This is a genomic window from Streptomyces sp. NBC_01216 (assembly GCF_035994945.1).
Taxonomy (GTDB): Bacteria; Actinomycetota; Actinomycetes; order Streptomycetales; family Streptomycetaceae; genus Streptomyces.
In genome coordinates, this window is record NZ_CP108677.1 from 6,045,569 (window position 1) to 6,102,208 (window position 56,640).

53 protein-coding genes and 1 pseudogene (1 of these 54 running past the window's edge) are annotated in these 56,640 nt (G+C 72.4%); 40 read left to right on the top strand and 14 right to left on the bottom strand.

What is annotated here, in order from left to right:
* Window positions 1-64 precede the first annotated feature (64 nt).
* The 3 genes from OG393_RS27170 (at window position 65) to OG393_RS27180 (ending at window position 3,563) form a co-directional block, all read left to right on the top strand.
* Window positions 65-1,381, top strand: coding sequence for a hypothetical protein (locus OG393_RS27170; RefSeq protein WP_327377321.1), 1,317 nt, complete (start codon window positions 65-67; stop codon window positions 1,379-1,381).
* The gene (gene mycP, locus OG393_RS27175; protein ID WP_327377322.1) at window positions 1,378-2,580 is read left to right on the top strand and encodes a type VII secretion-associated serine protease mycosin; all 1,203 of its coding nucleotides are present in this window, start codon (window positions 1,378-1,380) and stop codon (window positions 2,578-2,580) included. The genes OG393_RS27170 and mycP overlap by 4 nt, the downstream gene beginning before the upstream one ends.
* A gap of 248 nt (window positions 2,581-2,828) precedes the next feature.
* Window positions 2,829-3,563, top strand: a complete 735-nt coding sequence (locus OG393_RS27180) for an SseB family protein (RefSeq protein WP_327377323.1) — start codon at window positions 2,829-2,831, stop codon at window positions 3,561-3,563.
* Window positions 3,564-3,687: 124 nt separating this feature from the next.
* Here the strand turns inward: OG393_RS27180 and OG393_RS27185 are convergent, their stop codons facing one another.
* Window positions 3,688-4,047: a DUF1844 domain-containing protein gene (locus OG393_RS27185; RefSeq protein WP_327377324.1), complete on the bottom strand. Its 360-nt coding sequence runs from the start codon at window positions 4,045-4,047 to the stop codon at window positions 3,688-3,690.
* 353 nt (window positions 4,048-4,400) lie between these two features.
* Between OG393_RS27185 and infC the strand changes: the two genes are divergently transcribed.
* The 9 genes from infC to OG393_RS27230 all read left to right on the top strand — a co-directional run bounded on the left by infC (window position 4,401) and on the right by OG393_RS27230 (window position 14,552).
* Window positions 4,401-5,069 (top strand): translation initiation factor IF-3, encoded by a 669-nt coding sequence (gene infC, locus OG393_RS27190; protein ID WP_327377325.1) that lies wholly within the window; start codon window positions 4,401-4,403, stop codon window positions 5,067-5,069.
* A 123-nt stretch (window positions 5,070-5,192) separates the two neighbouring features.
* Window positions 5,193-5,387, top strand: coding sequence for a 50S ribosomal protein L35 (rpmI, locus tag OG393_RS27195; RefSeq protein WP_019884943.1), 195 nt, complete (start codon window positions 5,193-5,195; stop codon window positions 5,385-5,387).
* Window positions 5,388-5,492: 105 nt separating this feature from the next.
* On the top strand, window positions 5,493-5,879 hold the full coding sequence (gene rplT, locus OG393_RS27200; RefSeq protein ID WP_125652405.1) for a 50S ribosomal protein L20: 387 nt from the start codon (window positions 5,493-5,495) through the stop codon (window positions 5,877-5,879).
* A 261-nt stretch (window positions 5,880-6,140) separates the two neighbouring features.
* Window positions 6,141-6,980, top strand: coding sequence for a TrmH family RNA methyltransferase (locus OG393_RS27205; RefSeq protein WP_327377326.1), 840 nt, complete (start codon window positions 6,141-6,143; stop codon window positions 6,978-6,980).
* Window positions 6,981-7,063: 83 nt separating this feature from the next.
* Window positions 7,064-8,224: a sensor histidine kinase gene (locus OG393_RS27210; protein ID WP_327377327.1), complete on the top strand. Its 1,161-nt coding sequence runs from the start codon at window positions 7,064-7,066 to the stop codon at window positions 8,222-8,224.
* Between the two features lie 137 nt (window positions 8,225-8,361).
* Window positions 8,362-9,501 (top strand): phenylalanine--tRNA ligase subunit alpha, encoded by a 1,140-nt coding sequence (pheS, locus tag OG393_RS27215; protein ID WP_327377328.1) that lies wholly within the window; start codon window positions 8,362-8,364, stop codon window positions 9,499-9,501.
* Window positions 9,501-12,014 carry a phenylalanine--tRNA ligase subunit beta gene (gene pheT, locus OG393_RS27220; RefSeq protein ID WP_327377329.1) on the top strand — a complete coding sequence of 838 codons (2,514 nt, stop codon included), beginning with the start codon at window positions 9,501-9,503 and terminating at the stop codon, window positions 12,012-12,014. The genes pheS and pheT overlap by 1 nt, the downstream gene beginning before the upstream one ends.
* A 618-nt stretch (window positions 12,015-12,632) precedes the next feature.
* Window positions 12,633-13,970, top strand: a complete 1,338-nt coding sequence (locus tag OG393_RS27225; RefSeq protein ID WP_327377330.1) for a transcriptional regulator — start codon at window positions 12,633-12,635, stop codon at window positions 13,968-13,970.
* A 51-nt stretch (window positions 13,971-14,021) separates the two neighbouring features.
* The gene (locus OG393_RS27230) at window positions 14,022-14,552 is read left to right on the top strand and encodes an NUDIX hydrolase (protein ID WP_327377331.1); all 531 of its coding nucleotides are present in this window, start codon (window positions 14,022-14,024) and stop codon (window positions 14,550-14,552) included.
* 122 nt (window positions 14,553-14,674) lie between these two features.
* Here OG393_RS27230 and OG393_RS27235 read toward each other — a convergent pair whose 3' ends face one another.
* Complete coding sequence (locus tag OG393_RS27235; protein ID WP_327377332.1) at window positions 14,675-15,535, bottom strand: 3-hydroxybutyryl-CoA dehydrogenase; 861 nt, start codon at window positions 15,533-15,535, stop codon at window positions 14,675-14,677.
* A gap of 172 nt (window positions 15,536-15,707) precedes the next feature.
* On the opposite strand from OG393_RS27235, the gene OG393_RS27240 reads away from it, so the two are divergent.
* Complete coding sequence (locus OG393_RS27240) at window positions 15,708-16,955, top strand: glycoside hydrolase family 10 protein (protein WP_442817368.1); 1,248 nt, start codon at window positions 15,708-15,710, stop codon at window positions 16,953-16,955.
* Window positions 16,956-17,036: 81 nt separating this feature from the next.
* Here the strand turns inward: OG393_RS27240 and OG393_RS27245 are convergent, their stop codons facing one another.
* Window positions 17,037-17,231, bottom strand: coding sequence for a DUF1918 domain-containing protein (locus OG393_RS27245; protein WP_147977177.1), 195 nt, complete (start codon window positions 17,229-17,231; stop codon window positions 17,037-17,039).
* 93 nt (window positions 17,232-17,324) lie between these two features.
* Entirely contained in the window at window positions 17,325-18,248 is a 924-nt protein-coding gene (locus tag OG393_RS27250; protein WP_327377333.1) for a DMT family transporter, read from the bottom strand.
* Between OG393_RS27250 and OG393_RS27255 the strand changes: the two genes are divergently transcribed.
* The 7 genes from OG393_RS27255 (at window position 18,247) to OG393_RS27285 (ending at window position 28,468) form a co-directional block, all read left to right on the top strand.
* The gene (locus tag OG393_RS27255; RefSeq protein WP_327377334.1) at window positions 18,247-19,683 is read left to right on the top strand and encodes an aminotransferase-like domain-containing protein; all 1,437 of its coding nucleotides are present in this window, start codon (window positions 18,247-18,249) and stop codon (window positions 19,681-19,683) included. The two genes, OG393_RS27250 and OG393_RS27255, sit on opposite strands and share 2 nt — an antisense overlap.
* Window positions 19,684-19,826: 143 nt before the next feature.
* Window positions 19,827-20,276 carry a GNAT family N-acetyltransferase gene (locus OG393_RS27260; protein ID WP_327377335.1) on the top strand — a complete coding sequence of 150 codons (450 nt, stop codon included), beginning with the start codon at window positions 19,827-19,829 and terminating at the stop codon, window positions 20,274-20,276.
* 89 nt (window positions 20,277-20,365) lie between these two features.
* Window positions 20,366-20,941 (top strand): histidine phosphatase family protein, encoded by a 576-nt coding sequence (locus OG393_RS27265; protein WP_327377336.1) that lies wholly within the window; start codon window positions 20,366-20,368, stop codon window positions 20,939-20,941.
* A 74-nt stretch (window positions 20,942-21,015) separates the two neighbouring features.
* A complete protein-coding gene (locus OG393_RS27270) occupies window positions 21,016-22,173 on the top strand; it encodes a methyltransferase (protein WP_327377337.1) in 1,158 nt (385 codons plus the stop codon).
* A gap of 222 nt (window positions 22,174-22,395) precedes the next feature.
* A complete protein-coding gene (locus OG393_RS27275) occupies window positions 22,396-23,373 on the top strand; it encodes a hypothetical protein (RefSeq protein ID WP_327377338.1) in 978 nt (325 codons plus the stop codon).
* A 214-nt stretch (window positions 23,374-23,587) separates the two neighbouring features.
* Entirely contained in the window at window positions 23,588-25,450 is a 1,863-nt protein-coding gene (locus OG393_RS27280; protein ID WP_327377339.1) for an HSP90 family protein, read from the top strand.
* Window positions 25,451-28,468, top strand: a complete 3,018-nt coding sequence (locus OG393_RS27285) for a tetratricopeptide repeat protein (RefSeq protein ID WP_327377340.1) — start codon at window positions 25,451-25,453, stop codon at window positions 28,466-28,468.
* A gap of 83 nt (window positions 28,469-28,551) precedes the next feature.
* Here OG393_RS27285 and OG393_RS27290 read toward each other — a convergent pair whose 3' ends face one another.
* On the bottom strand, window positions 28,552-29,106 hold the full coding sequence (locus tag OG393_RS27290) for a DUF3291 domain-containing protein (RefSeq protein WP_327377341.1): 555 nt from the start codon (window positions 29,104-29,106) through the stop codon (window positions 28,552-28,554).
* A 32-nt stretch (window positions 29,107-29,138) separates the two neighbouring features.
* Complete coding sequence (locus OG393_RS27295) at window positions 29,139-29,828, bottom strand: helix-turn-helix transcriptional regulator (RefSeq protein WP_327377342.1); 690 nt, start codon at window positions 29,826-29,828, stop codon at window positions 29,139-29,141.
* Window positions 29,829-30,475: 647 nt separating this feature from the next.
* On the opposite strand from OG393_RS27295, the gene OG393_RS27305 reads away from it, so the two are divergent.
* From OG393_RS27305 to OG393_RS27320, 4 genes are all read left to right on the top strand, one after another.
* Entirely contained in the window at window positions 30,476-31,048 is a 573-nt protein-coding gene (locus OG393_RS27305; protein WP_327377343.1) for a DUF5994 family protein, read from the top strand.
* A 5-nt stretch (window positions 31,049-31,053) separates the two neighbouring features.
* Window positions 31,054-31,224 carry a hypothetical protein gene (locus OG393_RS27310; protein ID WP_327377344.1) on the top strand — a complete coding sequence of 57 codons (171 nt, stop codon included), beginning with the start codon at window positions 31,054-31,056 and terminating at the stop codon, window positions 31,222-31,224.
* The gene (locus OG393_RS27315; RefSeq protein ID WP_327377346.1) at window positions 31,221-31,487 is read left to right on the top strand and encodes a hypothetical protein; all 267 of its coding nucleotides are present in this window, start codon (window positions 31,221-31,223) and stop codon (window positions 31,485-31,487) included. The genes OG393_RS27310 and OG393_RS27315 overlap by 4 nt, the downstream gene beginning before the upstream one ends.
* 675 nt (window positions 31,488-32,162) lie before the next feature.
* Window positions 32,163-33,362 (top strand): PP2C family protein-serine/threonine phosphatase, encoded by a 1,200-nt coding sequence (locus OG393_RS27320; protein WP_327377347.1) that lies wholly within the window; start codon window positions 32,163-32,165, stop codon window positions 33,360-33,362.
* A 254-nt stretch (window positions 33,363-33,616) separates the two neighbouring features.
* Here the strand turns inward: OG393_RS27320 and OG393_RS27325 are convergent, their stop codons facing one another.
* Entirely contained in the window at window positions 33,617-34,177 is a 561-nt protein-coding gene (locus OG393_RS27325) for an ATP-binding protein (RefSeq protein ID WP_327377348.1), read from the bottom strand.
* Window positions 34,178-34,645: 468 nt separating this feature from the next.
* Between OG393_RS27325 and OG393_RS27330 the strand changes: the two genes are divergently transcribed.
* Window positions 34,646-35,635: a LysR family transcriptional regulator gene (locus OG393_RS27330; RefSeq protein ID WP_327377349.1), complete on the top strand. Its 990-nt coding sequence runs from the start codon at window positions 34,646-34,648 to the stop codon at window positions 35,633-35,635.
* Window positions 35,636-35,681: 46 nt separating this feature from the next.
* Here the strand turns inward: OG393_RS27330 and OG393_RS27335 are convergent.
* Window positions 35,682-35,810, bottom strand: a pseudogene (locus OG393_RS27335) (IS5/IS1182 family transposase); the annotation flags it as partial.
* A 162-nt stretch (window positions 35,811-35,972) separates the two neighbouring features.
* Between OG393_RS27335 and OG393_RS27340 the strand changes: the two are divergent.
* The 7 genes from OG393_RS27340 to OG393_RS27370 all read left to right on the top strand — a co-directional run bounded on the left by OG393_RS27340 (window position 35,973) and on the right by OG393_RS27370 (window position 43,424).
* Window positions 35,973-36,809 carry an alpha/beta fold hydrolase gene (locus OG393_RS27340; RefSeq protein WP_327377350.1) on the top strand — a complete coding sequence of 279 codons (837 nt, stop codon included), beginning with the start codon at window positions 35,973-35,975 and terminating at the stop codon, window positions 36,807-36,809.
* A gap of 318 nt (window positions 36,810-37,127) precedes the next feature.
* A complete protein-coding gene (locus tag OG393_RS27345) occupies window positions 37,128-38,363 on the top strand; it encodes an IS701 family transposase (RefSeq protein WP_327378567.1) in 1,236 nt (411 codons plus the stop codon).
* Between the two features lie 179 nt (window positions 38,364-38,542).
* The gene (argC, locus tag OG393_RS27350) at window positions 38,543-39,571 is read left to right on the top strand and encodes an N-acetyl-gamma-glutamyl-phosphate reductase (protein WP_327377351.1); all 1,029 of its coding nucleotides are present in this window, start codon (window positions 38,543-38,545) and stop codon (window positions 39,569-39,571) included.
* Window positions 39,568-40,734, top strand: a complete 1,167-nt coding sequence (gene argJ / locus OG393_RS27355) for a bifunctional glutamate N-acetyltransferase/amino-acid acetyltransferase ArgJ (RefSeq protein ID WP_327377352.1) — start codon at window positions 39,568-39,570, stop codon at window positions 40,732-40,734. The genes argC and argJ overlap by 4 nt, the downstream gene beginning before the upstream one ends.
* Window positions 40,731-41,654, top strand: a complete 924-nt coding sequence (gene argB, locus OG393_RS27360) for an acetylglutamate kinase (RefSeq protein ID WP_327377353.1) — start codon at window positions 40,731-40,733, stop codon at window positions 41,652-41,654. The genes argJ and argB overlap by 4 nt, the downstream gene beginning before the upstream one ends.
* Window positions 41,651-42,853 (top strand): acetylornithine transaminase, encoded by a 1,203-nt coding sequence (locus tag OG393_RS27365; protein ID WP_327377354.1) that lies wholly within the window; start codon window positions 41,651-41,653, stop codon window positions 42,851-42,853. The genes argB and OG393_RS27365 overlap by 4 nt, the downstream gene beginning before the upstream one ends.
* Window positions 42,854-42,860: 7 nt before the next feature.
* Complete coding sequence (locus OG393_RS27370; protein WP_327377355.1) at window positions 42,861-43,424, top strand: arginine repressor; 564 nt, start codon at window positions 42,861-42,863, stop codon at window positions 43,422-43,424.
* 135 nt (window positions 43,425-43,559) lie between these two features.
* Here OG393_RS27370 and OG393_RS27375 read toward each other — a convergent pair whose 3' ends face one another.
* Entirely contained in the window at window positions 43,560-44,294 is a 735-nt protein-coding gene (locus OG393_RS27375) for a L,D-transpeptidase family protein (protein ID WP_327377356.1), read from the bottom strand.
* Between the two features lie 102 nt (window positions 44,295-44,396).
* Window positions 44,397-44,993: a pyridoxamine 5'-phosphate oxidase family protein gene (locus OG393_RS27380; protein ID WP_327377357.1), complete on the bottom strand. Its 597-nt coding sequence runs from the start codon at window positions 44,991-44,993 to the stop codon at window positions 44,397-44,399.
* A gap of 142 nt (window positions 44,994-45,135) precedes the next feature.
* Between OG393_RS27380 and OG393_RS27385 the strand changes: the two genes are divergently transcribed.
* Entirely contained in the window at window positions 45,136-46,329 is a 1,194-nt protein-coding gene (locus OG393_RS27385; protein WP_327377358.1) for an argininosuccinate synthase, read from the top strand.
* Window positions 46,330-46,449: 120 nt separating this feature from the next.
* Window positions 46,450-47,877 (top strand): argininosuccinate lyase, encoded by a 1,428-nt coding sequence (gene argH, locus OG393_RS27390; RefSeq protein ID WP_327377359.1) that lies wholly within the window; start codon window positions 46,450-46,452, stop codon window positions 47,875-47,877.
* A gap of 85 nt (window positions 47,878-47,962) precedes the next feature.
* Here argH and OG393_RS27395 read toward each other — a convergent pair whose 3' ends face one another.
* Window positions 47,963-48,472 carry an HAD domain-containing protein gene (locus tag OG393_RS27395; protein ID WP_327377360.1) on the bottom strand — a complete coding sequence of 170 codons (510 nt, stop codon included), beginning with the start codon at window positions 48,470-48,472 and terminating at the stop codon, window positions 47,963-47,965.
* Between the two features lie 84 nt (window positions 48,473-48,556).
* On the opposite strand from OG393_RS27395, the gene OG393_RS27400 reads away from it, so the two are divergent.
* Together OG393_RS27400 and OG393_RS27405 are read left to right on the top strand one after the other, a co-directional pair.
* Window positions 48,557-49,108, top strand: coding sequence for a TetR/AcrR family transcriptional regulator (locus OG393_RS27400; protein ID WP_327377361.1), 552 nt, complete (start codon window positions 48,557-48,559; stop codon window positions 49,106-49,108).
* On the top strand, window positions 49,105-50,649 hold the full coding sequence (locus OG393_RS27405) for an MFS transporter (RefSeq protein ID WP_327377362.1): 1,545 nt from the start codon (window positions 49,105-49,107) through the stop codon (window positions 50,647-50,649). Before OG393_RS27400 ends, OG393_RS27405 begins: the two co-directional genes overlap by 4 nt.
* 95 nt (window positions 50,650-50,744) lie before the next feature.
* Here the strand turns inward: OG393_RS27405 and OG393_RS27410 are convergent, their stop codons facing one another.
* Entirely contained in the window at window positions 50,745-51,416 is a 672-nt protein-coding gene (locus tag OG393_RS27410; protein WP_327378568.1) for a lysophospholipid acyltransferase family protein, read from the bottom strand.
* Between the two features lie 235 nt (window positions 51,417-51,651).
* On the opposite strand from OG393_RS27410, the gene OG393_RS27415 reads away from it, so the two are divergent.
* The 3 genes from OG393_RS27415 (at window position 51,652) to OG393_RS27425 (ending at window position 54,082) form a co-directional block, all read left to right on the top strand.
* Window positions 51,652-52,824, top strand: a complete 1,173-nt coding sequence (locus tag OG393_RS27415; RefSeq protein WP_327377363.1) for a glycerophosphodiester phosphodiesterase — start codon at window positions 51,652-51,654, stop codon at window positions 52,822-52,824.
* A 213-nt stretch (window positions 52,825-53,037) separates the two neighbouring features.
* Window positions 53,038-53,562, top strand: coding sequence for a sigma-70 family RNA polymerase sigma factor (locus OG393_RS27420; protein WP_327377364.1), 525 nt, complete (start codon window positions 53,038-53,040; stop codon window positions 53,560-53,562).
* 37 nt (window positions 53,563-53,599) lie between these two features.
* Window positions 53,600-54,082 carry a GNAT family N-acetyltransferase gene (locus OG393_RS27425; RefSeq protein WP_327378569.1) on the top strand — a complete coding sequence of 161 codons (483 nt, stop codon included), beginning with the start codon at window positions 53,600-53,602 and terminating at the stop codon, window positions 54,080-54,082.
* Window positions 54,083-54,236: 154 nt separating this feature from the next.
* Here OG393_RS27425 and OG393_RS27430 read toward each other — a convergent pair whose 3' ends face one another.
* The gene (locus tag OG393_RS27430) at window positions 54,237-54,665 is read right to left on the bottom strand and encodes a hypothetical protein (RefSeq protein ID WP_442817369.1); all 429 of its coding nucleotides are present in this window, start codon (window positions 54,663-54,665) and stop codon (window positions 54,237-54,239) included.
* 1 nt (window position 54,666) lies between these two features.
* Entirely contained in the window at window positions 54,667-55,029 is a 363-nt protein-coding gene (locus OG393_RS27435) for a hypothetical protein (RefSeq protein WP_327377365.1), read from the bottom strand.
* A gap of 662 nt (window positions 55,030-55,691) precedes the next feature.
* On the opposite strand from OG393_RS27435, the gene OG393_RS27440 reads away from it, so the two are divergent.
* Window positions 55,692-56,640 carry the 5' portion of a methionine ABC transporter ATP-binding protein gene (locus OG393_RS27440; protein ID WP_327377366.1) on the top strand. 110 nt of this gene lie beyond the right edge of the window, so only the first 949 of its 1,059 coding nucleotides appear in the window; it begins with the start codon at window positions 55,692-55,694; the stop codon falls past the right edge of the window.

A 56,640-nucleotide genomic window follows, 5' to 3' on the forward strand; every position in this document is an offset into this window, starting at 1 on the left:
TCCCATCCCGGAGGGAACAGCCCGTAGAGTGACCGGCATTGCCGGTACGACCAGGGGGGTGGGGATGACGACCGACTCACACCATCCCGCGTCCCGCATCACCGACGCGCTGCTTCCCGCCCCGCTCCCGCCCGCCGGTGCCCCCCGCGTCCCCGCGAGCGCCACGCCCGCCCTCCAGACCCCGGCCGCCCCGGGCCTCGTGCGCCCCCGCGCGGCGGATGTCCGGGAGTCCGCTCCGGCAGGGGCCGGTACGACGGAACCGCGCCCGGACGCCGGCCCCGGCGCCGACGGCTCGCGCCCCCGGACGCGCCCGCTGACCGGCGGTGAGCAGAGCCCGCCACCGCGCCCCGGACAGCCGGCCCCCGTCCCGCCCCGGCCCGCCGCACCGCCCGCGGCGGCTCCGCCCCCCGTAGCTCCGGCTCCCGCCGACGAGACGACCACCCGGCTGCGCCGTGTGCGTGCCGCCGACGCCACGAGCCCACACGGGCGGGCGTACCCACGGCCCACGCCCGCCGCGCCGCCCGGCGGCGCCTTCGGCGCCCGTCCCGAGCAGGCATACGGCACCTACGGCGCGTACCGCCCGTATGCCGCGCCCCCCGAGTCGCCCGGCGAGACCACCACGCGTCTGCGCCCGGTACGGGAACGCCGTACCGGCCGTACCGTCGCCGCCGGGGCGTGCCTCGTGCTCGGGCTCGGACTCGTCGGCGGAGCCGTCGCCGGAGCGGTGCTCGCCGCCACCGACGCCGTGAGGCCGGAGGAGCCCGCCGGCTTCGCCGAGGCGAGGACGCTGTGGCACAGCGTCCCCGTCGACACCCTCTTCCCCCGCAGCCTCCCCGGCCCCGGAGCGGGACCCGGCGGCGCCGCCCGTACCTGGACCCGCGTCGTCGTGGCGCCCGACGCCCCCTGCTCGACGGCCGTCCTGTCCGCAAGCCTGCTCACCGCCCTGCGGCCCGTCGGCTGCGACCGCGTCGTCCGCGCCACGTACACCGACGCCACCGCCACCAGCGTCATCACTGTCGGACTGGTCTTCACCCAGGCGGACCCCGCCGCCATGCGCACCCTCGGCCCTGGGCTCGGAGCGGACGTCCCCCCCGCCTTGTCCGGAGCGGACACCGTCGCCGCCCGGTTCGGCGACGGACAGCGCGCCAGCTGGTGGACCCACCCCCTGCCCGACCTGCCCGTCGTCGTGTACTCCGTCTCCGGCTTCGCCGACGGCCGCCGCGTCCCCACCCCCCAGCCCGCCGACCAGGCCATGGCCGACGAGCAGACGACCGCTCCCGCCGAGGCGGGACTGGGCCACGAGGCCAAGGGAGTCGCCGACGGCGTCGAAGGCGGACTGCGCGCGGCGGTCGCCGCGGCGGCCGGGGGGAACACCCGGTGACCCGTCGCCGACCGGGGCTCCACGCCCTCACCGCCGCTCTCCTCGCGAGCGCCTTCACCGTCCTTCCCGCGACCACCACGCCGGCGTTCGCGGACACCATCCGCGCCCGCCAGTGGGGTCTGGAGGCCCTGCACACCGCCGACGCCTGGCGTACGACGCAGGGCGAGGGCATCACCGTCGCCGTCCTCGACACCGGGGTCGACGCCGAACACCCCGACCTCGAGGGTTCCGTCCTGCCCGGCACCGACCTGATCGGATTCGGCGCCGAACGCGGCGACCGCGCATGGGCTCGCCACGGCACCGCCATGGCCGGCATCATCGCCGGCCACGGGCACGGACCCGGCGGCGAGGACGGTGTCCTCGGCATCGCCCCCCGGGTGAGCGTGCTGCCCGTCCGGGTCATCCTCGAAGGCACCGACAAAGCCCGGGAGAAGGCCCGCAAGAGCCGGGGCACGGCCCTGGCCGAGGGCATCCGCTGGGCGGTGGACCACGGAGCCGACGTCATCAACCTCTCCCTCGGCGACGACTCCAAGTCGGCCCATCCCGAGTCCGGCGAGGACGCCGCCGTCCAGTACGCCCTCGCCAAGGGCGTCTCCGTCGTGGCGTCGGCCGGCAACGGCGGTGAGAAGGGCGACCACATCTCGTACCCCGCGGCCTACCCGGGGGTGATAGCCGTCACCGCCGTCGACCGGTTCGGCACCCACGCGTCCTTCTCCACCAGCCGCTGGTACGCCACCGTGAGTGCCCCGGGCGTCGACATCGTCATCGCCGACCCCGACCGCCGCTACTACGAGGGCTGGGGCACCAGCGCCGCCGCCGCCTTCGTCTCCGGCGCCGTCGCCCTCGTCCGCTCCGCCCACCCCGACCTGACGCCCGCCCAGGTCAAGCGGTTGCTCGTCGACACCGCGCGGAACAGCCCGAAGGGCGGCCGGAGCGACGCGAAGGGGTACGGCACCGTCGACCCGGCCGCCGCCATCGAGGCCGGAGCCCGGCTCGCCGGCGCGGACCCGAAGGACGCCTCGGCCGGATACGCGGGGCGGTACTTCGGGCCCGGCCCCCGGCCGACGGGCGACGAGGGGCACCCGGTCGGACTGCTCGCTCCCGCCGCCGGCGGCCTCGGGGCCCTGCTGCTCGCTCTCGCGGTGGTCCTGTGGCGCGGACGCCTCGCCGGCCCCCGCCCGCCCCGCTCGTTCCTCTGAGAGCCTGTCGGGTGGCCTCTGACCGGGCGGTCACGGCCGGGCACGCACGTTGCCGGCGTCGCCGGGATGTCCGGTGGCTCCGCTACAGAGGCATTCCGGCGCCTTGGCATCGCACGCACCAGACCGCGTCCGCCGGTCGGCCGATGGCCACCCGACAGGCTCTGACGCGCCGCGGCTGCGAGCCCGCCGCGGGAGCCCCGGCCGACCCGCGGGGAAACCCGGCGCCCCGCGCCGGTTAGGCTCGTCGGGTGGCGCTCAAGAACATTCCCGACCCCGGCTTCTCCGACGACGACGGCACCGCCGATCCCGAACTCACCGCGGCCCTCGCGGCCTGGGCGGAGGACCCGACCGCACACGGTCCCGTCCTCACGGCGCTGCGGACGGCGCGCCTGCTCGTGCCCGTCGTGGCCGTCCTCGGCGAGGCCGAGGAGGACCCGGAGACGGGTCTGCGCCGTGAGAAGACCAGCGACATGGCGGTGCCGACGCTCACCGCCGGTGACCGGCGCGCCCTGCCCGCCTTCACCTCGACCGACACGCTCGCGCGGTGGGACCCGGCCGCCCGCCCCGTCGCCGTGCCCTTGCGCCAGGCGCTCCAGGCCGCCGCGCACGAGAACGCGGACACCGTGGTCCTCGATCTCGCGGGACCGGTGCCGTACCAGCTCAGCGGACCGGCGCTGCTGGCCCTCGCGGAGGGCCGTGCCAGCGCGGCCCCGCTGGACGACCCGGCGGTGCGCGAGGCGGTACGGGCCGCCGTCGCGGCCGAGCCGGCGGTTCTGCGGGCTCACCTCGGGCCCGGCAACGCCGACGGGACGCTCGCCCTGGTCCTGGCGGGCGACACCGCTCCAGCGGAGGCCGCCCAGCGCGTGGCCCGTGCCCTGGCCGCCGACGAGACGCTGAGGGCCCGCCTGGTGCGCGGCCTCGACCTGGCACTGCTGCCGGTCTCGGCGACGCCTCCGGGCGAGCCCTTCTACGTCAGGGAATGAACGGTGGCGCTCGCCGGGGCGGACATCGCGACAGTGCGAAGGCCGCCTGGCGCGGCACCAGCAGGGCGTGTTGCGGAAGTAGCTCCGTCCGCCCGGAGGCCAGGAGGGACTTTCACAACACGTCCTAGCCGTAGACGGGACCGGTGTACTTCTCGCCCGGACCCTGGCCCGGCTCGTCGGGGATGACCGAGGCCTCGCGGAAGGCCAGCTGGAGGGACTTCAGGCCGTCCCGCAGCGGCGCCGCGTGGAAGGAACTGATCTCCGTGGCACCGGCGTCCAGCAGGCCCGCGAGGGCGTGCACCAGCTTGCGGGCCTCGTCGAGGTCCTTGTGGGCCTCGCCGTCCTCGGTCAGCCCGAGCTTGACGGCCGCGGCGCTCATCAGGTTGACCGCGACGGTCACGATGACCTCGACGGCGGGGACCTCCGCGATGTCACGGGTCATCTCGTCGAAGCCGGGGGAGTCGGTGGGGGGCGTTTCGCTCATGCCCACACGATAAGCCGGTGCGCCGCTTGCCCTTCGCGTGGTCCTCGGTTAGCAAACCGTCGCGGGCGGTGCTAACCTTGTGTAACGACCGGCCGGACATCTATGTGCCCGGCCCACAAGTGGAGGCTCCGCTCTCCCACCTGGCCGCCCTCAGGGCGGCGGGTCACCGGTCAGGCGGCGCCCATCGTTCCGTACGGACGATGGAAGCCGCCCGATGTGCGCCCCGCGGTTGACCGCGGCGGTGCTCCGGTATTTCCATGGAGCCCCGCCTGTGTCCCGTCCGGGGCATTTTTCATGTACCGGCGCGGTTGGTCACTTGAAACAGACGTTACGCGTCCGTCCGCCAGACGGTCGTGTGGTGCTACCGAGGAGGATCCATCAGCGCCGAGCCCCGCATCAACGACCGGATTCGCGTTCCCGAGGTGCGACTTGTCGGTCCCAGCGGCGAGCAGGTCGGGATTGTTCCGCTTGCCAAGGCCCTGGAGCTGGCACAGGAGTACGACCTCGACCTGGTAGAGGTCGCGGCGAACGCCCGTCCGCCCGTGTGCAAGCTCATGGACTACGGAAAGTTCAAGTACGAATCGGCCATGAAGGCCCGTGAGGCGCGCAAGAACCAGGCGCACACGGTCATCAAGGAGATGAAGCTCCGGCCGAAGATCGACCCGCACGACTATGACACCAAGAAGGGTCACGTCGTCCGGTTCCTCAAGCAGGGCGACAAGGTCAAGATCACGATCATGTTCCGTGGTCGTGAGCAGTCCCGCCCCGAGCTCGGTTTCCGGCTGCTGCAGCGGCTGGCTTCGGACGTCGAGGAGCTTGGCTTCATCGAGTCCAACCCGAAGCAGGACGGCCGGAACATGATCATGGTTCTCGGCCCGCACAAGAAGAAGACCGAGGCCATGGCCGAGGCGCGTGAGGCCCAGGCCGCACGCAAGGCGGAGCGGCAGGGCACCACGCCCGACGAGACGGCTCCGGCCGCCGAGGCTCCGGCCGACGCGCCGGTCGAGAACCCCGAGGCGTGACCTGAGGGGCTGCCCTCCAGGCGGCCCCGGGCCCCGCCCGGAACCACCAAACGAAGATCTGACGCTCCCGGTTGTCCGGTGCCCGCACCGGGGGAGTGCCACTGACGAGGAGATTACGGCGCGATGCCGAAGAACAAGACGCACTCCGGTGCCAAGAAGCGCTTCAAGATCACCGGCTCCGGCAAGGTGCTGCGCGAGCGCGCCGGCAAGCGCCACCTGCTCGAGCACAAGTCGTCCAAGCTGACGCGTCGCCTTACCGGCAACGCCGAGATGGCCCCGGGCGACGCGGCCAAGATCAAGAAGATGCTGGGCATCTGACTGATCTCCGGTTCTCGGTGACCGAGAACCTCCGGCCCAGTCCGGGCCCCATTCGTTTCCGGGTCGTGTGAGTCCAACCACGGCCCCGCTACAAGGAGTTAACAAGTGGCACGCGTCAAGCGGGCAGTCAACGCCCACAAGAAGCGCCGGGCGATCCTCGAGGCGGCCTCCGGCTACCGCGGGCAGCGCTCGCGCCTGTACCGCAAGGCCAAGGAGCAGGTCACCCACTCCCTGGTCTACAACTACAACGACCGCAAGAAGCGCAAGGGCGACTTCCGTCAGCTGTGGATCCAGCGCATCAACGCCGCTGCCCGCCAGAACGGCATGACGTACAACCGCCTCATCCAGGGTCTGAAGGCCGCCAACATCGAGGTGGACCGCAAGATCCTCGCGGAGCTGGCCGTCAACGACGCCAACGCGTTCGCGGCGCTGGTCGAGGTCGCGCAGAAGGCGCTGCCGGCCGACGTCAACGCCCCGAAGGCCGCTGCCTGACCATCCAGGCCGCAGATCTTCCGCACCGGACCCGCAGCCCTTCCGGCCTGCGGGTCCGGTCGCGTCCGGAGCATGGCGGGGCACCGGTCCGGTGAGGACCCGGCAGCGGCGTGGGCCGTCGCGGCGCGCCCCCGGCCACGGGTACGACGGCCGGGCCACGCGCCCCTGGACGGCCCTCCCGCCCGGCTCCCGAAGCCCGCACCCGGCCCGCCCGCCTCTCGCCTTCCACCGCCCCGGACCCCGAAAGAAGCCGCACACCCCATGGGTACCCCCGAGCTGATCTCCCCGCGTTCGCCGCGCGTCGTCGCCGCCCGCCGGCTCTCCAAGCGCAACTTCCGGGGCAAGGACCGCCTCTTCATCGCCGAGGGACCGCAGGCCGTCCGCGAGGCCGTGGCGCACCGTGCCGGTGACGACGCGCCCACCCTCGTCGAACTCTTCACCACCGTCGAGGCCGCCGAGCGTCACGCCGAGATCGTGGAAGCGGCCCGCGCGTCCGGAGCCCGCGTGCACCACGCCTCCGACGCCGTCCTCGCCGAGGTGTCCCAGACCGTGACCCCGCAGGGCCTGGTCGGCGTCTGCCGCTTCCTCGACTCGCCCTTCGAGGAGATCCTCGCCGCCCGACCCAGGCTCGTCGCCGTCCTCGCCCACGTCCGCGACCCCGGGAACGCCGGCACCGTGCTGCGCTGTGCCGACGCCGCCGGCGCCGACGCCGTCGTCCTCACCGATGCCTCCGTCGACCTGTACAACCCCAAGTCCGTCCGTGCCTCCGTCGGTTCGCTGTTCCACCTCCCGGTCGCCGTCGGTGTCCCGGTCGAACAGGCCGTGGCCGGACTGAAGGCGGCGGGAGTGCGCGTCCTGGCCGCCGACGGGGCGGGCCGGAACGACCTGGACGACGAACTGGACGCCGGCACCATGGGCGGCCCTACCGCCTGGGTCTTCGGCAACGAGGCATGGGGTCTGCCGGAGGAGACCCGGGCGCTGGCGGACGCGGTGGTGCGCGTGCCGATCCACGGCAAGGCCGAGAGCCTCAACCTCGCGACGGCCGCCGCCGTGTGCCTCTACGCCTCCGCGCGGGCCCAGCGCACCCGAACCATCGCCTGAGGGGGGTCCATCCGGCCACCTCCACCTAGTAGGGTGACGGGCTCGGGGGCCCACTGCGCTACACAGAGGGGTGGGGAACGGGGATGACGGTCGGCACGGACAGTCCCGCACACGCACAGAGCGCCCCGACGCGTGCCCCGGGGGAACCGGGAAAGCCCGCCGACGAAGGGGCGTGCCCCGGTGCACGGGACCTCGTCGGCATCGACCCCGACGACCTTCCCGACGGCCTCGTCATCGCCGACGAGACGGGACGGGTCGTCTGCTTCAACGCCGCCGCCGCCCGCATCGCCGCGGTGCCCGGCCCTCAGGCCCTCGGCCTTCCGCTGGAGCGGGCCCTGCCGTTGGAGGACCTCAAGGGCCGCCGCTGGTGGCCCCTCACCGACCCGTACGGCGGCCTCGCCACCCGCAGCGGCCAGCCCGAACGCAACCTGTTGCTGCCCGGTGGCCGTGAGGTCCTCGTCTCCGCGCGCTACGTCCGCGAGCACCCCACCGGGCCGGTCCGCCGCGTGGTCGTGAGCCTGCGCGGCACCGAGGCCCGCCGCCGCACCGAACGCAGCCACGCCGAGCTGATCGCCACCGTCGCCCACGAACTCCGCTCCCCGCTGACCTCCGTCAAGGGGTTCACGGCGACCCTGCTGGCCAAGTGGGAGCGTTTCACCGACGCCCAGAAGCGCCTGATGCTGGAGACCGTCGACGCCGACGCGGGCCGCATCACCCGGCTCATCGCCGAACTGCTCGACATCTCCCGGATCGACTCCGGGCGGCTGGAGGTGCGCCGCCAACCCGTGGACATCGCCGCCGCCGTCGGCCGCCACATCCAGGTCCACACGACCGGCGGCCAGTCGCCCGACCGGTTCTTCGTCCGCGTACGGCCGGGGCTGCCCGATCTCTGGGCCGATCCGGACAAGGTGGACCAGGTCCTCGGCAACCTGCTGGAAAATGCCGTGCGGCACGGTGAGGGAACCGTCACCATCGAGGTGGCACCCGCCCTGCTCGAAGACGACGAGAAAGGCACGGCAGTCACCGTGAGCGACGAAGGCCCTGGCATCCCCGAGGAGTCGATGGGCCGTGTCTTCACCCGCTTCTGGCGGGGGAGCAAGCGCGGTGGCACCGGTCTCGGCCTGTACATCGTCAAGGGCATCGTCGAGGCCCACGGTGGGACGATCACCGTCGGACGCGGCCCGCGGGGCGGCGCCGAGTTTCGATTTATCCTGCCCGTCGGCACCCCGGCCTATCTCGTCTGACGAGATCATCAGCCGTCCGGGCGGCCCACGGGCTCATCCGCGTCCTCGCACCCCGTTAGACTCGACCTTTGGCACGTTTGCGCCCTTGTCGTCGAGCGGGGCCGCGCCCAGCCAGCCAAACGGAAGCACGGGAAGAGATGTCCGCACCCAATAAGTCGTACGACCCGGTCGAGGTCGAGGCCTTGAAACCGGAAGAGATCGAGCGCATGCGGGACGAGGCGCTCGCCGCCTTCGCCGCCGCGGGTGACCTCGACGCGCTCGCGCACGCCAAGGTCGCCCACACCGGTGGCACCTCGCCGCTCGCGCTCGCCAACCGGGAGATCGGCGCGCTGCCGCCGCAGGCCAAGGCCGCCGCGGGCAAGCTGGTGGGCCAGGCCCGTGGTGCCGTCTCCAAGGCCCTCGCCGCCCGGCAGGCCGACCTGGAGGCCGAGCGCGACGCGCGCGTCCTCGTCGAGGAGGCGGTGGACGTCACCCTTCCGTACGACCGCGTCCCCGCCGGCGCCCGCCACCCGCTGACCACGCTCATGGAGCGGGTCGCCGACGTCTTCGTCTCCATGGGATACGAGGTCGCCGAAGGCCCCGAGGTCGAGGCCGAGTGGTTCAACTTCGACGCCCTGAACTTCGTGCCGGACCATCCGGCCCGCCAGATGCAGGACACCTTCTTCGTCGAGGGAACCACCGCCGACGGCAAGGCGACCACCGGCGACGAGTCCGGCGTCGTGCTGCGCACCCACACCTCTCCGGTGCAGGCCCGCGCGCTCATCGACCGGGAGCCCCCGGTGTACGTCGTCTGCCCCGGCCGCGTCTACCGCACCGACGAGCTCGACGCCACGCACACCCCGGTCTTCCACCAGATCGAGCTGCTCGCCGTCGACGAGGGCCTGACCATGGCGGACCTCAAGGGCACCCTGGACCACATGGTCCAGGCGCTCTTCGGTCCCGCCATGAAGACCCGGCTCCGCCCGAACTTCTTCCCCTTCACCGAGCCGTCCGCCGAGATGGACATGCTCTGCTACGTCTGCCGCGGCGAGTCCGTCGGCAACCCGGACCGGCCGTGCCGCACCTGCGGCAGCGAGGGCTGGATCGAGCTGGGCGGCTGCGGCATGGTCAACCCGAAGGTGCTCGTCGCCTGCGGTGTCGACCCGGAGAAGTACAGCGGTTTCGCCTTCGGGTTCGGAATCGAGCGGATGCTGATGTTCCGCCACAACGTCGATGACATGCGAGACATGGTCGAGGGTGACGTCCGGTTCACCCGGCCGTTCGGGATGGAGATCTGATGCGGGTCCCGCTTTCTTGGCTGCGGGAGTACGTCGACCTGCCGGCGACGGAGACCGGACGAGACGTCCAGGCCAAGCTCATCTCGGCAGGACTCGAAGTCGAGAGCGTCGAGCAGCTCGGCGCCGGTCTGACCGGACCGCTGGTGGTCGGCCAGGTCCGCACCATCGAGGAACTGACGGAGTTCAAGAAGCCCATCCGCTTCTGCACCGTCGACGTGGGCCGGGCCGGGGGCACGGGTGAGCCCCAGGAGATCATCTGTGGCGCCCGGAACTTCGCCGAGGGCGACAAGGTCGTCGTCGCGCTGCCCGGCGCGGTCCTCCCCGGAGACTTCCGGATCGCCGAGCGCAAGACATACGGCCGTGTCTCCCGCGGCATGATCTGCTCCGGCGACGAGCTCGGCATGGGCGACGACGGTACGAACGGCATCATCGTGCTGCCGCGCGAGCTCGAGGTCGGCACCGACGCCACGGCGCTCCTGGAGCTGTACGACGAGGTCCTCGACATCGCCGTCACACCCGACCGCGGCTACTGCCTGTCGATCCGCGGAGTCGCCCGCGAGACCGCCACCGCGTACGGCCTGCCGCTGCGTGATCCGGCGCTGCTCGACGTCCCGGCGCCGAACTCCTACGGCTACCCGGTCCAGATCGCCGACCCGGTCGGCTGCGACCGCTTCACCGCGCGCACCGTCGTCGGGCTCGAGCCGGAGGCCCGCACCCCGATCTGGATGCGGCGCCGTCTGCAGAAGGCGGGCATGCGTCCCATCTCGCTGGCCGTCGACGTCACCAACTACGTGATGCTGGAGCTCGGTCAGCCGCTGCACGCCTACGACCGCACCCGGCTCGACGGCCCCATCGGGGTCCGCCGCGCCGCCGCCGGTGAGAAGATCACCACCCTGGACGGCGTGAAGCGCGTCCTGGACGGCGCGGACCTGGTCATCGTCGACAACCGTGGGCCGATCGGCATCGCCGGTGTCATGGGCGGCGCCGACACGGAGATCGCCGACCACGCCGACGAGACGACCGCGACCACGGAGGTCGTCATCGAGGCCGCGCACTTCGACGCGATCTCCGTGGCCCGCACCGCCCGCCGGCACAAGCTGGGCTCCGAGGCGTCGAAGCGCTTCGAGCGCGGTGTGGACCCGCAGGCCGCGGCGGCCGCCGCGCAGCGCACCGCGGACCTCCTGGTGCTGCTGGCCGGCGGCACGGCCGAGGCCGGGGTCACCGAGATCGTCGCCCCGTCCGCGCCCCGCACGATCACCCTGCCGGCGAACCACCCGGACAGGGTCGCGGGCGTCGCCTACGGCCGCGAGACCGTCGTCCGCCGCCTGCAGGAGGTCGGCTGCGACGTCTACGGTCAGGACGAGCTCGTCGTGACCGTGCCGTCCTGGCGCCCCGACCTCAACGAGCCGAACGACCTCGCCGAGGAGGTCATCCGGCTGGAGGGCTACGAGAACCTGCCCTCCACCCTCCCGAAGCCTCCGGCCGGCCGCGGGCTCACCGAGCGCCAGCGCTTCCACCGCCGGGTGGGCCGCACCCTGGCCGGCGCAGGCTACGTCGAGGCGCTGAACTACCCGTTCATCGGCGAGCAGTCCCTGGACGACCTCGGTCTCGACGCGGACGACGCCCGCCGCCTCCTGGTGAAGCTGGTGAACCCGCTGTCGGACGAGGAGCCCGCACTCCGTACGACCCTGCTCCCGGGGCTGCTCGGCTCGCTCCGTCGCAACGACAGCCGGGGCAGCCACGACCTGGCGCTCTTCGAGACCGGTCTGGTGTTCCGGCCCGAGGGACGGTCCGGCGTCGCCGTCCGGCTGCCCGTCGACCGCCGCCCCACCGACGAGGAGATCGCCGGGATCGACGCCAGGCTGCCCGCCCAGCCGCGCCGCGCCGCCGTCGTCCTGGCCGGCGCGCGCGAGCAGGCCGGCTGGTGGGGCAAGGGCCGTCCGTCCGACTGGGCGGACGCGATCGAGGCCGGCCGCGGCGTGGCCGCGGAGGCCGGGGTCGAACTGATCGTCAGCGCCGACCGGCACGCGCCGTGGCACCCGGGCCGCTGCGCCGCCTTCCACGTCGAGGTGGACGGCGAGCGGGTGCTCGTCGGTCACGCCGGCGAGCTCCACCCTCGGGTGGTCAAGGCGTTCGGTCTCCCGGCCCGCAGCTGTGCCATGGAGATCGACCTGGACCTGCTGGAGAAGGCGCACGCGGGGGCCGTGAAGGCCCCCCGGATCTCGTCCTTCCCCGTCGCCACCCAGGACGTCGCCCTGGTCGTCGCCGCCGGTGTCCCGGCCGCCGACGTCCAGGCCGCTCTGACCGAGGGGGCGGGCGAACTCCTCGAGTCCGTCCGGCTGTTCGACGTCTACACCGGCGACCAGCTCGACGAGGGCACCAAGTCCCTGGCATACGCCCTGAAGTTCCGTGCGGGCGACCGGACCCTGACGGTCGACGAGGCCACCGCCGCGCGGGACGCGGCCGTCGCTCTCGCCGCCGAGCGCACGGGAGCCACCCTGCGCGGCGTCTGAACGTCCCGCGGCACCCGGCGCGGGCGCCGCGGGTGAGCGCGGCGGCCCTGGAGGGGGCCGGCCCCGGAGACCAGCCGGAATCGGCTGGTACACACGGGGCCGGCCCCCTCCGGCGTGTCAGGAACCGGCCGGTTCTTCCCGCGCGAAGCGGTTCCGGGCGAGGCGGTCCGCGACGGTCCGAGGCCGCAGCCTGGACGGGTGCGCCGGGTGCAGGCCGCACCGCTCCGCCCCCACGGGGGCGGGCCGACCGACGACGCGGACCCGCTGGTGCTCCGCCACGACCGCGTGCCGGTGGCGGCGCAGCCCGCCGAACCCGGGCTGCGCCGTACCCGGCCCGCATCCTCCCCTCACCGGTGAGCGACGGGTTTCCTGAGGCCGGCGTCGCCCGCCCTGCCAGGGAGTGTCGGGCAGATCCGCAGGGCGGGCGACGCGGAGCGGACCGCCGCACTGTAAGGGGGGGAGCCGGCGGCCCTGTCGCCTTTCGGCGAGGGAGTTCAGTCAACCGGCGGGCCGCACGGGGCGACAGAGCGCGCGGACCCGGGGAACGGGCACTTCGTTCACACCCCGTGCGAAACCGCTCTCCACTACGCTGTCCCGCACCGCATCACCGGAGGGGCCATGCAGCCCAACACCCTGCTCGACGCCCTGCTCGACGAGGCGGGCGTCTCCCACGCCGGTCTCGCCGCGCACGTGAACCAGGCGGGTCGTTCCCGGGGCCTGGCCCTGCGCTACGAACACACCGCCGTGGCACGCTGGCTGAAAGGGCAACGGCCGCGCGGTCAGGTACCCGACCTGATCTGCGAGGTGCTGGCGGCACGGCTGCACCGCGCGGTCACCCTCGACGACATCGGCCTCGGCGTACCGGGGGCCGCCGCCCCGCAGGGTTCCCCGCTGTCCGGGTTCGTCGAGCGGGCCACAGCGCTGTGGCGTTCCGACGCGCAACAACGTCCTCACCTGCTCGGGGCGCAGGCCGTCACGGGCACACCCGCGGTCATGCCGGTCTGGGAGTGGGAGAATCCGCCCGAGGACGCCGACGTCTCCCGGGACGGCCTCACCCGGGTCTCGACGGCCGACATCACGATGCTCGGCGCGGCGCGTGCGCACTACGAGCAGATGTACCGCAAGGCCGGGGGCATCGCGACGCGGGCGCGGATCGCCGGCTTCCTCAACTCCGAGACGGCGCCACTGCTCCGGGGTTCCTACAGCGACGGCCTGGGCCGCCGACTGCACCGGGCCACCGGCGGGCTGGTCGCGGTGGCCGGGATCTGCGCCTACGACTCGGACGCCCTGGGCCTCGCCCAGCGCTACTTCCACCAGGCGCTGCGGCTGGCCAAGGCGAGTGGCGACCGTGGACTCGGCGCCTATGTGATCGCGCTGCTCGTCAACCAGTCTCTGTTCATGGGGGAGTACCGGCAGGCGGTGGCCTTCGCGGAGGCGGCGCTGCGCTCGGCCAGGCCGGAGATCACTCCGGCGCTCGCCGCCGACCTGTCGGCGATGCAGGCGAAGGCGTACGCCCATCTCGGCGACGGGACGGCCGCGTTGGGCTGCATCCGGCGGGCGGAGGCGGAGGCCGTGCGGATCCGGCCCGTCCACGAGCCGGCCGAGACCGGGTATGTCCAGCCCGGCCTCGTCAACGTGCAGGTCGCCGAGGCGCTCCTCAGCCTCGGGGACCTGCCGGCGGCCCGGGAGCACGCTCTCGCGGCGGTGGGGACCCCGGCCCACGACCGCGGCAGGGTGCACCGGCTCGCGATGCTCTGTCAGATCGAACTGCGGCAGGGGGACGCCGACGAGGCGGCGCGGATCGCGGTGGAGATGACCGAGCGCGCGCGGGGGATGGAGTCGCAGCGGCTGCGTGACCGGCTGCGGCTGGTGAGGGAGCGTCTGCTGGCCGCCGACTGCGCGGACGCGCGTGAGGCCGCGGAGCTCGTCGAAGGGGCGCTGCGCGTTCCCCTGTGAGTCCGCTGCTGCTGCCATATTGCCACCGACCAATCGGAAGGTGGCAGAAACATGCAGTGGACGAAACTAAGTGAACAAGCGGTGTACGAGAACCGCTGGTTCCAGGTGAACCTCGCGGACGTCGTCATCCCGGACGGCCGCCACCTGGACCACTATCTGATCCGCCTGCGCCCGGTGGCCGTCGCGACCGTCGTCAACGAGGCCAACGAGGTGCTGATGCTCTGGCGCCACCGCTTCATCACCGACAGCTGGGGCTGGGAACTGGCCGCCGGTGTCGTCGAGGACGGCGAGTCCGTCGCCTCGGCCGCCGCCCGGGAGATGGAGGAGGAGACGGGCTGGCGCCCTGGGCCGCTGCGTCATCTGCTCACGGTGGAACCGTCGAACGGCCTCACCGATGCCCGGCACCATCTCTACTGGACGGAGGAGGCCACCTACATCGGACCTCCCGAGGACGACTTCGAGTCGTCGCGGCGGGAGTGGATACCGCTCAAGCTGGTCCCGGACATGATCTCCCGGGGGGAGATCCCGGCCGCGAGCATGGCGGCCGGGCTGCTGATGCTGCACCACATCAGGCTCGGCTGAGCACCGGCTGGGCCGAGGACCGGCTCCGCGCGGCGCCGGCCGGTCCGCCCCTGTGCGGGGGGACGGGCCGGCCGGACGGCGGTTGCGGGAGCACGGCCGGGGGCCGCGCGCCGGACGGTCCGTCAGGCGTACGGGTAGAAGCCCGAACCCGTCTTGCGACCGAGCCGCCCCGCGTCCACCATCCGCTGGAGCAGCGGGGGAGCGGCGTACAGCGGCTCCTTGAACTCGCTGTACATCGAGTCGGCGATCGAGGCGATGGTGTCCAGGCCGATCAGGTCCGACAGCTTCAGCGGGCCCATGGGGTGGGCGCAGCCGAACTCCATGCCGTTGTCGATGTCCTCGCGGCTGGCGATGCCCGACTCGAACATCCGGATCGCGGAGAGCAGGTACGGCACCAGCAGCGCGTTGACCACGAAACCGGAACGGTCCTGTGCGCGGATCGCGTGCTTGCCCAGCACCTTCTCCGCGAACATCTGCGCCCGGCTGATGGTGCCCTCGGAGGTGGTGAGGGCCGGGATCAGCTCGACGAGCTTCTGCACCGGGGCCGGGTTGAAGAAGTGGATGCCGATGACCTGGTCGGGACGTGCGGTCGCCACGGCCAGCTTCACCAGCGGGATGGAAGAGGTGTTCGAGGCCAGGATCGCGTCGGGACGCGTCATGACCTGGTCGAGCACCTGGAAGATCTCGGTCTTCACCTGCTCGTTCTCCACGACGGCCTCGATGACGAGGTCGCGGTCGGCGAACTCGCCCAGGTCGGTGGTGAAGCTGAGCCGCGCCAGCGTCTCGTCCCGCTCCTCCTCGCTGATCTTGCCGCGTTCGGCGGCCTTCGACAGCGAGTTGTAGAGCCGCGTGCGACCGATCTCCAGCGCCTCGCCGGTGGTCTCCGCGACCATCACCTCGAGGCCGCTGCGGGCACACACCTCAGCGATGCCCGCGCCCATCTGGCCGCAGCCCACCACTCCGACGCGCTCAATGTCGGCCATGGAGTCCGTCACCTCGTGCCTTTCGCTCTTCTCTGGCGGCGGGCCCCGTGTGATTCCGGTGCGTCCGCCTCGACCACACGACGGTACTCCGCATCTACCGATGATCGATCGCCCCGGGGTGGGCATGCTGTCCGGGTAGCTGTGACGTATCCGACACATGAGGGGTGACAAAGTGTGTCCTATCGGCAGAAGAGGGTTCGTGACGGGCGCGACGGGGGCGGTGCTCGCGTGCGCCGGGCTGACCGGCGCCTCCGCGCGCACCACCGCCCCCGGGTCCGGCGTGGGAGCACGCCGGACCCGGGAGTTCCGGGGCATGTGGCTGGCGACGGTCGCCAACCGCGACTGGCCCTCGCGCCCGGGGCTCACCGCCGGGGAGCAGCGGGCCGAACTCCTCACCCACCTGGACACGGCGGTCGCCCGCCGGCTGAACGCGGTCGTCCTCCAGGTCCGGCCCACCGCGGACGCGCTGTGGCCCTCGCCCTACGAACCGTGGGCGCAGTGCCTCACCGGCGTCCAGGGCCGTGATCCCGGCTGGGACCCGCTGGGCACGGCCGTGGAGGAAGCCCACGCGCGCGGCCTCGAACTGCACGCCTGGTTCAACCCGTATCGCATCGCACACACGGACCCCGCCCACCTGGCGCCCGGTCATCCCGCCCGGCTGAATCCCGAATGGGTCCTGCCGTACGGCGGGAAGCTCTACTACCACCCCGGGTTGCCCGAGGTCCGGCGGTTCGTCCAGGACGCCATGCTGGACGCGGTCCGCCGCTACGACGTCGACGCCGTGCACTGGGACGACTACTTCTACCCGTATCCGGTGGCCGGGCAGGCCCTCGACGACGACGCCGCGTTCGCGGAGTACGGCGGGGGCTTCCCCGACAAGGCGTCCTGGCGGCGGAACAACGTCGATCTGCTGGTCTCCGAGACGGCCGGCCGGATCAGGGCACTCGGGCGGCGGGTGGGCTTCGGCGTGAGCCCTTTCGGTGTCTGGCGCAACGCCACCACCGATCCCGAGGGCTCGGACACCCGGGCCGGCGTACAGAGTTACGACGACCTGTACGCCGACACCAGGAGATGGGTCAGGGAGGGCTGGATCGACTACATCGTCCCGCAGGTGTACTGGAACATCGGGTTCGCCGCCGCCGACTACGCCGCTCTGGTGCCGTGGTGGGACGGGGTCGTCCGCGGCACCGGCGTGGGCCTCTACATCGGCGAGGCGCTCCACAAGTGCGGTGACCCGGCCCAGCCCGCGGCCTGGCAGGACCCCCGGGAGCTGTCCCGGCACCTCACGCTCGCCGCCCGGTACGACGGCGTGCGCGGACACTGCTACTTCTCCGCGAAGGAGGTCGGCGTGGACCGCGACGGTGCGATGGACCTCGTGGTCGCCGACCACTATCCGGCCAGGGCCCGGCCGCCGCGCTGACGGCCCCGGTCGGCGGCGGCCCCGCGCGCCGCGCTCCGGCACCCGCACGTGGGCCCGGAGTGCCGCCCGGAGCCGTTCCGCTCAGGTCTTCTCGTGATGGCGTACGACGGTGTCCGGGCCCGGTGCCATCAGGGCCTCGTGCCCGTCGTCGTCGAACCGCACGCGGTACGGGGGAGTGCCGTTCTCGCCCAGTACCTCCATGACCTCGGCCGTACGGTCGTGATGACCGACGGTCCGGCCGTGCACCAGCAGCTTGTCGCCCTTGCTCGCTTGCATCGGGTGGCCTCCTCGCGGCCGGGCTTGTCGTACTTCGCAGTCTACGTCCGGGAGGGTGACCCGCGTCACTTCGGCGACCGGCCCGCCGGTTGCTCAGCTCCGTGCGCGCTGAGTCACGGCGATGCAGGCCAGGACCGCGACGGCGGCGGCCGGCGCGGCCGGCGACAGGCGCTCATCCAGCAGTGATACCGACCAGACCAGCGTCAGCAGCGGCTGCGCGAGCTGGAGCTGGCTGGCCTTGGCGATGCCGATCGCCGCCATGCCGCGATACCAGACGTACATTCCGGCGAAGGTCGACACGGCCGCCACCCAGGCCAGCCCGGCCATCCCGTGGGCGTTCAGCCGCACCGGCTCCACGCTCAGGGCGACGACCGTTCCGGCCGCCATGACCGGCAGGCAGAGGACCAGGGCCCAGCCGATGACCTGCCAGCCCGGCATGTGCCGTGCGAGTCGGCCGCCCTCGGTGTAGCCGGCCGCGCAGACGAGGAGCGCGCCGAAGAGGTGGAGGTCACCGGCCGACGGCGCCCCACCGCTCTCGGCCAGCGTGAAGCCGATGACGACGGCCGCGCCCGCGAAGGCCGCGGTCCAGAACGCTCGGGAGGGGCGGCGGCCGGTGCGCAGGGCGGCGAAGGCCGCCGTGGTGAGCGGCAGCAGGCCCACGACGACGGCCGCGTGCGAGGTGGTGGAGGTCTGGAGGGCGAGGCTGGTCAGCAGCGGGAAACCGATCACCACGCCGCCGGCGACGACGGCGAGCCCAGCCCAGTGCCGGCGGTCGGGCAGCGGTACCCGCAGTGCGAGCAGGAACGCCCCGGCGATCACTGCCGCCAGCGTGGAGCGCAGTGTGACCAGCGACCACGGTCCGAAACTCTCCAGCCCCCACACGGTCGAGGGGAAGGTGAGCGAGAAGCCGACGACGCCGAGTCCCGCGAGAAGGGTTCCACTGCGCTGGGCGGGCCCGAGGTCCGCACCGCTGACCGCTATCGCGCTGGGTCGAGTAACGCTATCCTGTGCTGTCATGTCTGAGCGTAGCAGTGTTGCTGAACTGGCTAAATCACTCAAAGCGGAGCTTGACCGCTACTCTCCTGGTGGAAAGCTGCCGTCGAGTCGCGCCCTGGTCGAGCGCTACCGCGTCTCCCCGGTGACGGTCACCCGGGCCCTCGCCCAGCTCGCCGCCGAAGGGCTGGTCGTCACCCGCCCCGGCGCCGGCGCCTTCCGGGCCGCGCCCCGCACTCCGACCCCGGCGGTGGGGGACACCTCCTGGCAGGAGGTCGCGCTCAGCGCCGACAGCGCCACCGAACTCGTCCCGCGGGCCGTCGACGCCTCCGGCGTGCTGGTCACCCTCACGGCGCCACCGCCGGGCGTGATCGAGTTCAACGGCGGATACCTCCATCCCTCGCTCCAGCCCGAGCGGGCCCTCGCCGCAGCCCTGGCACGCGCCGGCCGCCGCCCCGGCGCCTGGAGCAGGCCGCCCATGGACGGACTGCCCGAACTGCGGGAGTGGTTCGCCCGGGAGATCGGCGGACGCGTCACGGCGGCCGACGTTCTGATCACCGCCGGCGGCCAGTCCGCGATCACCACCGCCCTGCACGCACTCGCCCCGCCGGGCACGCCCGTCCTCGTCGAGTCCCCCACCTATCCCGGGATGCTCGCGGTCGCCCGGGCCTCCGGCCTGCGCCCCGTGCCCGTGCCCGCGGACGCCGACGGTGTCCGCCCGGACCTCCTGGAGGCGGCCTTCCGTGCCACCGGAGCCCGGGTCCTCGTCTGCCAGCCGCTGTTCCAGAACCCGACCGGGGCCGTGCTCACCGTCGAACGGCGCCGCGCGGTCGTCGCCATCGCCCGTGCCGCCGGGGCCTTCGTCGTCGAGGACGACTTCGCACGCCGTCTCGTGCACGAGGACGCGCCCCCACCGCCCCCGCCGCTGGCCGCCGAGGATCCGGACGGCGTCGTCGTCCACGTCTGCTCGCTGACCAAGGCGACCTCGCCGAGCCTGCGGGTAGGCGCACTCGCGGCCCGCGGCCCGGTCCTGGAACGCCTCCGCGCCATCCAGGTCGTCGACACCTTCTTCGTCCCGCGCCCCCTCCAGGAGGCCGCCCTGGAACTCGTCGGCTCACCCGCCTGGAGCCGCCACCTGCGCGCCGTCGCACAGGAACTGAGAAGCCGCCGGGACGGTATGACCGGGGCGCTCGCCCTGCACCTGCCCGAACTGACGCTGTCCCCCGTCCCCTCCGGCGGCTACCACCTCTGGCTCCGGCTGCCCGACGGCGTACCCGAGTCGGCCCTCCACGCCACCGCCCTGCGCACGGGCGTGGCCATCGCCCCCGGCCGCCCGTACTTCTGCGCCGAGCCGCCCGCCGGGCACGTCCGCCTGAGCTTCGCGGGCGTGGCCGGCCCGGTGGAGATCGCCGAGGGCGTGCGCCGGCTGCGGACCGCGCTGGACGAACTCGGCGGATGAGGAGGCGGGCGCCCGCGCGGCGGGACCCGGTCGCGGCACGGGTGCCGGACGGTCCCCCGGCGCAGGGGGCACGGCGAGCCGTGAGCGTCCACCCGGCGAAACGCGCCTGACAAACGAGGCGGCCACCTGAAAACCTTCGGGCCATGAGCGACGCGACCAGCATCCCCGGCCTCACGCACGGGGCCCACGAGTTCTCCGCCGACCCCGAGCGGATCGACCGGAGCCGGGTCCACCACTGGCTCTCCACCGACTCCTACTGGGCCCTCGGCCGGTCCCGCGACACCCAGGACCGCGCCATCGACGGATCACTCAACTTCGGCGCCTATCACCGCGAGAGCGGAGAGATGACCGCCTACGCGCGGATCGTCACCGACCGTGCCACCTTCGCGTGGCTCTGCGACGTCTACGTCGACCGGTCCGCACGCGGGACGGGGCTCGGTACGGCCTTGGTCGCCGCCGTCCGCACCCACCTGGAGCCCTACGGGCTGCGCCGCGTCATGCTGGCCACCGCCGATGCCCACGGCGTCTACGAGAAGATCGGCTTTCAGCCGCTCCAGGAGCCCGACAAATGGATGGTTCTCGGGGCGAACTGAAGCGCCCGGCCCCGCTGACGTCACCGACAGCCGGGCCGCGTGCCGGCTAACCCTTGACCTGCCACGCTTTCGGCCTCACGATCGCGCCCATGGGTCTTCGGGTCACGCTTGTCGCGGCGGCACGCAGTTCCTCCCCGCTCGCCGAACGCTTCGACGACGACCGGCCGCTCGACGAGACCGGCTGGTACGAGGTACAGCTCGCCGCGCACTCCCTGGTGCCGCTCGGCTCGGCCGAACTGCGTTACTGCTCGCCGACGCCCCGCAGCCGTGCCACCGGCACGGCTCTCGGCTACGCCCCGCTCGCCCAGCCCGCCCTGCGCGACTGTGACATGGGACGCTGGCGCGGCTACACCCTCGCCGAGGTGGCGGCACAGGAACCCGCCGCCGTCGACGCCTGGATCGCCGACCCCCGGACCGCCCCGCACGGTGGAGAGAGCCTGCTCGGCTTCATCACGAGGATAGGCGGCTGGCTCGACACCCGGCCCGCCGACGACGGCGCGATCGTCGCCGTCGCCGAACCCGCCGTCGTGCGGGCCGCCCTCGTCTACGCTCTGAAGGCGCCTCCCGCCACCTACTGGAGCGTCGACGTACGGCCGCTGTCGACCGTCACCCTCACCGGCCGCCCCGGTCTGTGGAACCTCCAGCTCGCCGCGATCGCGCACTGACACCCGGCAGCCCGTGCCGCCTCCGGCGCACGCCCGCCGGACCGGGACGCCCGACCGGTTAGCCTGAGAGCACGATGAACCGTCTGACCACGCCTTGGGGCGAGTTCCCCCTCACCCGCTTCCCCGCGGACCCGCGCGACACGTTGCGCGCCTGGGACGCCTCCGACGCGTACCTGCTGGAGCACCTGGCGGAGTCGGGCGCCGACCTGTCGGGCACCGTCGCCGTGCTCGGCGACCGCTGGGGCGCCCTCACCACAGCCCTCGCCGCCCGGCACCCCGCCGGACTCGTGCAGATCTCCGACTCCTACCTCGGCCGGCGGGCCACCGAGGAGAACCTGGACCGCTCCGGGGCGAAGCCCGACGCCGTCCGGCTGCTGACCACCCAGGACCCGCCGCCCGCGCGCGTCGACGTCCTCCTCGTCCGCGTCCCCAAGAGCCTCGCCCTCCTGGAGGACCAGCTGCACCGGCTGGCGCCCGCCGTGCACCGGGACACCGTGATCCTCGGCACCGGCATGGTCAAGGAGATCCACACCTCCACGCTCCGGCTGTTCGAGAGCGTCCTCGGCCCCACGCGGACCTCCCTCGCGGTCAGGAAGGCGCGGCTGATCCACTGCACTCCGTACCCGGCACCGGAGCGGGGCGTGAACCCCTGGCCGCACCGGTATGCGCTCCCCGCCGACGCCGGGACCGTCGCGGGCCGGACGGTCACCAACCACGCCGGCGTCTTCTGCGCCGACCGCCTCGACATCGGCACCCGGGTCCTCCTCCGTCACCTGCCCCGGGGGCTCGGCCGCGCCCGCGTCGTCGACCTCGGCTGCGGCAACGGCGTCGTGGGCCTGGCCGTCGCGCTCGCCGAGCCCGACGCGGACCTGGTCTTCACCGACGAGTCCTACCAGGCCGTCGCCTCGGCGAAGGAGAACTTCCGTACCCACGCCGAACCCGGCCGCTCCGCCGCGTTCGTCACCGGGGACGGCCTGGCCGACCTCCCGACGGAATCGGCCGACCTGGTCCTGAACAACCCGCCGTTCCACAGCCACCAGGCGACCACCGACCGCACCGCCCGGCGGATGTTCACCGACGCCCGCCGCGTGCTCCGGCCGGGCGGTGAACTGTGGGTCGTCGGCAACCGGCACCTCGGCTACCACGTCAGCCTCCGCCGGATCTTCGGGCGCTGCGAACTCGTCGCGAGCGACCCGAAGTTCGTGGTCCTGCGGGCTGTCAAGGCATCCTGAGCGCCGGTCGCGGCGCCGTCCCCCCACCCGCGCGGTGAGGCCCCCGGCCGGCGGGAAGCGCCGTTCGCTTCCCCACCCCACATCCGCACCCCGCACCCCGCATGGGGGCTCCGGGAGCGGCGGCGGTCGACAAACGACTGTGCGATTGTCGGTCGTGCGTGATAGTCACTACCACCACGAGGGGGTGATCATCGGCCCCCGCACACATCAAGGGGTGGGGACATGGCGTTGCTTCGTGAGTGGGGGCTCACGCTGGGGAAATGGGTAGGCCGGCCGGGCGCGCGGCTGATCGAGGACTCCGGCGATCCCGACGCACCGAGGGTGCGTGAGGCCGCCGAGGCGGCGGACTGGAACACCGTGCGGGAGGTGCTCGAAGCGCGTCCCGAGAGCGAGGACCGGACCGCGCTGCTGTGGGCCGTCGGCGAGACCCAGGGGGTGGAACGGTGGATCGCGGACGTGATCGAGGCGGAGCCCGGCGCCGCCCTGCCCCGGCTCGTGGCGGGCATCCGGCATATCACGTGGGGATGGGAGGCCCGGACCAGCGCACGCGCGGAGCACGTGTCGCGTGAGCAGTTCGACACCTTCCACGCGCGACTGCGCACGGCCGAGGACCGACTGTACGAGGTGGCCGAGCGAGAGCCGCACTGGACCTCACCCTGGTACGCCCTCCAGCTCACCGGCCGCGGCCTGCAGGTCGGCCAGTCCACCGCACGCCGCCGGTTCGAGGCCACGGTCCGCCGCGACCCGCACCACCTGGGGGCGCACCAGCAGCAGCTGCAGCAGGTCTGCGACAAGTGGGGCGGCTCGCACGAGGAGATGCACGCCTTCGCGCGGACGTCCGCCTTCGAGGCTCCCGGCGGCACGGCGCTGGGACAGCTCGTCGCCGTCGCGCACATCGAGGAGTGGCTCTCCCTGGACGACCGGGAGCAGCAGTCCTACCCGCGCCGGCGCGAGGTGGTCGAGTCCCTCCGAGCCGCCGCCGACCACTCCTTCCGGCACCCGGACTTCGTCCGCCGGGACAACCGGCTCCAGGTCGCCAACTCCTTCGCCATGGCCTTCGCGCTCGCCGGGGACCGCGAGTACGCCCGCGCGGCCTTCCAGGCCACCGACGGACTCGTCACCTCGTTCCCCTGGACCTACCTCGACGCTTCCAGCCCCCTCTCCGCCTACCGGGCGCAGCACGCGGTGGCCGGGCGCTGATCCTGCGGCGCCCCCGCACGCCGGGTCGCCGAAACACCCGAAGCGTCCGGTCCTGTCCCACCGTCCGGCCCGTCCGGTACCGGGCCCGTCCGCGGGCGGACCTCCGCCACGGTCCGGCGCGCTCCACGCCCGTCTCCCACGCCTTCCCGTCCTCACATGCCCACGCGCGCCACGCCCGCCGGCGGCCGGCGCACCCACCGAAAGACTCCGTCAGGTGCCTCACTCCGAGACCGCTCACACCTTCCAGGTCGACCTGCGCGGCCTGGTCGACCTGCTCTCCCATCACCTCTACTCGAGCCCCCGCGTCTACCTGCGGGAACTGCTCCAGAACGCCGTCGACGCCATCACCGCCCGCCAGGCGCTCACCCCCGACGCCCCCGGCACCATCACGGTGACCACCGGCGACACCCTCACCGTCACGGACACCGGCGTCGGTCTCACCGAGGCCGATGTCCACCGGTTCCTCGCCACCATCGGGCGCAGTTCCAAGCGGACCGCCGACGGCGCCCTCGACGGCTCGGGCCTCGACGCCGCCCGCGGGGATTTCATCGGCCAGTTCGGCATCGGCCTGCTCGCCTGCTTCGTCGTGGCCGACGAGATCACGGTGCTCAGCCGGTCCGCAGCCGACCCGTCCGCGCCCGCCGTCGAATGGCGCGGCCACTCCGACGGCGGGTACACCATCCGCACCCTGCCCGCCTCGGCCGTCCCCGAGCCGGGCACCACCGTCCGGCTCACCCCGCGCGCCGACAACGCGGAATGGACCAGCCCCGAGCGGGTCGTCTCACTCGCCCGGCACTACGGCGGACTCCTGCGGCACCAGGTCACCGTCGTCGGACCACGCGGCGAGACCCACCGGATCAACGAGACGCCCCCGTGGCGGCAGACCCACCGGTCCCCCCTCGCCCGCCGCGAGGCGATGACCCGGTACTGCCGCGACCTGTTCGACTTCGCCCCACTCGACACCATCGAGCTCGACCTCCCCGCCGCCGGGCTGCGCGGCGTCGCGTACGTCCTGCCGACGGCGGTCAGCCCCGCCCAGCGCGCGGGACACCGCGTACACCTCAAGGGCATGCTCCTCACCGACCAGGCCCCCGAGCTGCTGCCCGAGTGGGCGTTCTTCGTGCGCTGCGTGGTCGACACCACCAGCCTGCGGCCGACCGCCTCCCGCGAGGCGCTCTACGAGGACGGCACCCTCTCCGCCGTACGGGACGCGCTCGGCGACCGTATCCGCGACTGGCTCACCGGACTCGCCGCCAGCGACCCGTCCCTGCTGCACCGCTTCATCGAGACCCACCACCTCGCCGTCAAGGCCCTCGCCCGCTACGACGACGAACTGCTGCGGATCGTGCTGCCCTGGCTCCCGTTCGAGACGACCGACGGCAACGTCACCCTGGAGGAGTTCGCACGAACCCACCCGACGCTCCTGGTCACCCGGAGCGTCGAGGAGTTCCGGCAGGTCGCCCCCATCGCCTCGGCCGCCGGCCTGGGCGTCGTCAACGGCGGCTACACCTACGACCGCGACCTCGTGCACCGGCTGCCGGAGATCCGCCCCGGGACGGCCGTCACCGATCTCGACCCGGCCACCGTCACCGCCCATCTCGACGCCGTGGACCCGACCGCCGAACTCCGGGCGGCGGCCTTCCTCGCCGTCGCCCGGGAGACGATCGGCGTCCACGACTGCGACGTCGTCCTGCGCGACTTCCAGCCGGTCACCGCTCCCGCGCTGCTCCTGGACAACCGTGAGGCACGCCACGAGCGCACCCGGTCGAGCCTCGCCGCCGACAGCGACGGACTGTGGGCCGACATCCTCGGCTCCCTGCGCCACGAGACCCCCCGTGCGCAGCTCGTCCTGAACCACCTCAACCCGCTCGTCCGCCAGGCGATCACCATCGCCGAGCGCGGACTGGCCGTCACGACCGCCGAGGCCCTCTACGGCCAGGCCCTGCTGCTCAGCCGCCGCCCACTCCGGGCCGGTGAGAGCGCCCTGCTCAACCGGGCCTTCATCGGCCTGCTCACTCACGCCATGCACCACCCCGGTACGGCGGCACCCGGCTCCGAGCCCCGGAAGGACATCTAGATGCTGGACACCCCCGAGGCCGTGGTCGAGGCGCTGCGGGAGAACCACGACCGCCCCCACGGCCTGCAGCGCACCATCACCGCGGAGGAACTCGTCGAGGCGGCCGACCCCTTCGACAAGCCCGACGTCCTCGTCACGGCGCTGCTGGAGCTCATGACGTCGTACGAGTTCACCGGGGAACACCGCAAGTCCCCCGTCGTCTTCGCCCGGCTCCTCAAGCTGTGGGACACCGCTCCCGAATCCTTCAGCCAGTGGGAGGCCCACCAGGTCTTCTGGCGCTTCAAGTGGGTCACGACCTCCCTGCTCCAGGTGCCGGAGGTCCCACTGGCCACCGTGCGGGGCTGGATCGACCGGATGCGCGACCGCTACGAGAAGGCCGAGCACGGCATGCAGCCGGTGGCGGCGATGTGCTTCCGGCTTGCCTCCCACACCGGCACGGACGTCGCCGACGCCTACGATCTCTGGATCACCCGGCCCCGTACCGAACTCAGCGACTGCGAGGCATGCGAGACCCGGCACCTCGCCTGCCACCAGGTGGCCGCCGGCGACGACGACGGCGCCCTCGACAGCTGGCGGCCGGTGCTCGACGGCACCCAGTCATGCAGCGAGGAACCGCAGGTGAGCCAGGCGTACGCCCTGCTGCCGCTGCTCCGCGCCGGCCGCACCGACGAAGCCCGCTCCCACCACCTCACCGGCTACCGGCGCGTCCGGGGCAACACCGGCATGCAGGACGAGATCGGCCTGCACCTGGAGTTCTGCGCCCTCTCGCGCAACGAGGGCCGAGGGCTGGAGATCCTCGCCGAGAACCGCACCCTGTTCGAGGCGACCGGCGCCCCGCTGGCCCGCCTCGGTTTCCTCACCGGCGTCGAGGTGCTGCTCACCCGCATCGTCGCGGACGGGCACGCCGACACGGTCGTGGCCGGCCCGCCGGGACGCACCTGGGCCGCGGGCGAACTCCTCACCCACGTCCGTACCGAGGCGGACGCCCTCACCGCCGCCTTCGACACGCGCAACGGCACCACGGCCGTCGGCGACCGCCACCGGCTGCGCGTGGCGCAGTGCCCGCTGCTCGACGCGCCGCTCCCGCTGGGACTACGGACCGCCCTCACCGGTACCTCCGCCACACGGACTGCGGCGCCCGCGGTTCCCGCACCCGCCACCACGGAGGAGATGCCCGAGGACTTCGTCTCGCTGGTGCGCGAGGCGCGCCGCCTGGCCACCATCGGGAACCCCCGGTGCGCCCCGCTGTGGACCCGTATCGACGAGCGACTGGCCGACGGCACCGCCGCGCACGACGACCTCCTCGGCCCGGAGGACCTGCTGCTCGCCGAGATCGCCGAGCAGCGCGCCCTCCGGCTCAGCGAGGAGGACCGCACGGCGGAGAGCGTCACCGAACTCGACCGGGCCGCCGCGCTGTTCGAGCGGCTCGCCATGCCCTGGCACGCCCTGTCGGCGCGGGCGCGCGCCGCGGCCTGGGAGTCCGTCCCCGACCGTGGCCCGGCCGGGGGGAAGGGCGGGGACCCGGAACCGGCCGCCGGGGAACCGGACACGGAAGCGATCCGCGCCGCCGTCGACGCGACGCTGCGTGAGACGGAGCGGCTGAAGGCCGAGACCCCGCTGACCGGCGAGAACCCGGCGCAGGGAGAGACCGCGTCCGGCCCCGACGTGGGTTCGGTGCGCGCGCTCGAGTACCTCACGGTGCTGTACGCCTGCGTCTTCGCCGCCTTCCAGGAGATGGCGCGGGACCCGGAGGCGGACCCTTCCGCCACGGAGCGGTTCGAGGCGTTCACCCGGACGCTGCGCTCCGAGGCCGAACTCCTGGCCGTGCCGCACCAGATGGCCAACGCGCGCCAGTTCACGGCCGAGCTCGCCGGCCGGCGCGGCGACATGGCCGTGGCCGAGGCGGAGCTGCGCGCAGCGCTGACGGACCTGGACGCCGCCGGCCGCCCCTGGCGGGCGTCGCGACCGCGCCTCCAGCTCGCCCAGGTCCTGCTGTCCGGGGAGCGGCCGGCGGAGGCGGTGGAACTGCTGCACCAGGCGATCTCCGACGCGATCCGCTACGCCGACACGACCTTCCCGCTGGCTCCGGCCTACGCGATGCTCGGTCACGCCACCACGCACCTGGGGGACTTCGGCGGCGCCGTACGCCACCTCTCGGAGGCGGCGGCGCGGTTCGACCGGGACGGCGCGTACCAGCAGGCCACGGAGATCCGGCTGCAGCTCGCCGATGTCCTGGCCCGCAGCGGGCAGCCGGCCGACGCCGTCGCCGTACTGGAGTCGGTCCTCGCCGACGAGACCTCAGCCTCGCTCGACGAGCGCATGCTCGCCCAGGCCCGGCTGACACTGGCGCGCGGACTGCGCGAACTGGAGGAGTACCTGGCCGCGGCCGAGGAGTTCCTGCGGCTGGCGGACCTGGTCGCCGGGTGGGAGGACGACCGGACGGTCCACACCATGGTGGCGGCGGACGCGGCGACCGCCCTGGCGATGGCCGACCGCTGGGAGGCGGCGGCCACCGCGTACGAGCGTGCCGTCGCGTCGCACGCCGAGGCGCCCAACCCGTCCGTGCTCATCAACATGATGTGCGAGTTCGCGCGCCTCACGATGGTGTCCCGTGGCACCGACGGGCTGGAGGCGGCCCTGGACCACCTGAAGCGGGCCGACGCGGTCCTCGCCGCCGTACCGGAGGACACCGACGGCATCGTCCGCTGGTACGAGCGGGGCATGGTGCACTACCGGCGTGGCCGGGTCCTGGCCGACGCCGAACGCTTCCCCGAGGCCCTGGCCGAGACGGAGGCGGCTGTCGCCGCCCACGAGGAGGGCCAGGAGCAGGGCGAGGTGCCGCGCGCCGAGGCGGTCCGGATCGCCGCCCTGATCGAGGGGAACGGCCTCGGCCGCTTCGACGAGGCCGTCGTCCGGCTGACGGCGGCGGCCCGCCGGTGCCGTCAGGCGGAACTCCCGGAGGCCGCCGAGATCCTCGACGCCCTCCGCCGGGACTTCCTGAACCGTCAGGCGTCCTGACCGTGCTCCCCGGCCCCTCACACGGGGCCGGGGAGCACCCGCCGTGCCGCCCGGCGCACTCGCCGCCTTCCCGGACGCCCGCTTCAGACCGCCGGTGGGTCCCCGGCCGCCGTCGTCCGCGCGTCGGGGGCGTCGGCTTCGGGCCGCGTCGGCGACGCGGCCGCGGGGTGTCGGGCGGCCTCGGTGGCGCCGTAGGAGGAGGTGAAGGTGAACGCCCGCGGGGAGGGCCCGTGGGCTCGAAGGTGCGCCAGGCGTTCCAGGGCCTCACCGACGGTCGGCAGGTGCCCGGCGGGGACCCACCACAGCACCAGGTGTGCTTCGACGTGCCGCTCGAACCACTCGCGTCGGCGTCGCATCGCCTCCAGGTGTCCGCTGCGGTAGGCGAAGTCCCACAGGGCGTCCTGGCTCTCCCACAGGGACAGGTTGACGATGACGTTCTCGCCGGCCGGTCGGAGAGCGGTGGCGTCGCTCCCTCCCTCCTCCACCAGCCGCCACACGAATCCGGGCGCCCCGTCGGCGGCGGCGTTCACCGGGTCGAGCATGTCGACGAACGGTGCCACGCGCGGGTCGTCGAGAGGGTGGCGGAGCGTCGCGACGTTGAGCTGGGCGAGATGGGCGGCGTGCGGGGATGCGGTCATGGCCTCATCCCAGCACGCTGCCGTTTTCTATGTCAACCATCGTTGTTTTTAGAATTCTCGATCACCACGCAACACCGACCCGGCCGGGCGTCCATGCGGGCACGGACGGCTCCGTCCGTACCGAACAGCCCCTCCAGGAGCGCCAGGTTCATGCCGCAGACGAGGGGTGGGAAGCGCTCGGCCACGGCATGGAACGGGCAGTTGCGCATACGGACGACCGGCGCGGCCGACCCGGCCGCGGCCTCGGCCCCCTCGGTGTCTTCCAGGTGCGGTTCGTAGCCGCGGGCGGCCAGCACCTCCATGGCATCCGCCAGGTCGGCGCAGGGCTCCGTCGAGCCGCGCAGCGCCTCGCCGCGGCTCCGCGCGGCCGCGCGGAGCCCGGCGTCGAGCCCAGCCGCCTCGGCGGCCTCGGCCAGCAGGTCCGCGGCGGTCCGGTAGTCGCGGGCGGGGAGTGACACCGACCGCTCGACCCGCACCCGCGTGTACACCTTGGCGGGACGGCCCGCCCCCGGCCCCGAGCGCTCCGTCAGCCGACGGCTGCCGCTCTCCAGCAGGCCGGCCTCGGTCAGCCTGTCGAGGTGGTGCGCGGCGAGCGTACGCGCCACTCCGGCGGCCTCGGCCGCCTCGTTGCGGCCCACCTCACGGCCTTGGGTCGCCACGTACTCGTACAGGCGACGCCGCACCGGATCCTGCAGCATGGCGATCGCGTCGATGTGCTCCATCCGGCCATTCTAGGAACAACGCTGCTTGGAGACAGAGAGGCGGGGACGCCCCGACTCCGCCCGGCGCGCGTTCCCGTCGACCGCTCCGTGCCGGGCGGCCGGAGGCGGTCGCGAGACGGTGCCCAGGCCACGTCCGGCACCCCGATCCGGGCGCCACGGTGCCCCGGGCCGGTGCGTGAGCGCCGGGAGGAACCGGCCTCCCGCGCCGGCCTCCCGTCCGACGCGGTGGACACGCTCGTGGCGGACCCGGACGTAACGAGTCGTCGCCGACGCCCTGTGGGCCACCCCGGACGCGGCCACGAGGCTCGCGGCGCATCCGCACGCCGAGGTCCGCCGCGCGGTGGCGGTCAACGAGGCGACACCCTCGGCCACACTGGCGGCGCCGACAATCGCAGGCGGGGGCGTCGCGGTCCGGCACCGGTGCCGGACGACCGACGTCCGCGGCCCCTGCTCCATTCACGGTACTCCCGCCGACCATCCTGGCGCCCACCCGGAAAACACCTGGTCAGAAAGGCCAAACTCGGCTGAACAGGCGTACGGTGAAGACACCGGGAGCACTTCGCACACCTGCTGCCACGCGGGTGTCGTTTCCGGTGATCGCCTAAGAACCGGGCTGCCGACGGGCACCCCGGGGGCAGGTCCCCACCATGACCAGCACCCTCGACCGGACCACGCCCCGCGACCTCACCGCAGACCTCCCGGCTCGCTTGTCCCTCACCCCGATGACCACGCTCGTCGGCCGGCTGGACGGTGCCTGGTGGCCCCGCTCCCGCGACCTCGAAGCCGAACTCCCGCCGCTCGCCGCCGCTTTGGAGGAACCCTGGGGTCGCGTCACCCGTGTCACCGTGAACCCCACCCGCTGGCCTGTCGTACCCCACACGGTCGCCGTGCACGGGCGCACACTGCACGTGGGCTGGTTCACCGAACAGCACCCCGACACGCTGATCCTGCTCTCTTACACCGTCGGCCGCTGGGACCTCCTCGTCATCCCGCCCGAGACGGCACCCGCCGCGGCGGCCCGCCTGATGGCGGCCGCGGTGATCCCGGGCAGCCTCCTCACCGCGGGCATGCTCATGGCCGACGAAGCCACCGGGCGAGGCGTCCGTGATGCCGCGCGGCGGGAAGCCGCCTGGGAGGGCGAGGGCGGAGCCTGTGCGGCCCCCTCCGAGGAACCGACCGGGGGAAGCGTCCACTCGTTGTCCGCGAACGGCCGGAGGTGAGCTCCGTGGAGACCGTCGTCGTCGCGGCGATCATCCTTGCGATCGTCACCGTGATGGGCTGCATCCACCTGCTCAACGCTCGGCACGACGCACGGATCGCGGTCCACCCCTCTCGGCCACCCCCTACCGAGGCATCCTGCCCCGCACGCGTCCCGAAAGGAGTCCCGCCCAGGTGAAGTACATCGAGACCCAGACGCCGCCGTCGCCCGGACACGCCGAGGTACGGATCATTGCGCACACGCCCGAAGCCGCCCGAGCGGTAGCGGAGGCGCTGCGCCACTGCTTCGCCGGCTCGGAGCAACGCAGCTATCCCGGCCTCGACGGCGACACCCGCCTCCACCTCACCGTGGACACGGCGACACCCGCCGGCCCGGCCCGCTCCTGGCTGGCCGCGAGCACGGCCGCCGCCGGTACCGGCGCACACTCCGACGAGGTATGAGAAGGCGCGGCCGGCACCCGGAACCACCTCGTGTGCCCCCACACGCCGCACGCCAAAGGACACGGTCATGGCCACACCGCGCGGACGCACGTACCGCGGACAGGTGCTCCGGATTCCGTACGGAGCCGTCGAGGGCAACCGCCTGGTCGGCGCAGGACGGATCGGATCACCGTCGACCGGGAGGCCGGTGACACCCCGGTGGTGGCCACCCTCACCCACGAGGGAGTCCGGCACCGGGAGGCCGAGGAGGGCCTCGGGCGGTTCTCGGGCGGGCCGATCGGCGACACGTGGTCGAAACAGACGTGCCAGGCAGGACCGTCGAGTCGAGGGCGGTCACCTCGTGCGCAGCGCAGACCGGCAGCCGCCCGTCCCGGACCCGGAAACGGACGAACATCTTGAGCGGTTCGCCGACCGCGGTCGCGTCCGCGACGCTCCGGGGCCGCGCGATCTCCTCCACCTCGTGGATGCAGACCGGGACGTGGTCGAGCCGGGCGATCTCGTCGAAGCGCCGGTTCACCCCGCCCGCTCGCCCGCCCGTACTCGGCGGCGGCCGGCCATGCCGCCCAGGGCCTGGCGCGGGAGCCGTGTGGCGTACCCCGTCGCCGGGGAGCATCCTGGAGGCCACGCCGTCCGTGCGGCCGGACGCCGCCCCGCCGCCTGGTTGGAGGCAACAGGATGACCGTCGGAGGTCGCGCGGACCCGGATCTCTCCGAGAGCTTCGGGGAGGCACTGCTCGGGGTGTTCCTGGACCGGGCACACGAGCTGCCGCCTCATCTGGTCGGCCCGCTCGTCGCGGAGACAGTGGTTCGCATAGGGGGCCGGGAACCACAGATCCTGCTTCAGGACTACGGCCAGCAGTATCTGGTCCCTCTGCCCGGAGCGGGAGGAGCCGCCGGCGATCCGCAGCCCATCGACCGGTCCGAAGCCGGCCGCTGCTTCCTGGGGTCACACCCCGTCGAAGTCCCGGCATCCGACGGTGTACGGGTCCACCTGCCCCTGCTGGACGGCGCCGACCAGGTGGGGGTCCTCGCGGTCACCCTGGACGGGATCGACGACGACATCCGCCGCCTCCTGCGTAGGATCGCCGGCCTGGCGGCCGACCTGCTGCAGAGCAAGAACGGCTACACGGATCTCTTCTTCCGGACCCGCCGCAGTGAACCGATGAGCGTCGCCGCGGAGATCCAGTGGTCCCTGCTGCCCCCGCTGTCGATGGTGATGCCCCACGTCGCGGTCGCCGGAGTCCTGGAGCCGGCCTATGCCGTGGCGGGGGACAGCTTCGACTACGCCCTCAACGGCGATGTCCTGCACCTGGCCATGGTCGACGCGATGGGACACGGTCTGGACGCGGCGACGATGGCCACGGTGGCCATCGGCGCGTACCGCCACGCCCGCCGGATCAGCATCGAACTGTCCGAGATCTATCTCTTCATGGACCGGGCCGTCGCCGAGCAGTTCGACCAGGACCACTTCGTGACCGCCCAGATGATGCGCCTGGACACGGACACGGGACGCCTCCACTGGGTCAACGCGGGACATCCCGCGCCCATGCTGATCCGCTCGCACCGCGTCGTACGCCGTCTGGACAGCCCCACGACGTTCCCCGTCGGCATCGGAGGGGCCCAGCCGCAGGTCAGCACGGTGGCGCTGGAGCCGGGCGACCGCGTCCTCTGCTTCACCGACGGCCTGATCGAGGAACACGAAAGCGGGCAGGAGCAGTTCGGCGAGGAGCAGCTGATCGACTGGGTGAACCGGCTGGAGGAGGCTGACCACGGGATCCGCACGGTGGCCCGGGACCTGTCCCACACTCTCAAGCGGGCGCGTGGCGAGACCACCTCGGACGACGCGACGCTCGTCCTGGTCGAGTGGCGCGGATGACGCGAGGCCGTGCCGCAACGCGCCGGCAGGAGCGGCGCACAGTGGCCGAAGAGGGCAACCGTCCTTCCACGGGGCGGACCTGACCGATCTGGAACTCGATGGCCGCGTCGCACCCGTACCGGAGTACGCCCGGCCCGTCCGGGGGCGCCGGCCCGCCGGACGCCCCGGCGCCACCGCGGCGCCGGACCGAACTGGTTCGGTTCCCCGGCCGACTGGACGCGCACTGCCCGTCGCCGGAAGGCTGTTCCCCGACGCTACAGCGGCGGGTTCGCACGTGGCGGGCGGACCTCTCGGTTCCTGACGGCCTGTGCGACCTGCCGGGCGGCCTGGGCGGGCGTGAGGTGAGTGGTGTCGATGACCTCGGCCTCGCGGTGCAGCCAGGTGCGGGCCGCCTCGGCATAGGGCTCGAGGTACCGGAGGCGGAAAGGGGAATCGGGACCGAGAACGGTGTCGCCCCGGATGCGCGCACGGAGGGTCGCCTGGTCGGCGTGGAGGACGAAGTGCCGTACCGGAAGGGCATGCTGGGCGAGGCCCGTACTGATCTCGTGCCAGTACCGCTCGACCAGCACCGTCATGGGCATCACCAGAGTGCCGCCGGTGTAGTCGATGACGCGGCGGGCGGTCTCGACGACGAGCGGTCGCCATGGCGGCCAGTGCTGGAAGTTGTCCGTCTCGGGCAACCCCGGTGTGACGTCCATGAGTGTTTCGCCGACCTTCTCGGCGTCGAACACCCTGGAGTCCGGAATCAGTTGCCGCACGAGCGCGGCGGTCGTCGTCTTGCCCGCGCCGTGGGTGCCGTTCAGCCATACGATCACGGGGCCACGCTAGCGCCGCGCGCCGTGGGATCGGCGGGAAACGGGGCCCGGTACGGCTTCGGCAGGTCGTCCGAGTCGGGCAGTGGACCGGCCGGAGCGCCCACGGGCCGGTCACGGCAATCCGTCGCGGCAGTCCGTTGACCCCGCGTACTCGGCGGGGGCGTGGGTTGTCGCAGGTGCCCTGGACGTCGGCGAACGCCGCAGTGCGACCCCACCGCCTGGGCACGGTCGGCTGACCCGCCACGAAACGGCGGTTCCCGGGACTTCGGCCACCCCCAGGGCCCCGCTCCCCACCGGGGCGGCCACCAGGGAGCGCGGCCCCTCGCCACGCCGGCCCCGACGCAGCCGGCCGCCACCCACCGTTCGATCATGGCCGTGCACGCCCGCCTCGCTGACCCGAGGCCGCCACGGGCGATGAACCTGTTCGAGACGCGCGAGTGAAGCCGGCCGATTCCCTTGTTCGCGCCGGTGACCAGCGTAATCGTTCGTTCGCTCATGGGGACCATGCTGCTCTCGGACCCCGGCAGCGGTCCAAGACCGATCGGGTGGGCATCGATACCGTCAGGGTATCGATCCGGAGTACGGTGGCGGGATGGAGACCGGGAGCTGCGATATTTCGTCGCTGTCGCTGAGGAGCTGCACTTCGGGCGCGCCGCGCAGCGGCTCGGGATCGCGCAGCCGCCTCTGTCGCGGGCGATCCAGCGGCTCGAACGCCGGCTCGGGGCAGCACTGCTGGATCGGACCAGCCACACCGTCACGCTGACCGAGGTCGGCTCGGTGCTGTTGGCCGAGGGCCGGGTGGCCCTCGACGCGGTCGACGCCGCCGAGCGCCGGACCCGCCGCGCAGCCCGTTCGGTGACCGGCCGGCCCGGCCTGGCCCTGATCACGAAGGCCAGCGCGTCCCGCGAACTGTTGGCCGGACTGCTCGACGCGTACGCCGCGGAACCCGACGCGGTCCCCGTCGACGTCATCCTGTGCGGCCCGTCCGAGCAGCAACGACTTCTGCGCGAAGGCCGGGCCGACGTGGCGCTGTTGCACCGACCGTTCGACTCGACAGCCGGGTTCCACACCGAAGAGCTCAGCACTCAGGGCCAGGTCGTGGTCCGGCCGTCCGGGCATCCGCTCACCGTCCGGGCCCATGTGCACATGGCCGACATCACCGCCCTGCCGGGCCTGCCCCTGCCGCGCGGGCCCGACCCGGACGGTACCTACCCGCCCGGCCCCGGCCCACAAGTCCGCGACCACGCACAGTTGCTGCAGCTCGTCGCGCTCGGCCGCGCGTGCGCGGTCTCACCGGAGTCCTGTCGCGCCCAACTGCACGGTGACCTCGCCGCCGTGCCCGTGCTGGACGCGCCGGCGGTCACCACCGTCATCGCCTGGCCCCCGCGCAGCCGGTCCAGAGCCGTCGCCGACCTCGTCCGGACCGCGACACGTCTCTCAGGGCTGCCCGGTAAATGATCTCTGACTGACGGGAACGTGGGCGGTGATCAATCCGGCCGCTCGTCTATCCGGCGAGGTTGAGGTTGTGCATGCGTGCGATGCCGAGCATGGTGTGGTAAGAACCATCGCCTTTGAGGCGGCAGTCGCGGAGGATCTTCCAGGTCTTCATGCGGGCAAAGACGTGCTCCTGCCGCCCCAAGCCCTCGATTCTGCGTGAGGGGTCCGCCCTCTCCGAGATGTGAGGACTTCGGCATCGAGCGCCTGGCGCACCGATGAGTTTTCTGCGCCGCGGGGGTCCTATCGGAGTAACGCACACCACAGCAGTACGGCCCCTACGCGAACCGGAGAGATGGACATGGCAACAGCGCGAGAGCAGTCGGCCAGAGTCGAGGCCCGTGTCGCCTCCGCTGACGGCACCGAGATCGCATTCGAGCAGTCGGGCCGCGGGCCGGCCGTCGTCCTGGTTGCCTCGGCACTGGCAGACCGCTCGGACACGACCAAACTCGCGGCTCTCCTCGCCCAGCACTTCACTGTGATCAACTACGACCGGCGCGGACGGGGTGCCAGCGGTGACGCCAATGCTCACACCCCCGATCGCGAGACTGAAGACATCGCCGCGCTGGTCGAACACGTCGGCGGTTCGGCGTCGCTGTTCGGCTCGTCCTCCGGAGCCGTCCTCGCCCTGCGCGCGGCCGCTGCCGGAGTGAACGTCGACCGCCTGGCTCTGTATGAGCCGCCGTTCGTGGTCGCCGAAGGCGACGACGGGCCGCCCGAGGATCTCGCACAGCAGATCACCGTGCTGCTTGCGGAGGGCCGGCACAGTGACGCGGTCGAGTACTTCATGACCAGAGTGCAGGGCATGCCCCGCATCGCCGTGTTCTTCATGAAGCTCATGCCGAAGACGTGGGCAAACCTCACCAAGCTGGCCAGCACTCTGCCCTATGACATCGCGGTCATGGGCGATACCCAGCAAGGCAAGCCGCTCGACGCCGAGGAGTGGAAAGGGGTGGCCGTACGCACCCGTGTGTTGACCGGCGGCAAGAGCCCGGCCGCGTTCCAGCGCGCCGCCCTCGCCGTCACCGAGATCCTGCCGCAGGCCGACCACCGCACTCTGCCCGGGCTCAACCACGGTGCCGTCGTCATGGCTCCGAGGAAAATCGCCCCGCAGATCATCGAGTTCATCAAGGGATGAGCTTGTCGTTCGAGCGGTTCGGCGGCGCTTGGTACCCCTCCTGGTACTCGGAGCGGAGCGCGACCCACCTCCAACTGACCGCCGAACCCCGGACGACCACAACTTACGAGCAAGCCCTTAGCCTCAATGCCAGAGACTCTTAAGTCACTGGTATTGGCCCTAGTGCTCCAGCTGTAGATCGCGATCTTGATGGTCGGGGCTGGTCCGGGAACGGGTGCGGCCACCGGTGATCATCGGTGTGTGAAGACAGAAGATCAGACGGTGGCCGCAGGCCACAGCATAGATCCCGCCCGCTGGCAGGAAGCGTTCGAGGTCCTGATGGGCCGTATCGCGGGACGGTTCGTCCGGGTGGAACCCCGGCGCCGGGCACGGGCGTTCGTGCTCGGGCTGTTGTCGGACCTGCCGCGCAAGAACTGCTGGACGCTCGCCGAGCATGCCGGGGACGCGACCCCGTACGGTCTGCAGCACCTGCTGTCGAGGGCCAAGTGGGATGCCGACGCGGTACGCGACGACGTCCGCGGCTTCGTCGTCGAGCACCTGCGCCACGAGGACGCGGTGCTGGTCGTGGATGAGACCGGCGACCTGAAGAAGGGCACGCACACGGTGGGCGTGCAGCGCCAGTACACCGGCACCGCCGGACGCATCGAGAACAGTCAAGTCGCTGTCTACCTTGCCTACTCAACCCCGCTCGGGCACGCGGCGATCGACCGGGAGCTGTACGTCCCACGTTCCTGGGCCGAGGACCCGGCCCGCTGCCGGGCCGCCGGGATACCCGACGCCGTCGGCTTCACCACGAAACCTGCTCTCGCCGCCCGGATGATCGGCCGCGCACTGGACGCCGGCGTCTCCGCATCCTGGGTGGCCGGCGATGAGGTCTACGGAGGCAACCCGCACCTGCGAACCGAGCTGGAGAGGCGCGAGATCGGCTACGTGCTCGCCGTGGCCTGTGACCACCAGATCGCCACCCGAGCGGGCAAGCTCCGCGCCGACGCCCTGGTCAAGATGCTGCCGAAGCGGGCCTGGCAGAAACTGTCCGCCGGCGCCGGCGCCAAGGGGCACCGCTTCTACGACTGGGCCCTGGCCGACATCGCCGACGACCGGCCGGGCCACCGTCAGCTACTCGTCCGCCGCAACCGGCGCACCCGTGAACTTGCCTTCTACCGCTGCTACTCGGCAATCCGGGTTCCGCTGTCCACTCTGGTGCGGGTCGCCGGGCGCAGATGGACGGTCGAGGAGACCTTCCAGTCCGGCAAGGGCCTGGCCGGACTGGACGAGCACCAGGTCAGACGCTGGACGTCCTGGCACCGCTGGGTCACCCTCGCGATGCTCGCCCACGCCTTCCTCACCGTCGTCCGCGCCGAGGAACACGCCCGCCACCCCGGGCCGGACGGGCTGATACCGCTCACCTGCAACGAGATCCAGCGCCTGTTCAACGCGCTCGTCGTCCCGCTCGTCCACGGTGCGGCTCACTGGCTCGACTGGTCCCACTGGCGACGCCGCCACCAGGCCCGATCCCAGGCCAGCCACTATCAGCGACAAGCCGTTCAGGAATGAAGATCGCGATCTACAGCTGGAGTACTAGGGCGGGTCATCTCTCACACGCAACCGGGCCAACTCAAGCGCCAAGGGGCCACTCGGCCGCTCGATCACATCACCTCTCCGCGCCTCGATCGAGACCTTTGCATAAAACTGCGGCGACACGTATAGTCATGCCATCCAGGAGGAGGGTTTCGATGACGGTACGAGCAGCAGTGGCAGGCGCGAGCGGATACGCGGGCGGAGAGCTCCTGCGGCTCCTCCTCGCGCACCCCCACGTGGAGATCGGGACGCTGACCGGCCACTCCAACGCCGGCCAGCGGCTCGGGGGTCTCCAGCCGCACCTCCTGCCGTTGGCCGACCGGGTCCTCGCGCCCACCACCGCCGAGTCGCTCCGCGGCCACGACGTCGTCTTCCTCGCTCTTCCGCACGGACAGTCCGCCGCGGTCGCCGAGCAGCTCGGCCCGGACACCCTCGTCGTCGACATGGGTGCCGACTTCCGGCTCCGGAGCGCCGCCGACTGGGAGACCTTCTACGGCACCCCGCACGCCGGGACCTGGCCCTACGGCCTGCCGGAACTGCCCGGAGCCCGTGCCGCGCTGGAAGGGACCAAGCGCGTCGCGGTCCCCGGCTGCTACCCCACCGCCGTGTCGCTCGCGCTCTTCCCCGCGTACGGGAGCGGCCTCGCCGAACCCGACGCCGTGATCGTCGCCGCCACCGGCACCTCGGGCGCCGGCAAGGCGCTCAAGCCGCACCTGCTCGGCAGCGAGGTCATGGGCTCGATGTCCCCGTACGGCGTCGGCGGCGGCCACCGCCACACCCCCGAGATGATCCAGAACCTCAGCGCCCCGGCGGGCGAGCGCGTCAGCGTGTCGTTCACGCCCACGCTCGCACCGATGTCCCGCGGCATCCTCGCCACCTGCTCCGCCAAGGCAAGGCCGGGCGTGAACGCCGAGGCCGTCCGGGCCGCCTACGAGAAGGCGTTCGCCGACGAGGCGTTCGTCCACCTGCTGCCCGAGGGGCAGTGGCCGGCGACCGCGTCCGTGCAGGGTTCCAACGCCGTTCAGATCCAGGTCGCGTACGACGAGGCAGCGGGGCGGATCATCGCGATCAGCGCCATCGACAACCTCACGAAGGGCACCGCCGGCGGCGCGGTGCAGAGCATGAACATCGCCCTCGGGCTGCCCGAGGACACCGGACTTCCCACGATTGGAGTCGCTCCATGAGCGTCACCGCAGCGAAGGGATTCACGGCAGCGGGCATCGCCGCCGGGATCAAGGAGAACGGCAACCCGGACCTGGCCCTCGTGGTCAACACCGGGCCCCGCCGCGCCGCCGCGGGCGTCTTCACCTCCAACCGCGTCAAGGCCGCACCCGTCCTGTGGTCCCAGCAGGTGCTGACCACCGGCGAGCTGGCCGCCGTCGTCCTCAACTCCGGTGGCGCCAACGCCTGTACCGGCCCCCAGGGCTTCCAGGACACGCACGCCACCGCCGAGAAGGTCGCCGAAGTCCTGAGCGAGGGCGGCGCGGGCATCGGAGCCGGAGAGGTCGCCGTGGCCTCCACCGGGCTCATCGGCCTGCCGCTGCCCATGGACAAGGTTCTGTCCGGCGTGGAGAAGGCGGCCAAGGAGCTCTCCGCGCACGGCGGCGAGAAGGCGGCCATCGCCATCAAGACCACGGACACCGTGCACAAGACCGCGGTCGTCACCCGGGACGGCTGGGCCGTCGGAGGCATGGCGAAGGGCGCGGGCATGCTGGCCCCCGGCCTCGCCACCATGCTGGTCGTCCTCACCACCGACGCCGACGTGGACGCCCGGGGCCTCGACACCGCCCTGCGCGACGCCACCAGGCTCACCTTCGACCGGGTCGACTCCGACGGCTGCATGTCCACCAACGACACCGTCCTGCTGCTGGCCTCCGGCGCCTCCGGCGCCGCCCCGCCGGCCGAGGAGTTCGCCGAGGCCGTACGCGCCGTCTGCGACGACCTCGCTCGTCAGCTCATCGGCGACGCGGAGGGTGCCAGTAAGGACATCCGCATCGAGGTGATCAACGCCGCGACCGAGGACGACGCCGTCGAGGTCGGCCGTTCCATCGCCCGGAACAACCTCCTGAAGTGCGCCATCCACGGCGAGGACCCCAACTGGGGTCGGGTGCTCTCCGCGATCGGTACCACCGGCGCCGCGTTCGAGCCCGACCGGCTCAACGTCGCGATCAACGGCGTCTGGGTCTGCAAGAACGGCTCTGTCGGCGAGGACCGCGACCTGGTCGACATGCGCTACCGGGAGGTCACCGTCACCGCCGACCTCTCCGCCGGCACCGAGTCGGCCGTCATCTGGGCCAACGACCTGACCGCCGACTACGTCCACGAGAACAGCGCGTACTCGTCATGACCAGCAGCACGCGGAAGCACACCGCTCTCCCCAAGGCGCAGACCCTGATCGAGGCCCTGCCCTGGCTGACCCGGCACCACGGCAAGACCGTCGTCATCAAGTTCGGCGGCAACGCCATGATCGACGAGGACCTCAAGGCGGCGTTCGCCCAGGACGTCGTCTTCCTGCGCCACGCCGGTCTCAAGCCGGTCGTCGTGCACGGCGGCGGCCCCCAGATCAGTGCAGCCCTCGACCAGGCCGGCCTGGTCAGCGAGTTCAAGGCCGGGCTGCGGGTCACCACGCCCGAGGCCATGGACGTCGTGCGGATGGTCCTCGCCGGACAGGTCCAGCGCGAACTCGTCGGGCTGCTCAACCAGCACGGCCCGTTCGCCGTCGGCATGACCGGCGAGGACGCGCACACCATCACCGCCACCCAACACCGGCCGGTCATCGAGGGAGAGCGGGTCGACATCGGCCGCGTCGGTGAGATCACCGCTCTCGACACCGGAGCCATCGAGGCGCTCCTGGAGGACGGCCGGATCCCGGTCATCTCCTCCATCGCCCGTTCCCAGGACGACGGACATGTCTACAACGTCAATGCTGATACGGCGGCTGCGGCTCTCGCTGCGGCGCTGGGCGCCGAGACCCTGATGGTCCTCACCGACGTCGAGGGCCTCTACGAGGACTGGCCGCACAGCGACGAGGTCATCTCCCGGCTCACCGCGAGCCAGCTGGAGAAGCTGCTGCCCGAACTCTCCAGCGGCATGGTGCCCAAGATGGAGGGCTGCCTGCACGCCGTACGCAACGGCGTCACCACCGCCCGGGTGATCGACGGCCGGGTCCAGCACTCGATCCTGCTGGAGATCTTCACCGACGAAGGCATCGGGACCATGGTCGTGGCCGACGAGCGGTTCACGGCCGGGGAACGGGAGGAATCGTGAGCGGCGCCAACGCGGAACTCGCCCGGCGGTGGCGGGGCGCGCTGATGGACAACTACGGCACGCCGCAACTGTCGCTGGTACGCGGCGAAGGCGCCCGGGTCTGGGACGCCGAGGGGAAGCCGTACCTCGACTTCGTCGGCGGCATCGCCGTCAACGCCCTCGGCCACGCCCATCCCGCGGTCGTCGACGCCGTGTCCCGGCAGATCGCGTCCCTCGGCCACGTCTCCAACCTGTTCGTCGCCGAGCCGCCCGTGGCGCTCGCCGAGCGGCTGCTCCGGCTCTTCGGCCGCCCTGGCCGGGTCTTTTTCTGCAACTCGGGCGCCGAGGCCAACGAGGGCGCCTTCAAGATCGGCCGGCTGACCGGGCGGACCCACATGGTCGCCACCCTGGGCGGCTTCCACGGCCGGACCATGGGGGCCCTCGCGCTGACCGGCCAGCCCGGCAAGCAGGACCCTTTCCGGCCGCTGCCCGGCGACGTCACGCACGTGCCCTATGGCGACACCGAGGCGCTGCGCGCCGCCGTCACCGAACAGACCGCGTTCGTCGTCATCGAGCCGATCCAGGGCGAGAACGGAGTGGTCGTACCACCCGTGGGGTACCTCCAGGCCGCCCGCGAGATCACCCGCGCGACCGGCACCCTGCTCGTCCTCGACGAGGTCCAGACGGGCATCGGCCGGACCGGGCACTGGTTCGCCTGCCAGGGCCACGGAGTCGAGCCCGACATCGTGACGCTGGCCAAGGGGCTCGGCGGAGGGCTGCCGCTCGGCGCGACCGTCGCCTTCGGCGAGTCGGCCGAGCTCCTCCGGCCCGGACACCACGGCACCACCTTCGGCGGCAACCCGGTCTCCTGCGCCGCGGGACTGGCCGTCCTGGACACCCTGGCCGCCGAGGGAGCCCTCGACCACGTGAAGCGGGTGGGCGAGCGGCTGCGCGACGGAATCGAGGCTCTGCACCACCCGTTGGTCTCCCATGTCCGTGGTGCGGGCCTTCTGCTGGGTATCGTGCTCACCGAGTCCGTTGCCGCCCAGGTGCAGCAGGCGGCTCAGGACGCCGGACTTCTGGTGAACGCGCCCGCCCCCGATGTCGTACGGCTCATGCCGGCACTGATCGTCACCGACGCGGAGGTGGACACCTTCCTGGAAGCATTTCCGGCCGTCCTCGACGCAGCGGTGAACGGGGAAGGACGAACCGGAGAATGAGACGACGATGACCGACGCGCAGGAAACCGGGAACTGGGGGTCCCCCCAGGCGGAGCCTGGGGCAGGGCCGTCCGTTCCGCAGACCCGCACCGCACGCCACCGCAGGATCGTCGACATCCTCAACCGGCAGCCGGTGCGTTCACAGAGCCAGCTCGCGAAGCTCCTCGCGGACGACGGGCTGAGCGTCACCCAGGCGACGCTCTCCCGCGACCTCGACGAACTCGGCGCGGTGAAGATCCGCAACACGGGCGGCGAGCTGATCTACGCGGTCCCCAGCGAGGGCGGATTCCGTACCCCGCAGGCCCCGCTCGGCGAGTCGGCCAAGGAGGAGCGCATGCGACGCCTCTCCGGTGAGCTGCTGATCTCCGCCGAGGCGTCCGCCAACCTGGTGGTGCTGCGGACGCCACCGGGCGCGGCCCAGTTCCTCGCGTCGGCCATCGACCAGGCCGAGCTGCACGCGATCCTCGGCACGATCGCGGGAGACGACACGCTGCTGCTGATCTCCCGCGACCCGGCCGGCGGCCAGGCACTCGCCGACCACCTGCTGAGACTCGCGCAGAACGACCGATAGCGCCGGACCGGTACCCGCGAACGTCAGGCTTCCGTCGGGGCGCGCGGGGCGCGAGCGTGGGGACCTTTTGGTGCCTGCTACCGCGTCGGGCGGGCTTCGCCCTGAGGCGGCACTGGCGGGCGGCCCGGCGGCGGATCAGTACCGACTGATCGCCGTCGGGCCGCCGTGCGTTCCGACGGCGATGTGCGGGCGCCGCGCCGGATCGGCCCAGAGGAGCAGCGCGCGCATCGTCTCCTCCGGCACGGACACGCAACCTGCTGTCGCCGCACGTCCGTTGACGTGGAGGAAGATTCCGGCGCCGCGCCCGCGCACCGGGCGGTCGTAGTTGAAGCCGATGACCAGCGCGTGCGCGTACTGCGTGGGGTAGGTGACGAGGTGCTCGGCCTCCGAGGGGCGGCAGTCGCCGGGAAGCCCCTCGGTCCAGCGGTTGTAGGCGTGCGAGGCGTTGTCCTGGCACCACCAGGACCGTTCGGTGACCCGTGCGTAGCCGTAGGCGGTCCCGGCGGGCGCGGGCCGGATACCGAAGGCGTACGGCAGCGGGTAGAGCCCGGTGGGCGTGGTGCTGGTGCCCTGCCGGCGCCGCGCTCCCTCGGCCAGGCCGTTCGCGCCGAACCGGGCGGGCGCCTCGCCCACCCGCACCCAGTGCCCGTCGCGCCGGTCCCACCAGGTGACCGTCCCGGTGGTGGAGCCGGGCGTCGGGGCCTCCGCGGTGATCAGCTGAGAGCCGCCCCCGGTGTCCGCCATCCGCTCGGGGAGCGGGACGGGCCCGGTCGTGCCGGAGGCGGGGGAAGAGGGCGCGACGGACACGGGCGCGGGGGTGGCGAGGCATGCCAGGAGGGTGCCGAGGGCGATCAGGGTGCGGATGCGCATGGTGTGACGCTAGCGCCCCTTGTGTCGCCGTATGTCCGGTCATGGGTCCCGACGCGCGTACGCGTCGTACCCGGCTGCCACCCGCGTGGCCGGCGGGCGGCCCTACGCGTCCGGGCGGGGGAGGGGCGGGAGCGGAAGCGGCAGCCCCGGCAGGCCGTCGATGCTGGTCGCGATGTGGTCCTTCCCGGCGAAGTACGCGTCCAGCGAGGCGTCGTCCTCGCGCGCGAACCGCTTGGCGTGCAGGTCCCGGTCTTTGTCGTACGCCATGAACGGCACTCCGTACCCGCAGGTGTCCCGGATGAGTTCGGCCGTCACCACCACGATGGCCCGGAGCCCGTGTGCCGCCCCGTCGATCCCGGGGAAGTGCGCCGTGAGCGTCTCCCATCGGGCGTCGTCGCGGGACACGGGCTCGCCGCGGCCGTGGACGCGCACGATGTTCGGGGGTCCCTGGAAGGCGCACCACATGAGGGTGATGCGCCCGTTCTCCCGGAGGTGCGCGACGGTCTCGGCGTTGCTCCCCGCGAAGTCCAGGTAGGCGACGGTCCGTTCGTCGATGACGGCGAAGGAGCCGGTCAGCCCCTTGGGGGAGAGGTTGATGGTCCCCTCGCCGTCCAGGGGGGCGGTGGCGGTGAAGAAGACCGGCTGGGCCTCGATGAAGGCGCGGAGGCGCCCGTCGATGTGTTCGTGCGCCTTTCCCATGGAGGTCATTGTCGCGCCGCCCGCCGGGGCCGCGTGGGCCGGTGGGTACTCCGGTCCGGGGAGGGCGCGCCGACTCTTTGACAAAACATACGGAGGACTGCATAGTTATACCCATCAGTGATTGCAAGGTAAGGAGAAACCCGTGACCGAGCGCGTCGTACTCGCCTACTCGGGCGGCCTGGACACCTCCGTCGCCATCGGCTGGATCGCCGAGGAGACGGGTGCCGAGGTCATCGCCGTCGCCGTGGACGTCGGCCAGGGCGGCGAGGACCTGGACGTCATCCGCAAGCGCGCGCTCGCCTGTGGCGCGGTCGAGGCCGAGGTCGCGGACGCCAAGGACGAGTTCGCCGAGGAGTACTGCCTCCCCGCGATCAAGGCCAACGCCCTCTACATGGACCGCTACCCGCTGGTCTCCGCCCTCTCCCGGCCGACCATCGTCAAGCACCTCGTCGCCGCCGCCAGGAAGCACGACGCCGGCATCGTGGCCCACGGCTGCACGGGCAAGGGCAACGACCAGGTGCGCTTCGAGGCGGGCATCCAGGCGCTGGGGCCGGACCTGAAGTGCATCGCCCCGGTGCGGGACTACGCCATGACCCGGGACAAGGCCATCGCTTTCGCCGAGAAGGCGAACCTGCCGATCGCGACGACGAAGAAGTCCCCGTACTCCATCGACCAGAACGTCTTCGGCCGCGCCGTCGAGACGGGCTTCCTCGAGGACATCTGGAACGCGCCGATCGAGGACATCTACGAGTACACGCAGAACCCGGCGACGCCGCGCGAGGCCGACGAGGTCGTCATCTCCTTCAAGGAGGGCGTCCCGGTCGCCATCGACGGCCGCCCCGTCACCGTCCTCCAGGCGATCCAGCAGCTGAACGAGCGGGCCGGTGCCCAGGGCGTCGGCCGGATCGACATGGTCGAGGACCGGCTCGTCGGCATCAAGTCCCGTGAGGTCTACGAGGCCCCCGGCGCGATCGCGCTGATCACCGCTCACCAGGAGCTCGAGAGCGTCACCGTCGAGCGCGAGCTGGCCCGCTACAAGCGGCAGGTCGAGCAGCGCTGGGGCGAGATGGTCTACGACGGCCTGTGGTTCTCCCCGCTCAAGCGCGCCCTGGACGGCTTCGTCAACGAGGCGAACCAGCACGTCACCGGTGACATCCGGATGACCCTGCACGCCGGGCGCGCCGTGGTCACCGGCCGGCGGTCCGAGGAGTCGCTGTACGACTTCAACCTCGCGACCTACGACTCGGGCGACACCTTCGACCAGTCCAAGGCCCAGGGCTTCATCGACATCTTCGCGCTCTCCGCGAAGATCGCCGCGAAGCGTGACCTCGCCTGAGCGCGACTCGTTCCCCAGCCGCCTCCCCTGTCCACCGCGCCGGGGCGGGACCCCCGACGGGCCCGCCGGGGCGCGGCGGGAGGCGGCTCGTCTTCACCCGTGTCTTGAGGAGCAGCAGCTGTGAGCAGCAACAACGGTGACGTCCGGCTCTGGGGCGGCCGGTTCGCCGACGGCCCCGCCGAAGCCCTGGCGAAGCTGTCCGCGTCGGTCCACTTCGACTGGCGGCTGGCGCCGTACGACATCGCCGGCTCCCGGGCCCATGCCCGCGTGCTCCACGCGGCGGGCCTGCTCACCGAGGACGAGCTGACCCGCATGGTCGCCGGCCTCGACCGGCTGGAGGCGGACGTCGCGGACGGCTCCTTCGTCGGCACCATCGCCGACGAGGACGTCCACACCGCGCTGGAGCGTGGTCTCCTGGAGCGCCTCGGCGCCGAGCTCGGCGGCAAGCTGCGGGCCGGTCGGTCCCGCAACGACCAGGTCGCCACGCTCTTCCGGATGTACCTGCGGGACCACGCCCGGGTCATCGGCGGCCTGATCGCCGAGCTGCAGGACGCGCTCGTCGGCCTGGCCGAGGCCCACCCGGGCGTCGCCATGCCGGGCCGGACCCATCTGCAGCACGCCCAGCCGGTGCTCTTCGCCCACCATGTCCTCGCCCACGTCCAGTCCCTCTCCCGGGACGCCGAGCGGCTGCGCCAGTGGGACACCCGTACGGCCGTCTCGCCGTACGGCTCCGGTGCCCTGGCGGGTTCCTCCCTTGGCCTCGACCCGGAGGCGGTCGCCAGGGACCTCGGTTTCGAGCGCGGATCGTCCGGCAACTCCATCGACGGGACCGCCTCGCGTGACTTCGTCGCCGAGTTCGCCTTCATCACGGCGATGATCGGGGTGAACCTCTCCCGCATCGCGGAGGAGGTCATCATCTGGAACACGAAGGAGTTCTCCTTCGTGACGCTGCACGACGCCTTCTCCACCGGCTCGTCGATCATGCCGCAGAAGAAGAACCCGGACATCGCCGAACTGGCCCGGGGCAAGTCCGGCCGTCTGATCGGCAACCTCACCGGCCTGATGGCCACACTCAAGGCCCTGCCGCTGGCCTACAACCGTGACCTCCAGGAGGACAAGGAGCCCGTCTTCGACTCCTGCGACCAGCTGGAGGTCCTGCTGCCCGCCTTCACCGGGATGATGGCGACGCTCACCGTCCACCGGGAGCGCATGGAGGAGCTGGCGCCGGCCGGTTTCTCGCTCGCGACGGACATCGCCGAGTGGCTGGTCAAGCGGGGTGTTCCGTTCCGGGTCGCCCACGAGGTCGCCGGCGAGTGCGTGAAGGCGGCCGAGGCCGACGGTGTCGAGCTGGACGGCCTCACGGACGAGCAGTTCGCGAAGATCTCCGAGCACCTGACCCCCGAGGTCCGCACCGTCCTCAACGTCCCGGGCGCGCTGGCTTCCCGTGACGGCCGTGGCGGTACGGCTCCCTCGGCGGTCGCCGCGCAACTGGTCGAGGTCAAGGCGGATCTGGTGATCCAGCACGCCTGGGCCGCGGCCAAGGGCTGATGCCGCGGCAGGCGATGTTCGCCCCTCGCGACAGGGCGAAGGTCGCCTGACACCGCACCAGCGCGGGGAGCGTCACCCGCCCGCGTCACAGCGCCGCCGCCCAGTCCGCGAGCGCGTCGAAGTCCGGCCGGATCAGCCCGATCCGGGGGTCGACGCTCAGCAACAGGGCGGCGGCGAGATGGTGTTCCCGCACGTACTCGTGGTCGTACGAGGTGATGTCGTCGTCCAGCCAGGCGAACGGCCGTCCCTCCGCGTACTCCAGGACGTACTGCGTCTTCCAGAAGGTCCCGCGAGGGGCCTTTCCGTGCATACGGGGCCAGTCGACGAACGGCAGCTCGGGCAGTCCGAGGAGCGGCCCTATCCAGGTGTTCGCCTCTCCCTTCCAGGTCGTCGCCCAGACCAGTTCGTACGCCTCCGCCAGCGCGAGCAGCTCCGCCCCGTGCCGGTGATCCAGCCACACCCGCAGCGGCTTCCTCTCGAACCAGCCGCCGGGCCGCATCCGGTGCGTCGTGTAGCCCTCCGGGCGACGTTCGCGCTGCGCCGCGTAAGGGTTCAGTGGCCCGTCCACGTCGATCAACAGCAGTGGCTTCGTCATGTCCGTAGCTTCCCCCTTGGCCTCCGATGAGGCATCGATTTATCTGGTGAGACAGCTGTGTCTCATTCGGTGTATTCTCGTCTCATGTCACTCGACCGTCATCAGGTGCTCCGCTCCGCCGCCGCCCTGCTCGCCCGGAAGTCGACCGCCACCATGGACGAGGTCGCGCGGGCCGCCGGGATCGGCCGCGCCACCCTCCACCGGCACTTCGCCGGGCGGGACGCGCTGGTCAGGGCCCTGGAAGCGATGGGCATCGAGGAGTTCGAGGCCGCCTTCGATGCCGCGCGCCTCGACGAGGGGCCCGCGGACGACGCGTTGCGCCGGCTCGTGGCCGCATCCGAGCCGAACGCCCAGCTGCTGGCCTTCCTCGTCACCGAGAACCAGCTCTTCGAGGGGGACCAGGTCGACGAAGGGTGGGCGCGGCTCGACGCCCGGGTCAGCGCCCTGTTCAGACGCGGCCAGGAGGAAGGTGCCTTCCGGATCGATCTGAGCCCCGCCTGGCTCACCGAGGCCCTCTACGGCCTCATCGGCGCCTGCGCCTGGTCGATCATGGACGGACGGGTGGCCGCCAAGGACTTTCAGCACATGATCACCGAGCTGTTGCTCGGTGGCGCACGACGGAGCGTGGAACGATGAGCGGGACCCGACAGGCTGTTGCGACCACGGGGACGGAGGCGAAGAGCCCCGGCCGCTGGCTCGCGCTCTCGGTACTCGTCCTGGCCGTCCTGCTGGTCGCGGTCGACGCCACCGTACTCGGTCTCGCGACCCCCGCGCTCAGTGAGGATCTCAAGCCGTCCGGCACCCAGTTGCTCTGGATCGGCGACATCTACTCGTTCGTCATCGCCGGTCTGCTGGTCTCCATGGGCTCCCTGGGTGACCGCATCGGACGCAAGAAGCTGCTGCTGACGGGTGCGACGGCCTTCGGCGCCGTCTCCGTGCTCAACGCCTACGCCACCAGTCCCGAGATGATGATCGTGGCCCGCGCCCTCCTCGGCGTGGCCGGTGCGACGCTGATGCCGTCGACGCTGGCGCTGATCCGGAACATCTTCCACGACCCCAAGGAGCGCAGCCTGGCCATCGGCATCTGGGGTGCGACCGCCTCGGCCGGCGCGGCCATCGGCCCCGTCGTCGGCGGCGCGCTGCTCCAGCACTTCTACTGGGGCTCGGTCTTCCTCATCAACCTGCCGGTCATGGCCGTGCTGGTCCTCGTCGGCGTCAAGCTGCTGCCAGAGTCCAGGAACCCGGTCGCGGGCCCCTGGGACCTGATCAGCGTCGGTCTCTCGCTCTTCGGCGTCATCGGCGTCGTGTACGCGGTGAAGGAGGTCGCCTCGCACGGGGCGAGCTGGGAGGCCGGGATCGCCGCACTCGCCGGCGCCGCCTGTCTCCACGCGTTCGTCCGCCGTCAGTACACGCTGAGCTCACCGCTGCTCGACATGCGGCTGTTCCGACACCGGGGCTTCTCGGGCGCGGTCCTGGCCGACTTGCTGACCGTCTTCGGCCTCTCCGGACTCGTCTTCTTCCTGTCCCAGTTCCTCCAGCTGGTCCAGGGGCGCGAGCCGCTGGAAGCCGGTCTGGCCGAGCTGCCCGCCGCGATCGGCGCCGTGGCCACCGGTCTGCTCGCGGGCCGGTACGCCCGGCGGTACTCGGTCCGTGGCATCGTCGCGGGCGGCCTCGCCGCCATCGGGCTGGCCCTGGCCGTCATCACCCTGGTCCACCGGGAGACCGGCTATCCGCTGCTCGGCGCGGCCCTGCTCGTGGTCGGCCTCGGCGCGGGCTTCTCGTTCACCGTGACCGCCGACGTGATTCTCTCCAGTGTGCCCAAGGAACAGGCCGGTTCGGCCTCCGCGGTCTCCGAGACCGCGTACGAACTGGGCGCGGCCCTCGGCATCGCGCTCCTCGGGTCCGTCGTGACCGGTGTCTACCGGGACTTCACGCCGCCCGCGGGCACTCCGGCGGACACGGCCGCGGCGGCCCACGAGTCGCTCGGCGGCGCGGTCGAGGCATCCGCCGGGCTCGCCCCGGGCACGGCGGAGGCGTTGGTCTCGGCCGCCCAGGACGCCTTCGTCGACGGACTGCGTATCGCTTCGGGCGTGGGCGCGGCGGTCCTGCTGGCCACCGCGGTCGCGGCCTGGTTCCTACTCAAGGGCCAGAAGCTCGAGGAGGGCATCGGGCACTGAGCCCGCGCCGGGCACCGTCCGGCTCCCGGCCGCCTCGGGGGCGGAGACGCCTCGGGGGCGGCGCCCCGAGCGGTCCGCGCTTCAGAGCGACCCGGTCACGCGGCCTTCGCCTTGGTGGCGTACATGTCGACGTACTCCTGCCCGGACAGCCGCATCACCTCGGCCATCACCGAGTCCGTCACGGCCCGCAGGACATAGCGGTCCCGGTCCATTCCCTCGTACCGGGAGAACTCCATCGGCTCGCCGAACCGGACCGTCACCCGTCCCGGCCGCGGCAGCCCGGCCCCGCCCGGCTGGATCTTGTCGGTACCGATCATCGCGAACGGCACCACCGGCGCGCCGGTCATCAGCGTCAGCCGCGCGATGCCGGTGCGGCCCCGGTACAGCCGGCCGTCGGGGGAGCGCGTGCCCTCCGGGTAGATGGAGAAGATCTTGCCCTCCTCCAGGATCCGGCGGCCCGTCATGAGCGCGGCGACGCCGCCCCGGCCACCGTCACGGTCCACCGGGATCATGCCGACGCTGGTGAAGAACCAGGCCATCAGCCGTCCCTTGAAGCCCTTGCCCGTCACGTACTCGTCCTTGCCGATGAAGAAGACCGGGCGGTCCGTGCAGATCGGCATGATCATCGAGTCGATGAAGGTGAGGTGGTTGCCCGCCAGGATGACCGGGCCCGTTCCCGGGATGTTCTCCGCGCCCTCGACGCGTGGGCGGAACATCAGGCGCAGGATCGGTCCGAGCACTGCCTTGATGAGCGCGAGACGGGACAACGGTTCCTCCGGTGTCGAGGCGGTCGAGGTCTGAGCGGGGTCGAGCGGGTGACGGTGCAGGTGAGGACGATACTCGTGGGTCACCACCGTGCGCACGTCGGGTTCACCGAGTCGATACGCAGTGTTGACGTGTGTTTCCGCCATGTTCGACCAGGAGCCGCCGCAGGCAAGGGGCGTACGCCTACGGTCGGAGCACCCGTCGGCAGGTGCGGGACATCACATCGAAGGAGCTCTCATGACGCAGGATGCGCGCCGGACCCCGGCACGGCGGACGGTGCTCGGAGCGGCCGGTGTGGCCGGCGCGGCGGTCCTCGGTGCCACGGCGGCCCTGCCGGCGGGCAGCGCGCAGGCGGCGGGCGCCGCCGCGGCCGACCGCCGCGGGCACGGGTACCGATCGCTCCCCGTCCCCACCGTCATCGGCCACCGCGGCGCCCCCGGCTACCGGCCCGAACACACCCTCGGTTCCTACCAGCTCGCCCTGGACCTCGGCGCCGACGTGATCGAACAGGACCTCGTCCCCACCCGAGACGGTCACCTCGTCTGCCGCCACGAGAACGACATCACCGGCACGACCGACGTCGCCGACCACCCCGAGTTCGCCTCCCGCAGGACCACCAAATCGGTCGACGGCGTCTCCCTGACGGGCTGGTTCACCGAGGACTTCACCCTCGCGGAGCTCAAGACCCTGCGGGCCTTGGAGCGGATTCCCGGCACCCGCCAGGAGAACACCCTCTACGACGGCCGCTGGCGTATCCCGAGCTTCGAGGAGGTCCTGGCGTGGGCCGAGCGGGAAGGCCGGCGTCGGGGCCGCCCGGTGTGGCTGCACGTCGAGACGAAGCACCCCACCTACTTCCGTGGCCTGGGCCTCGGCACGGAGGAGCGGCTGGCCAGGCTGCTGCGCCGCCACGGACGCCACCGTGCCGACTCGGCGGTCTTCCTCCAGTCCTTCGAGCCGAGCAGCATCCAGCGCCTCGCGCGGCTGGTCGGCTGTCCGCGCGTGGTCCTGCTGTCGGGACCGGCCGCCCGCCCCTGGGACTTCGTCGTGGCCGGTGACCCGCGTACCGTCGCCGATCTCGTCACCCCGGAGGGCCTGCGGCACATCGCCTCGTACGCGCAGGGCATCGGCCCCACGCTGGACCTGGTCATTCCCAGGGACGCCGCCGGACGGCTGGGCACCCCCACCACGCTGGTGAGCGACGCCCACGCGGCGGGCCTGATCCTCCACCCCTACACCCACCGCAACGAGAACGCCTTCCTGCCCGCGGAGTACCGCCGCGGGACCGACCCGACGGCCTACGGCGACGCCTTCGGCGCCCTGCGGACGTACCTGGCGACCGGCATCGACGGCATCTTCTCCGACAACCCGGACACGGCCCTCCTCGCCGCGGCGGACCTCAGGTCCCACTGACCCGGCTCCCGCCCCCGCGTCGCCCGCCGGCGGTACGGGGGCGGGGCGGCACGGACGGCGGGACGCGTGCGGGTGCGGCGGCGCGGGCGCAGGACGGGGCGCGGGCGCCTGCCTGAGGACGCCGGGTCAGGTTCGGTCTCCGGCGTGCACCCGGCCGGGTGGTTTGGGCGCCGCCTCGCAACCGTCCCGGAGCCGTCGTCCGTCGTGCCCGACATGACCCACACCGAACCCCACCTCCTGCGGACCCTGGCCCCGCTGCTCGCCGCCGAGTCCCGTGCCGAGGCACCCGCCGCCGGGGTCGAGGCGGGCGACCTCGAACAGGCCGTCTGGCTCAGACTCCTCGAACGGCTCCAGGAGGACGACGCCCCCCGCCACCCCGCCGACTGGCTGCGCAGGGCCGTCCGCGCCGAGGCCCGCCGGGCCCGCCGTGCCGTGCGGAGGGAGCGGCCCTACCGCGAGGACGACGCCGCCGAACCCCACGGCTCTCCCGAGAGCTCCGCCCTCGTGTCCGAACGGCGCCGCGTCGTGCGCGCCGCCGTCCGCCGCACACCCGGACGCTGCCCCGGTCTGCTCGCCGCGATGCTCGATCCCGCCGATCCGACGTACCGGGAAATCGCAGGAGAGTTGGGTATCTCACAGGGCAGTCTGGGGCCGATGCGTTCCCGCTGCCTGGGATGCCTGCGCAGAATGCTGGCGGCAGAGGTTCCCGCTCCCCGCCCGCGGGGAAAGGTGCGGTAGACCGATCGGCGGACAGATGAGCGGGAGGCATGCGCACATGGGCATGAGCGTGACCATCTCAGCGGCGGACGCACAGGACGCGGAGCACATCCTCAAGCTCCAGTACCTCTGCTACCAGAGCGAGGCCGAGCTCTACGGCGACTACTCGATCGAACCCCTCACCCAGTCCCTGGACTCCCTGAAGGCCGAGATCGCCCGGGGACACGCGCTCGTGGCGCGCCTCGGCGACGAGGTGGTCGCCTCCGTACGCGGCGAGGCCGACGAGACCGGCACCGTGGGGATCGCCAGGCTGATCGTCCATCCCCGGATGCGGCGGCACGGCCTCGGCGGTCGGCTGCTCGACGCGATCGAGGCGCACTTCGCCCTGGACCCGGCCCCCGCGGCCAAGCGCTTCCGGCTCTTCGCCGGCCACCTCGGAGACGGCAGCCTCCGGCTCTATCGCAGCCGGGGCTACGAACAGGTGGCCCTGCGGGAGATCGGTCCCCGGCAAACGCTCGTGACCCTGGAGAAGGCCGCGTAGGTCCCGTCCGGCAGGGCTTCCGCGCGGCCTGGTACCGGGGTCTCGCACCCGGCCGTGTCGCACTCCGCCCGGGTGACGTCGCCGGATCGCCGGGCGGGGCGGCCCACCCGGCGCGCGGGGCCGCCGCGGCCCCGGGAGTCCGGTCGCCCGGAGCTCAGGAGGGTGTGCGCGAGCGGCGCAGCCACCAGATTCCGGTGACCGGAAGCAGCACCGGAATGAAGAGGTAGCCGTATCCGTAGTCCGACCAGACGGTGGCGTCGGGGAAGGCCGACGGGTCGGCCAGCGTCCAGGTGCCCACGGTCAGCACGCCCACCAGCTCGGCGGCGCAGCAGAGCAGCGCCGCCCGGCGGGCCGTCTCCCCACCCCGCACCAGCGTGTAGGTGATGAAGGCGTAGACGACGGCCGCGACCGCCGAAAGGGCGTACGCCAGCGGCGCCCGGTCGAACTCGGTGGCGATCTGGTAGACCGAGCGGGAGACCGCGCCGACCGACATCACGCCGTACAGCCACACCAGGAGCATCCCGGGCCCCTCGACCAGCCGGGAGGCCTGCGCGTGGCCCGTGGTCTCGTCCGTCGCGGTCAACTCAGCCCACCGTCCAGATGTCGTGGAGACGCACTTCCAGCACCGCCAGGACGACGGCGCCGGCCGCGACCGTCGCCGACCCCCACCGACTGCGTTCGGTCAGCGACATGAAGCCCGCCGCCGGCACCGCGCACAGCGCGCCCAGCAGATACGCGACGAAGATCGCCGTGCCCTCCTCCGCGTTCTCTCCGCGCGCCAGCTGGACGACACCGGTCACCAGCTGCGCCAAGGCGAGCACGGTCACCACGGCCATGCCGATGAAGTGCCAGTCCTTGGTGGGCTGGTCCCGGGTGAAGGCGAAGCCGCACCAGGCGGCGAGGGCGAGCGCGGCCACCGAGACCGCGACCGTCAGGGCGTCAAGCATGGGCCGAGGGTATTACGGACAGAAGGGGCCGACGCGCGCGCCCCCACCCCGTACGGTCCCGGGCGGCGCCCACCCCGGGGCCGCGGTCTCCCCACCCCGCGGGGGCCGGAGCCGCCCTCCCCGTGCGCGCGCGTCCCGCCGGCCCGGGTGAGGTCCCCTGCGCCGTGGCCTTGACCACAGCCGTGGCCGCGGCAGCGCCCCGGGCCGTACCGCCACGCACACGCGACGGCGCAGGCCACGCACGGGCGACGGGGGCCGCGACCGAGGAGGGGCGGAATCCCGGGTGTCCGCATGCTGTCTCAGCGATGTCCGCTATTCGGACAAGCCGGAAGCGGGTGGTCAGGTGCGTGCTTTACTTGCACCCATGACCACGACGAGCAGCCGCACCCTTGCGACCGAGGCGATCACGACGCCCGGTGCTCGTTGTATGTGTCGAATGTGCGCCTTCTGAGGGCCCCTGCCCGAGTCCCGCGCCCCGAAGCGGGACCCTGACGGACGAGCCGGTCCAGCCACCTCCCGGTGCCGGACCGTGCCTGCCCCCGCGCACGCGCCGCCCCTGGTCACCCCTCCCGGAGCGGCCCTTCTGCGCCCGACTGTCCGAACGACGAATGCCCCGTGCCCGGCGGACCCCGCGCCGCGCACTCGACAGTGACGGAAACCCTGTGATCACCACTTCGGGCCTGACCAAGGTCTACGAGTCGCGAGGCCGCCAGGTCACCGCTCTGGACGACGTCGACCTCCACGTCCGCGAGGGCGAGGTGTACGGCGTGATCGGCCAGAGCGGCGCCGGCAAGTCCTCGCTCATCCGCTGCGTCAACCTCCTGGAGCGCCCCACCTCCGGCACCGTGACCGTCGACGGAGTCGACCTCACCGCACTGGCCTCACGGGGCCGTCGCGTCGGCAAGGACCTGCGCCGGGCGCGCAGCGGCATCGGCATGGTCTTCCAGCACTTCAACCTGTTGTCCTCGCGCACCGTGAAGGACAACGTCGAGCTGCCGCTGGAGATCATCGGAGTGCCACGTGCCGAGCGGGGGCGACGTGCCCTGGAACTGCTCGACCTCGTCGGCCTCGCCGACAAGGCCACGTCCTACCCCGGCCAGCTGTCCGGTGGCCAGAAGCAGCGCGTCGGCATCGCGCGCGCCCTGGCCGGCGAGCCCAAGGTGCTGCTCTCGGACGAGGCCACCAGCGCCCTCGACCCGGAGACCACCCGCTCCATCCTCCAGCTGCTGCGCGACATCAACCGACGGCTCGGGCTGACCGTCCTGCTCATCACACACGAGATGGACGTCGTGAAGACGATCTGCGACTCGGCCGCGCTGATGAGCCGGGGCCGGATCGTCGAGTCCGGCACCGTGAGCGAACTGCTCGCCACCCCCGGCTCCCGGCTGGCGGCCGAACTGTTCCCGGTGAGCGGCGCCGCCACCGGCCCCGACCGCACCGTCGTCGACGTCACCTTCCACGGCGACGCCGCCACCCAGCCGGTGATCTCCCAGCTGTCCCGTACCTACAACATCGACATCTCGATCCTCGGAGCCGCGATGGACACCGTCGGCGGACGACAGATCGGCCGCATGCGGATCGAGCTCCCCGGACGCTACGAGGACAACGTCG

Excerpts from the sequence above, each read along its gene's own strand:
- OG393_RS27170 (WP_327377321.1), top strand. The coding sequence starts at position 65 with ATGACGACCGACTCACACCATCCCGCGTCCCGCATCACCGACGCGCTG.
- OG393_RS27185 (WP_327377324.1), bottom strand. The coding sequence starts at position 4,047 with ATGAGCGAAACGCCCCCCACCGACTCCCCCGGCTTCGACGAGATGACC.
- rpmI (WP_019884943.1), top strand. The coding sequence starts at position 5,193 with ATGCCGAAGAACAAGACGCACTCCGGTGCCAAGAAGCGCTTCAAGATC.
- OG393_RS27205 (WP_327377326.1), top strand. The coding sequence starts at position 6,141 with ATGGGTACCCCCGAGCTGATCTCCCCGCGTTCGCCGCGCGTCGTCGCC.
- OG393_RS27210 (WP_327377327.1), top strand. The coding sequence starts at position 7,064 with ATGACGGTCGGCACGGACAGTCCCGCACACGCACAGAGCGCCCCGACG.
- pheS (WP_327377328.1), top strand. The coding sequence starts at position 8,362 with ATGTCCGCACCCAATAAGTCGTACGACCCGGTCGAGGTCGAGGCCTTG.
- pheT (WP_327377329.1), top strand. The coding sequence starts at position 9,501 with ATGCGGGTCCCGCTTTCTTGGCTGCGGGAGTACGTCGACCTGCCGGCG.
- OG393_RS27225 (WP_327377330.1), top strand. The coding sequence starts at position 12,633 with ATGCAGCCCAACACCCTGCTCGACGCCCTGCTCGACGAGGCGGGCGTC.
- OG393_RS27230 (WP_327377331.1), top strand. The coding sequence starts at position 14,022 with ATGCAGTGGACGAAACTAAGTGAACAAGCGGTGTACGAGAACCGCTGG.
- OG393_RS27235 (WP_327377332.1), bottom strand. The coding sequence starts at position 15,535 with ATGGCCGACATTGAGCGCGTCGGAGTGGTGGGCTGCGGCCAGATGGGC.
- OG393_RS27245 (WP_147977177.1), bottom strand. The coding sequence starts at position 17,231 with ATGCAAGCGAGCAAGGGCGACAAGCTGCTGGTGCACGGCCGGACCGTC.
- OG393_RS27255 (WP_327377334.1), top strand. The coding sequence starts at position 18,247 with ATGTCTGAGCGTAGCAGTGTTGCTGAACTGGCTAAATCACTCAAAGCG.
- OG393_RS27250 (WP_327377333.1), bottom strand. The coding sequence starts at position 18,248 with ATGACAGCACAGGATAGCGTTACTCGACCCAGCGCGATAGCGGTCAGC.
- OG393_RS27260 (WP_327377335.1), top strand. The coding sequence starts at position 19,827 with ATGAGCGACGCGACCAGCATCCCCGGCCTCACGCACGGGGCCCACGAG.
- OG393_RS27265 (WP_327377336.1), top strand. The coding sequence starts at position 20,366 with ATGGGTCTTCGGGTCACGCTTGTCGCGGCGGCACGCAGTTCCTCCCCG.
- OG393_RS27270 (WP_327377337.1), top strand. The coding sequence starts at position 21,016 with ATGAACCGTCTGACCACGCCTTGGGGCGAGTTCCCCCTCACCCGCTTC.
- OG393_RS27275 (WP_327377338.1), top strand. The coding sequence starts at position 22,396 with ATGGCGTTGCTTCGTGAGTGGGGGCTCACGCTGGGGAAATGGGTAGGC.
- OG393_RS27285 (WP_327377340.1), top strand. The coding sequence starts at position 25,451 with ATGCTGGACACCCCCGAGGCCGTGGTCGAGGCGCTGCGGGAGAACCAC.
- OG393_RS27290 (WP_327377341.1), bottom strand. The coding sequence starts at position 29,106 with ATGACCGCATCCCCGCACGCCGCCCATCTCGCCCAGCTCAACGTCGCG.
- OG393_RS27295 (WP_327377342.1), bottom strand. The coding sequence starts at position 29,828 with ATGGAGCACATCGACGCGATCGCCATGCTGCAGGATCCGGTGCGGCGT.
- OG393_RS27305 (WP_327377343.1), top strand. The coding sequence starts at position 30,476 with ATGACCAGCACCCTCGACCGGACCACGCCCCGCGACCTCACCGCAGAC.
- OG393_RS27320 (WP_327377347.1), top strand. The coding sequence starts at position 32,163 with ATGACCGTCGGAGGTCGCGCGGACCCGGATCTCTCCGAGAGCTTCGGG.
- OG393_RS27340 (WP_327377350.1), top strand. The coding sequence starts at position 35,973 with ATGGCAACAGCGCGAGAGCAGTCGGCCAGAGTCGAGGCCCGTGTCGCC.
- OG393_RS27345 (WP_327378567.1), top strand. The coding sequence starts at position 37,128 with ATGGGCCGTATCGCGGGACGGTTCGTCCGGGTGGAACCCCGGCGCCGG.
- argC (WP_327377351.1), top strand. The coding sequence starts at position 38,543 with ATGACGGTACGAGCAGCAGTGGCAGGCGCGAGCGGATACGCGGGCGGA.
- argJ (WP_327377352.1), top strand. The coding sequence starts at position 39,568 with ATGAGCGTCACCGCAGCGAAGGGATTCACGGCAGCGGGCATCGCCGCC.
- argB (WP_327377353.1), top strand. The coding sequence starts at position 40,731 with ATGACCAGCAGCACGCGGAAGCACACCGCTCTCCCCAAGGCGCAGACC.
- OG393_RS27370 (WP_327377355.1), top strand. The coding sequence starts at position 42,861 with ATGACCGACGCGCAGGAAACCGGGAACTGGGGGTCCCCCCAGGCGGAG.
- OG393_RS27375 (WP_327377356.1), bottom strand. The coding sequence starts at position 44,294 with ATGCGCATCCGCACCCTGATCGCCCTCGGCACCCTCCTGGCATGCCTC.
- OG393_RS27380 (WP_327377357.1), bottom strand. The coding sequence starts at position 44,993 with ATGGGAAAGGCGCACGAACACATCGACGGGCGCCTCCGCGCCTTCATC.
- OG393_RS27395 (WP_327377360.1), bottom strand. The coding sequence starts at position 48,472 with ATGACGAAGCCACTGCTGTTGATCGACGTGGACGGGCCACTGAACCCT.
- OG393_RS27400 (WP_327377361.1), top strand. The coding sequence starts at position 48,557 with ATGTCACTCGACCGTCATCAGGTGCTCCGCTCCGCCGCCGCCCTGCTC.
- OG393_RS27405 (WP_327377362.1), top strand. The coding sequence starts at position 49,105 with ATGAGCGGGACCCGACAGGCTGTTGCGACCACGGGGACGGAGGCGAAG.
- OG393_RS27415 (WP_327377363.1), top strand. The coding sequence starts at position 51,652 with ATGACGCAGGATGCGCGCCGGACCCCGGCACGGCGGACGGTGCTCGGA.
- OG393_RS27420 (WP_327377364.1), top strand. The coding sequence starts at position 53,038 with ATGACCCACACCGAACCCCACCTCCTGCGGACCCTGGCCCCGCTGCTC.
- OG393_RS27425 (WP_327378569.1), top strand. The coding sequence starts at position 53,600 with ATGGGCATGAGCGTGACCATCTCAGCGGCGGACGCACAGGACGCGGAG.
- OG393_RS27435 (WP_327377365.1), bottom strand. The coding sequence starts at position 55,029 with ATGCTTGACGCCCTGACGGTCGCGGTCTCGGTGGCCGCGCTCGCCCTC.